This window comes from Pseudoalteromonas sp. NZS127_1 (assembly GCF_015864295.1).
GTDB lineage: Bacteria > Pseudomonadota > Gammaproteobacteria > Enterobacterales > Alteromonadaceae > Pseudoalteromonas > Pseudoalteromonas arctica.
Map to the genome: position 1 here is coordinate 1 of NZ_JADYXO010000027.1, position 45,142 is coordinate 45,142.

Sequence of the window (45,142 nt, forward strand, 5' to 3'; positions counted from 1 at the left end):
AAATGGTGCCTCGACGCGGAATCGAACCACGGACACGAGGATTTTCAATCCTCTGCTCTACCGACTGAGCTATCGAGGCACATAAACTGTGCTAATTAATTGTAATACTTTACAATTAACTTTAAATAAATGGTGCCGACTAACCGAGTCGAACGGTTGACCTACTGATTACAAGTCAGTTGCTCTACCAGCTGAGCTAAGTCGGCACACAAAACTGTGTGCTAAGGCACGTTCAATTTTAAAGATTGAGAACTTAAAGCAAATGGTGCCTCGACGCGGAATCGAACCACGGACACGAGGATTTTCAATCCTCTGCTCTACCGACTGAGCTATCGAGGCACATAAACTGTGCTAACTAAAAGTAAAATAATTATTTAACTTTTAATAAATGGTGCCGACTAACCGAGTCGAACGGTTGACCTACTGATTACAAGTCAGTTGCTCTACCAGCTGAGCTAAGTCGGCACACAAAACTGTGTGCTAAGGCACGCGTAATAATGTTTAAACTGTTGATTAAACACCACTACTTTAATAAATGGTGCCTCGACCCGGAATCGAACCAGGGACACGAGGATTTTCAATCCTCTGCTCTACCAACTGAGCTATCGAGGCACTTAAACAGTGCTAATTAAAAATCTTAAAGGATTTTTAATGCAATTCCCACTCATCTCTAGCGACTGAGCTATCTGGGCGTGCGGCGTATTAAACGAGTTTTGCCCTTACAAGTCAACTTTTTTTTTCTTCTTTATAACTGTTTGAACGGTTTTCAGACAACTCAGTACATTTTTTATTAATAACGTTCATTTTTACCACAAATCGGGCTATAACTATAAATAAATATAACTAAATCAGACTAAAACCGTAGTGAATTATTTTTTGTAAATGTTACGATTAGCTTAGATACGTACGATAGGGACTTATCGTAGTAAAAACACATCAATTGGAAACAATCAATGCAGAGTAAATTCTCATCGCCAGTAAAAGGCTTACTGCCACTTTTTTTAATCATTAATATTGCTGTAACAGCGCTCGCTATTGTTGCCCACTCATTTTATACACAAACTGAAGTTAAGACAGCCCAACCAGTATCATCTATTAATATTGTAACGCTTGCCGATAGATTAGACTTACCTATGGTTGATGCATTAACTATGTATGGTCAAGGTAAAGTAAAACAGTTACTTGATTTAACCTCCTTATTAGACGGTGACTTTGAATATACTCTATATCGCTTCAATGCTACATCAGATACTCAGTTGGTATATAGCAGCAGTAAACCAGCCATCGCTTCTGTTAAAACTGAAAAGCACTTAAAAGAAGAAGGTATTCTGCATCACCTACTATTGTTAAACGATCAACCCATTGGCGAGCTTATTATTAAGCAAAACATACCAGCCACGCCTTTAAGCGCTCAAGATTCTCAAGTTATCGCTTACATCATCGCGATAGCGAGTGTTGCTGCATTATTTATACTTACTTTAATGTTTAATATGTACATTAATACGCGCTTACGTAAAAGTACTGACACTCTTACTCAAGAGTTACAGGCAATCACTGAAGATGCTAATTACAATAGTAATGTTGATGAGCAACTTGATATTGGTTTAGGTGTAGTAGCAAAAAACATCAACTTATTGCTACAAAAAGTACAAACTGCAATGAGCGAGAATGACTCTGCACAAAAAGAGCTTTATAAATTACAAAATGGCCTAGAAGCCGAAGTGCAAAATCGTACCTTAGCGCTTGAGCAAGCCACATTAAAAGCAGAGCGAGCAAGCGAAACTAAAACAACATTCTTAGCAACGATGAGTCACGAAATAAGAACACCGATGAATGGTGTTATAGGTACTATTGATTTACTGCGCCAGACCGAACTTGATGGCGCTCAGCATCGTTTAAGTACGATTATTCGTGAATCAGCATTTTCGTTATTGAGCATTTTGGATGATATTTTAGATTTCTCTAAAATTGAGGCTGGAAAGCTAAATATTGACCCGATCCCATTTTCGGTAACCGATACTATTGAAGAAGTTGCTCGTGTGCTCTCATCTGTTGCTAAAAAACGTGAGCTTGATTTAGAGCTAGCAATAGCACCAGATATTCCTATAAATCTTACCGGTGATAGCGTACGTGTACGTCAGGTTCTTTATAACCTATGTAGTAACGCAATTAAATTTACGAGCACTGATGAAAAAACCCAAGGGCATGTAAAAATATCAGTAGAGGTGGTACATAATACGACTGATCACTTTACCTTACGCTTTTGCGTAACTGATAACGGTAAAGGCATGTCGCAGGCACAACTACGCGAAATATTTAATCCGTTTATTCAAGCCGAAAATTCGATTACCCGAGAATATGGAGGGACAGGTTTAGGTCTTTCTATTTGTAAAAGCTTAACTGAGCTTATGCTAGGTACTATTCATGTAACTAGCCATACAGGAATTGGCAGTGAGTTTACTGTTGAACTGCCGTTTAGCACATCGGGTAGAATTAAGTACGCACACAAAGGTGCATTAAATGGTAAGCAAATTGTTGTAGTTAGTAATCACCTAGAACGTGAAAAAACAATGTACCGTTATTTATCGTTTATGGGCGCTAAAATAGTTTATGCACACACAGAAGAAGAAATTGAAGAGCATCAACATTCGCAAGATATTATTTGGGTGGCTGATGGCATAGACAATATGGATAAAACAAACGCGCTGCTAAGACGCTTATTTTATTCATTAGAGGATTATAACCAACAAGTTGTTGTACTAAGTAAGCTTGATGAAGCGGCTATAAATCATAATAATATTTTTTATATTAATGCCTCTCCTTTATGTAAGTCTAACTTTATGCTGTCTATTTTAGTCGCTGCAGGTTTGCATACACCTAAACAAATTAAAAAAACCAAAACACTTAATAACTATTTAAATGTTGAGCAAGCTCGTAAATCAAACAAATTGGTTTTACTTGTTGAAGATAACCTTCTAAACCAACAAGTGCTGACCGATCAATTACACATACTAGGTTTTGGCGTTGAGATAGCAAACAACGGTGAAGAAGGCTTAGATATGTGGAGAAAAGGTGATTACTCACTTATTTTAACCGACTTACACATGCCTAAAATGTCGGGTTACGATATGGTCGAAAAAATCCGTAACGAAGCAGAGCTATTAGAATCAATTGATGCACAGCCTTACATTATTGCTGTAACAGCAAACGCACTTAAAGGCGAAAAAGAGCGTTGCTTAGCCGTAGGTATAAACGACTTCATTACCAAACCTATAGAGCTAAACGCGTTAGAGGACACTTTAAAACGCTGGAGCGATAAGCAAAGCCAAAACCCAAATGTAGTTATCCATCAAACCATGGCGCTACCTATTGATATGGAAGCAGTTGCTAAATATGTAAATGGTGACGAAGCTAAACAGTTACGCTTTTTCAAAATGTATTTAGAACAAAGCCAAGGGCTAATTAAGGGGATTAATTCAGGCGTTATGGTTAACGATTTAGATGAGATTATTGAAGGGTGTCATCAATTAAAATCGATCTCTAAAACAATTGGTGCCCTAACGGTGGCTGAACTTTCAAGTGCATTTGAAGATAAATGTAAAAAAGGTGAACTCACTACCGATGAATTAATAGACTTAAGAGATAAGTTAGAAATTGAATACTCTAAGGCAGCTCAATTTTTAAAAGAACAAATTAAAATCTCTGAGCAAGAAGATGAGTTAAGTGATTAAATAATCGCACACAAAAAAAGGGCTATTTAGCCCTTTTTTTATGTTCAAAATATTATTTTTCAGGCGGTCGATAACCTTCAATTTCCACATCTTTGTTTTCAAACAAAAAGCCAACCATTTGCTCTTCTAAAAATGTGCGGTGCTCTGGATCCATCATATTTAAATGCTTTTCGTTAATAAGCATTGTTTGCTTATGCTGCCACTGACCCCACGCTTCTTTAGAGATGTTATTAAAAATCTTTTCACCAACTTCACCAGGGTATAACTGAAAGCCAAGCCCTTCGGCTTCTTTTTGTAACTTTTGACAAAATACTGTACGTGCCATGATTGATTCTCTCTAACGCTAAATATGGGGCTATTCTATACTATTGCTGTAATTTGTTTAACCAACTTTTTAGTTGGCGCTGCTAGGCCAACCTCTATTGATTGATCAAGCGGATACCACACTAATTGTTTGTCATTTACTACATCAGGAATGTTCTTAACATTGAGCACATGCGGATTAATCGTCAGCTCAAAATGTGAAAACACATGAATAAACGCTTCAAGCTCTACTAAGTCGGCTTCTAATCCTTGCTGAGCTAAAAATATTTGAAGCTCCTCGTACTCATTAAATTCAAAAAAACCAAATAGTCCTCCCCAAATACCGCTGTTAGGGCGTTTTTCCATAAGCACTTTATCGCCGCACTGAATAATTAACTGATGACAACTCTTCTTCGGCACTGCTTTTTTAGGTTTAGAATGTGGAAACTCTTTTACTTTACCTGCATTAAAAGCACCACAACCTGAATTTAATGGGCAAGCCTCGCAATCAAACCGGCTGCGTGAGCAAACACTCGCACCTAAATCCATCATAGCTTGATTAAATTCGGTGACATTATTTTTAGGTGTTAATTGCTCTGATAAATGCCAAAGCTGGTTTTCGACTTTTTTAACACCGTACCAACCTTCTATCATAAAGTAGCGCGCTAAGACTCGCTTAACATTCCCATCTAAAATTGGATGATGCTGCCCAAGCGACAATGATAAAACAGCCCCGGCAGTAGAGCGTCCTATTCCCGGTAAATCCATTACTTCATCAAGCGTTTGCGGAAATTCGCCTTGGAACTTGTCACGTACTATTTTAGCTGTTTTATGTAAGTTACGCGCACGAGCGTAATACCCTAAGCCGGTCCAGTGATGCAGTACTAAATCTTCATCAGCATCGGCTAAAGCAATAATATCTGGAAAGCTTTGCATAAATTTTTCAAAATATGGGATAACAGTAATAACTTGAGTTTGCTGGAGCATCACCTCAGACACCCACACTTTATAAGGTGTTTTACCCAACTGCCATGGAAGTGTTTTACGCCCATGAAGGTGATACCAATCAACGACTTGATTAGAAAACGAATTAGACTGTTTTTTATTTAAATCCAACATATTGTACTTTTACTGATGCTCAATGGCGGCTCAGTCTATTGTAGTTAATAAAAAGATCAAGCTATAGGGCGTGTAAAACCAGCTAATACTTGTGATTGCGGGCTCGGTCAGGGATAATATGCAACCATTTTTAAACACATTGTTTTTGTCAGGCCAATAATATGAGTGAATCAAGCAACACTAACCTTGAGCAAGCTAAGCAAGAAGGTAAATACATCCGCACCATTCGCAGTTTTGTAAAACGCGAAGGTCGATTAACCAAAGGCCAAGCCGCTGCAATCGAAAAATGCTGGCCAACAATGGGCCTAGAGCATAAAAACGGTATGCTTGATTTAAGCGAAGTTTTTGGCAACAACAACGATGTAGTAGTAGAAATTGGTTTTGGTATGGGTAAATCGCTTGTCGAAATGGCAACAAATGCCCCTCACCTAAACTTTATTGGTATTGAAGTACACCGCCCAGGCGTTGGTGCTTGTTTAATGGATGCCGATGAAGCAGGCATTACTAACTTACGTATTTTTGAACACGATGCAGTTGAAGTACTTGCAGACTGTATACCTAATGAAAGCTTAACAACACTACAGTTGTTTTTCCCTGATCCTTGGCATAAAAAGCGTCATCATAAACGCCGTATTGTACAAACTGAGTTTGTTGAAAAACTAAGAGCCCAACTGAAAATGGGTGGCGTTTTTCATATGGCAACAGATTGGGAAAACTATGCAGAGCATATGCTCGAAGTAATGAATGTAGCTCCTGGTTTTAAAAACCAATCAGAAACAAACGATTATGTTCCACGTCCAGATTTGCGCCCGCTTACTAAGTTTGAGCAGCGCGGACATCGCCTAGGTCATGGCGTGTGGGATTTAATGTTTGAACGTACTGAGTAATTTGTAACTTTAAGCACTCACTTTTATTTTTAATAAAACTAAACATACTGTAAGGCAAAGCCATTTATGAGCGTACTAACCAACCCAAGTTTACTGTTACTTCGTAATAGCGAGGCACTAACGGGCAAATCTATCTTGGTGGTCAACTTTGTTCAAGATGGCTTTTTAACAGAGCTTAAAAAACTTAACCCGCAAAGCAAGGTAACTGCATTTAGCTACAACCATGCTAACGGTGAGTTTGCTAAAAACACCAAAGACGTTGAGATTTGTGTAAATCACACAATACCTGGTAACGGCTACGATTTAGTTATTCTTTACTATCCTAAATCAAAACCTGAGTTATTAATGGCGCTTGATAATATTCGATCTGCTATTACTGACGATGCCGAACTATTGGTGGTAGGTGAAAACAAAAGTGGTGTTAAATCAATTGAAAAGCAATTAGCTGGTAAAGCTGAGTTTAGTAACAAAATTGATTCAGCTAAGCACTGCGTTCTTTACTCATTTGCTGAGATTACCCAGCATCCTGACTTTGATATTACGACCTACCATAAAAAGTTTGTTGTTAATGTTGCCGACACCGAGTTTACAGCTATTAGTGTCCCAGGGGTGTTTAATCACGGTAGTTTAGATATGGGAACGAAAGTTCTACTCGAAAACGCACCGACAATTAAGCAAGGTAGGGTTCTCGACTTTGGTTGTGGTGCAGGTTTAATAGCAACCTTTTTAGGGCTGCATAATCCAGCACTTGAGTTTGTGTGTAGTGATGTAAGTGCACTGGCAACTTACGCAACACAGCAAACTCTAAAGCTTAACAACATCAAAGGCGAAGCGATATTAAGTGACGGCCTTAAAAGCATTACCGGTAAGTTTGATTTAATTATTAGCAATCCACCTTTTCATACAGGTATTGCAACCGACTACACAGTAGCAGAAACATTTTTAGCAAATGCAAAACAGCATTTAACTAAAGTAGGAAAGCTGAATATTGTTGCTAACAGCTTTTTAAAATACCCGCCTATTTTAGAAACGCAATTTGAAAGCTACCAAACGGTATTTAAAAATAACAAGTTTGCCGTATATAGCAGCTAGTATTATTTTAAAAAATGCTTGAGTGCAAACGCGCTCAAGCTAACCTTCGCATAAATATAAGAATTAATTTAGCTTTTTTCCTTCATTTTCTCCCGTCTTTGCTAAACTAAAACTCTAAATAATCAAAATTAATTCAGGCGATAACGAAATAATGCCTAAAAAAGTTCATCAAAGTAGCATTCGCAAAGCACTCATAAATTTAATTATGCTTATTACAGCTATTTGCTTGTCGCTATCTATTTCGATATCTACTTATTTAAGCGTAAAAGAGCAAAAGCAATTAATCATTAATAAACTCGTCATACTTTCTGAAATTGTAGCTTTTGATGCTGGTAAATCAGTAGTTGAAGATGATAGAAAAACAGAAGAAAAACGCCTCAAGTCATTTGAAAATATCCCCCTTGTAAAAAACATACATATTTATTCAATAGAAAAAGCATCTCAAAAACCTGTTTTTTTTATTAGCTTTAATGCAAAAAAAACACCTCCAGTACCACTAAGAATAGACAGTGTTGATGAGCTAAAAACGCCACGAATTACGAGCGATCATATTGAACTAACCCGCCCTATTTACGATAACGAAAAGTTGGTAGGTTATGTATATATGCGAGGGAGCCTCGAAAGTTTAGAGACTTATATTGAGAGAAAAATATTAATAGACGTGCTATTAACTCTATTAATTTTAATCGTTGTTTACTTTATTGCTATAAAAGTTCAACGACGTATAGCCAAGCCAATAGAACAGTTAAGCATGCTATTGCAGGATGTATCTAAAAATCATAACTATGATGCACGCGCGCCAATAACCGATGTAAAAGAAATAACCGCTCTTTCAAATAGTTTAAATATCATGCTTACACGTACCAAAAAGCAACTTGAGCGCCACGAAAAAGATAAACAAGAAATAAAACAACTAAACCAGAGCCTTGAAGAAAAAGTAAACCAGCGAACAATCGCTCTCAGAGAAGCAAATCAAGAGCTTTTATCAACCCTTGAGAGAATGCATCAGTACCAAACGCAAATTGTTGAAAACGAAAAAATGGCATCGCTTGGGCAAATGGTTGCTGGGGTTGCCCATGAAGTGAATACACCAATAGGGCTAGGTATTACAGGCTCTACATTACTTCGAGATAAACTGGCAGATATACAGCAAAGCTTTGACGATAAAAAACTTACCTCAAGCCATCTAAAACGCTTTATAGATGAAGGTATTGAAAACTTAGACTTAATTTATCGTAATCTAAATCGTGCCGCAGACCTGATATCTAACTTTAAAAAAGTGGCCGTTATTCAAGACGACGGTGTTAATACCTATATTAATGTACATAAATTAATAAGTGATGTTTTAACATCGATTCAATCTGAACTACTGCCTAAAAAGCCTGTCGTTATTATTAACTGTCCGACCGACTTGGCTATTCATAGTAAGTCTGAACCTCTGCAACAAGTGTTTCAGCAGTTGCTTATGAACTCTGTGATTCATGGATTTATAGGTAAAGAAAATAATGAAATTCGCTTTGACGTAGAACTGGTAGGGAAAAAATTAACAATAGTTTATTCTGACAATGGTCAAGGTGTTGATAAAAACATTAAAAATAGAATTTTTGATCCGTTTGTAACTTCAAAGCGCGGACAAGGCGCAAGCGGCTTAGGCATGCACTTGGTCTACAACCTAGTAACACAAGCACTTGGCGGAAGAGTTATGTTTGATCTTGAAGAAAAACACGGTGCTCGCTTTATAATTACTATTCCTTAAATAAAGATCACTAAAAAGTGCATATATTTAAAATTTATCCTTGAATTAGCATTTAATGACCTCATTAATGAGGCATGTGATAAGCGCGTAACATTATTTAATTGCATTAAATAAATATTACCAAGCGATTTATGAACTTTTTTATCTTTGCTGTATCACATACATTGATGAAAGGTTAGAAAGTGATATAGTTTTGCTTTGAATTAGTCTGATTATTTTAAGTACCTTGTTTGATTGAATGATGTATCAATTATTAAAGGAAAATGGCTTCGACTTTATGATTCAAATAGCTACATCCACGTATATATCAATTAAACAGTAGTTTTTGCACTGCCCTTTTTAGTAGACTTTGGACACCCTACTGTTTTATTTTTATCCAATTTGTTTTTTCCTTGTTAACAAATGGGTATAATCCTATAATCTCTAGTAATCGGTTATAAATTCGTCACCGGTTTTTTTATAAATAAAATATTCCAAAAGGTTAATTAATAATGCAAACGCCAGTCATTCTAATCGTAGAAGATGAAGACGTAACTCGACTGAACCTAGTTAGTTTATTTGAAGCTGAAGGGTACAAAGTTATTGAAGCCATTGATGGCGATGATATGCATGACAAGCTTACAAATAACGATGACGTTAATCTTGTAGTTATGGATATCAACCTTCCTGGTAAAAACGGTCTTATTTTAGCCCGTGAATTACGCCAAAAGCGTAAAGTAGGTCTTATATTCCTAACCGGTCGTGACAACGATGTTGACCGTATTTTAGGTCTTGAAATTGGCGCAGATGACTATGTTACTAAGCCATTCAACCCGCGTGAATTAACTATTAGAGCTCGCAACCTTATTACTCGTACTGCTTTAGGCGGTGAAGAGTCTGCACTAGAAACAAATGGTGTTATTACGTTTAACGGTTGGGAACTTGATGAGAATAGCCGCTGTCTTACTTCTCCAAATGGCGACGCTAAACGTTTACCAAAAGGTGAGTACAGAGCACTTCGTTTAATGCTTGATTCTCCAGGTCGTATTTTTAGTCGTGAGCAATTAATCAAGCACATGACAGGCCGTGAGCTTCGTGCAAATGACCGTACTGTTGATGTTACTATTCGTCGCATTCGTAAGCATTTTGAGAGTGATAACTCAACGTCAGAGTTAATCAGCACCATCCATGGTGAAGGTTACCGTTTCATTGGTAAAATTGACGCTTAATTAGAGCTAATTAGTTTTACTCTAATTGCTGTAAAAATAAATGAAGGGCTTTTTGTCCTTCATTTATTTTATCTGCTAAAACATCTAACCACTGCTTTAACACTTCATCAGATTCATCAATCGCACCATGCTCCATTATTTTGGCATGAAGCTGCACATCATTTAAACCTACCGAGCCAGCCGCACCTTTAAGTTTATGCGCTACTGATTCATACTCTTCTCTATCGCCGGTATTTAATGAAGTAAGTAATTCTTGCTGATATTGTGGACTTAGCTTTTCAAATAACTGACTACTGCGTCTAAATACAACTAAGCCCATCGAATTTACAAAGTCTTCTATTGTTTCAATATCTAATAAGTGTGCATCAATGCCCTCTAGCGCTTCTTCACTTACTTTTAGCTGTGGCTCTGTGCATTCACTTTGCTTAATGCCAAATAAGTCAGCCAGCATTTTATCAAGCTTAACTGTGTTAATTGGCTTGGCCAACGCACCTTGTATTGATATACCTTCAAGCTCTTTTTCAGCACTGCGTACATTGGCAGTTAAAGCAACAATAGGTAATTTATCGAAGTGGCTATCTGAGCGTATTTGTTTAGCAACCACGTCACCGTTTATATCTGGCAATTGCATATCGAGTAGTACTAAATCTAAGTCATCTTCGGTTTCGACAAACGAGAGCGCATCTTCACCGGTTTCAGCCCATAACACTTCATGCCCGCGTTGCTCTAATAGGTTTGTAGCAATTTCGGCGTTCAGAGGCACATCTTCTACTAGCAGAATATACAAACCACGGCCAACATAACTTTGCTCTGTTGGTGCAACACATAAACTAAGCGGTATTTGCACTGTAAAACAACTTCCTTCGCCTTCAGTACTATTTACCGTAATTATCCCTTTCATTGCACTTACAAGTGCTTTAGTTACAGCTAAACCAATACCGGAGCCTATCGCGTTAGTGCCTTTTAAATCCGGCGCTTTGTAATACATATCAAATATATGGGCAAGTTGCTCTGGTGGAATACCTTGACCGGTATCTAGTACCTTAATAACTAACCATGGGCCTTCTACGCGATTTTCTCTGCTGCATTCGAGTGTTACTTTGCCTTGCTGAGTAAACTTAACGGCGTTGTTAATTAAGTTCCAAACAACTTGGCGTAATCGAGTCGGATCGAGCTGCGCGTAAACATCAAGTATGCCATTGCGCTTAATATCAAACTCAAGCTCTTTTTGCTCTGCTATTAAGCCTGCAAAATTAACTACATCGTTTATAAAGTCTGACACATTAATAGAATTGGTTGCTATATCGAGCTGATCTCTATCTATTTTATCTAAATCTATAATATCGTTAAAAATATTACCGAGTGTTTCAGCACTCGAAAAAATAGTATTGCCCCAACTACGCTGCTGCTTATTAAGCTCTGTGTCTAATAACATACGCGTTAAACCAACAATGCCATTTAAAGGAGTACGTAGTTCATGGCTCAGCGTAGCAATAAACTTACCTTTGTCTTTATAGGCAGTTTCGAGTGCTTGTGCTGCTTCTTTACGGCTAGTGATATCACGACCAAAGCCCAGTAAACCAATGTAGTCACCGTCATCATTTATAAAAGGTAATTTACGCAGCTCAAACCAACGTGTTTCACCATTTACTTCATAGCCTACATCTATAGTTAGTGCTTTATGGCTTTGCTCTACTTCTTTATCGGTTGCCAAAACTTCAGCTAAAAAATGACTCGGGAATATCTGCTCAACCGTTTTTCCTATTAACTCACTACTTGATTTTCCCATTACCTCTTCAAACATTTTATTACAGCCGGCAAATACACCGTTGTTATCGCGGTAATAAAATAGATCGGGAGATGAATCAACGATTGAGCGTTGCAACATACTTTGTTGGGCAAGTTCTTGTTGTGTTTTTTTACGCTCAGCAATTTCTCGGCGCAGCTCTTCAATAGCGCGATGCTTGGCATGAAATGCCATTTTACGCTCATCAATTTCAATATTTAAACGACTAATGTTGTCTTTTAGGGTTTGGTTTAAGAGCTTCTCCTGCTTGGTTGCGCTATCTAAATAAGCATACGAGGCATCTAATTGACGAATTGAATTAAGTAATACACTTATAATTAAAGGAGAAACTACAGCCGTAAAAAATACCACAGCCAAAATATCAACAAGGTGTAATTCGCCTATCGCAACATAATAAAACATGCTCGATAAAATAAGAGATACAGTTAAAAATAAAGTGTAACAAATAGCTGCGGTTTTAAATTCACCAAATCGCGTTATTGAGCTGGAAAGTACCCGAGCCCAAGGGCTCAAAGAATAATCGGTCATACGTAATTTTATCTCTTAGCTGTGTGCTTAAATATAAAGAAGGCAATGCGCATGTATAAACATACCATTTTCCCAGATTTTAGCATTTTTCTCCTACCACTACCCATGTTGTGCGATAAAAACAGAATTTTTCATGTTTGATTTTGCTCATCTCTTAAACTCATCATTTCAGCAATAAATTATTTAGTGTAAAATGCCCCGCTTTATTATCTCCAAAATACGAGTAGCGCACATGCAAACCAATATGCCAGATATAGCAGACACTGCACCCGCTTTACAAACAGGTAAATTAGACTGGGTTGGCATGGGCGAAATCGAACTGCCATTTATTTTTGAGTCACGAGACTTATCTCCAGTTACAGTAAATGCCAAAGCTCGTGCATTTGTAAATTTGCATAAAGAAGATGCCAAAGGCATTCATATGTCACGTCTATTTTTAGCACTTGACCTGCTTTCAACTGAGCAGCAAGTCAATCCGCAAACAATAGCGCAAGCACTCGATACCTTTATAACTAGCCACGAAGGGCTGAGCGATAAAGCACAAATTGAATTTAAATTTGAATTACCGCTACGCCGTAAATCACTATTAAGTGGTAAAGCGGGCTGGAAAAGCTACCCAGTTGTACTTACCAGTACAATTGAAAATAACATTATTAGCTACGAGCTAACCGTAGATGTTACCTATTCTTCAACATGCCCTTGCTCTGCAGCACTTGCACGCCAGCTTATACAAAACGCGTTTAACGAAAAGTTTAACCAAGAAACCTTAAGCCAAAAAGATGTGCACGAATGGCTAGGCACTACACAAGGCATAGTAGCTACACCTCACTCGCAGCGCTCTATTGCCAACGTAAAAGTAAAGCTTGATAGCAATATTCAAGAATTTGACGTAGTGACTCTAATAAATACCCTCGAAGCTGAACTTAAAACGCCTGTACAAGCGGCAGTAAAACGCGAAGACGAGCAAGAATTTGCCCGTTTAAATGGTCAAAATCTTATGTTTTGTGAAGATGCAGCGCGTAAAATTAAAGCTTTATTAGAAACAGATAATTACAGCGATTACTGGCTGCAAATAAACCATTATGAATCACTCCATGCACACGATGCTGTAGCTATTGCGGTTAAAGGTATTGAAGGTGGATACAAAGCTTAATAGCTACATCGTTTTAGCTTTTATAAACAGTTGGTAATTATTTTATAACTCATACTTTTTAGGCACGTAAATTGCTTTATTTGAGCAGTGTCAATTTGTTGTTATGGAGTTACCGTATGGAATTCGCTTTATTATTAATTCTAGTATTAGTTGTCGGGGCTTCTGTTGTTGCGTCAAAATTTAATGACGATGGCGGAAACCCGTATCCTTTTACCCGCAAGCAAACTGTTTTTACGCAGGTTGAAGGCGCTTTTTTAAATCTTCTCGAGCGTGCTGTTGGCGATCAATATAAAATTGTTAGTCGCGTTAAGCTAATTGACGTTATTGACTGTAAGCAAGGTCTTTCTATTAAATCTAAACGTGCTGCTTTAGCTAAAGCTAAAAATAAGCAACTCGACTTTGTATTAATCGATAAAGAAAAACTAACTATTGTTGCGGCCGTTGACCTAGTTAACAATGCCAATAAAGATGGCCACAAAGCTCAACGCGACTGGTTTGTAAACGGTGCACTAGAGTCTGCGGGCATTCCACATATTCGTATGAAAGTTAAATCGGGCTACCGTCCTTCTGAAGTACGCGATGCAATTATGTTTAAACTTGGTAAGCCTGCAGCAACACAAACGCAGCGCCCTGTTCGTAATCGCTCACATAAGCCAGCGGTACTTTCACCTTCTCAAGCCAAAGCACAAACAACTGCTTTAGCTGAAATTTAAAAACCAAATTAAATACTCTCCTAAAAAGTATTTAAAGCGAGCTCATAAACAAGCTCGCTTTTTTGTTTTTTATTGCTAACTTCACGTATAATCAAGTGATTCAAACTCAGGAATTAAACATTATGAATGTTGGTATTATTGGCGCAATGGAGCCAGAAGTTAAAATTTTACGTGAAGCGATGCAAAACGCACAAATTTTAACTAAAGCAGGTTTCACTTTTTATACTGGTGAATTGGCTGGTAACACAGTAACACTTGTTCAATCTGGTATTGGTAAAGTAGCATCAACAATTGCAACTACCTTACTAATTGACAACTTCAAACCTGATTGCGTAATTAACACAGGCTCTGCCGGTGGATTCGATCCTTCTCTAAGTGTTGGCGACGTAGTAATTTCGTCAGAAGTACGTCATCACGATGTAGATGTTACTGCTTTTGGCTACGAAATTGGCCAAGTACCACAAATGCCAGCAGGCTTTGCAGCTCACCCTAAATTAGTTGAAGCAGCACAACAAACAATCGAACAAATCAGTGATGTTAAAACACTTGTTGGCTTAATTTGTACTGGTGACACATTCATGTGTGACCCTGTGCGTATCGATAAAGCACGCAGTGATTTTCCTACAATGCTTGCCGTTGAAATGGAAGGCGCTTCAATTGCACAAACGTGTTTTACGCTTAACACACCATTTGTTGTAATTCGCTCAATGTCTGATATAGCAGGTAAAGAGTCACCACAATCATTTGAAGAATACCTAGAAACAGCATCAATCAACTCATCTAAAATGGTTGTCGCACTTTTAGAAAAGCTAACTGCAGTGTCTCTGTAAATGCTTAGCAATATTGTTCAAAACCACTTGGACTTTATTGCCTTCATACTAGCGCTCCTTGCTGAGCGCTTTATTCCCCTTATTAGCTGGTATCATCCTAATACAGCGTTAAATGCTGTTTTTAGTGCTATTGGCAAGCGCATATACAAAAGCAAAGAACCTAAAAGCTATCAATATTTGGCAGCTATACTCGCAAGCACGCTCATTTTAAGTGTCATTCTCATTATTGTAGTGCTACTACTCGAGTTTGCTTTTTACCCTGAATTACTCGCAGGTCTTATTTTATACTTATGCTTAGAAAGTAAGAGTATTGATAAAAAAGCACTTCGCATTGCAAAGCTAACTAAACAAAATCAAAAATCGACAGCACGCGAATTACTAAAACCACTGCTTGCCCGTGAAGTTAATAGGCTTTCATCTCCTGGTATTATTAAAGCATTAATTGAAAGCTTAATACTGCGCACTGCTCGATACTATTTCGTAGTTATATTTATATTTTTAGCCTTTGGCCCAATTACTGCCCTCGCCTATCGATTGCTTACTTTAATACAACAAGCCTGGCGTAGTGATATATCCCCAAATAGCTACTTTTTAAAACCGCTTAAAACTCTCTTGTTTATTATTGAGTATATTCCAATGCGCTTACTCGCTTTAACTATTGCAGCAAGTAGAGCGAGCAAACAAAGCATGCACTACATAAAGCATTATGGTAGACATTTTTATCAAACAAATACAGGTTGGCTACTAAGCACATGCTCTGCATCACTTGGTGTGCAGCTGGGCGGGCCTGCAGTTTATTTAGGTACTCGCTTTAATAAAATGCGTATAGGTACTGATAGACTACCTACACCCGAGGATGTACCTGTAATAATTAATAGATTAAATCAGGCGCGTGTATTTTGGTTGTTAGTAATTGTAAGTATTGAAATATTAAAAGTGATTTAGTGACTATTTAGTGACTACCTCGTAACTATTTACAGACCCCAAAATACGAGCACAAAAAAACCAGCCTAGGCTGGTTTTTTAGTTTTCAAACGGTATTTAAGCTACAGTGATGTTTGCAAACTTACGTTTACCTACTTGGTAAATAGCTGTTGTGCCTTTTGCTATTTCAAGTTTGGTGTCAGTGATTTTATCTTCACCGTTAAGTTTAACTGCACCTTGCTTAATCATACGCATTGCTTCTGATGTACTTACTACTAAATTTGCTTCTTTAAGCAAGTTAGCAATTAAAATAGTGTCTTCTGCGATAGTGATTGTTAGCTCAGGGATTTCATCTGGTAACGCTTTTTTCTGAAAACGCTGAATAAAATCATCATGTGCACCTTGTGCATCAGCTTCACTATGGAAACGAGCAATTAGCTCTTTAGCTAGTTCAATTTTAATATCGCGCGGGTTAGTACCTTGCTCAACACGTTCTTTTTGAGCTGCAATTTCTTCAATAGAAAGCGCGCTTAATAAATCGTAATAACGCCACATTAGCACATCACTAATTGACATTATTTTACCAAACATATCGTTTGGCGCATCAGTAATACCAATGTAGTTACCAAGCGACTTAGACATTTTTTGAACGCCGTCAGTACCTTCAAGTAATGGCATCATTAATACTGTTTGCGGCTTTTGCCCTTCAACTTTTTGTAGCTCACGACCCATTAGCAAGTTAAAGCGCTGATCAGTACCGCCCAGTTCAACATCTGACTCTAGTGCAACCGAATCCCAACCTTGTACCAGTGGATATAAAAACTCGTGAATTGCAATTGGTTGACCGCTGCCGTAACGCTTTTTAAAGTCATCACGTTCAAGCATGCGCGCTACTGTTTGGTTAGCAGCAAGTTTTATCATACCTGCAGCGCCTAACTTTTCCATCCAAGTAGAGTTAAATGCAACAGTGGTTTTAGCAGGATCTAGAATTTTGAATACTTGTTCTTTATATGTTTCGGCATTGGCTAGTACGTCTTCGCGAGTAAGTGGTTTACGCGTTACGTTTTTACCTGTTGGGTCACCAATCATGCCAGTAAAGTCACCAATTAAGAAAATAACCTCATGACCTAAATCCTGAAAGGTTTTCATTTTATTAATTAGTACAGTGTGCCCTAAATGTAAATCAGGGGCTGTAGGATCAAAGCCAGCTTTTATTTTTAGCTTTTTGCCCGACTTTAGTTTTTCAACTAGTTCGTCTTCAATTAATATTTCTTCTGCACCGCGTTTTATCTCTGCTAGAGCGGTTTGTAAATCCACTTTGTGTTACTCCAAAATTCTGCCTACGAAGGGGCGGACTAGTTACTTGTAATCACGGTTTAATATAGGTTTAAACCGAATATATATATGTAGCTAACATAACAAATTTCTACCTAATTAAAATAACTTTTTAAGTTATTAATGCAACTAAACAAAATGAATTGAGTCTTAGTTAGATAGGACGTTAAAAAAGGCTTCCTAACCCTGATTTTAGCGTAGTTTAAGGTTAGTTTAAATCTACAAAGCACTAGTATTCGTACATTATTAAGTATATCCTGCAATATTATGTATTTATTATCTTGACAGCAGAAAAAGGCACGTTATGGTTCACGTGGTTAACACTCTCCCAAAAAAACACAAATTGCTTATTTTAGGTTTAGTTTCTGCTATTGCCGGCTTGGCATTTCTTCCTTCTGAAAAAGCGACTGCTTCTAAAGACAATAATGCAGATGCATTAGAGATAGGCAAGCGCTATGAGTTACAAGTTAAAGTTGATGACAACGAAAAATTAACTGAGTTAAATTCAGAGCAAGCAGCAGAAAAATTACCAGAATACGACTTTGTCGATCATAAAGTTAAAAATGGCGACAATTTAGCAATTATCTTCAAACGTGCTGGTTTTTCAGCTCAAACGCTCCATAAACTAATTAACACTAACGCAGAAACGCGCAAGCTAACTAAAATTCACCCTGGTGAAATACTTAGCTTTGCGACAGCTGAAGATGGCTCTTTGGCTCAACTGCGCTATGTGATTTCAAAAACCGATACTTTATTTGTTACCTTAAATGAAGAAGGTAACTACGATACAGCTATTGATAGTAAAGAAATTGAAACGCTAACCAAAACCGCTGGCGGCGAAATATCTAACAACTTTTGGACTTCAGCAATAGCGGCAGGTTTAAGCGAACGTCAAATAATGAACTTTGCTGACATATTTGGTTGGGATGTTGATTTTGCAAACGACATTCGTAAAGGCGATGTGTTTGGCTTAATTTACGAGTCTCATTATGTTGATGGCGAGTTTATTGGTACCGGTAAAATTATTGCCGCTGAATTTGTAAACCAAGGTCAGCGCTTTGCAGCGATTCGCCATACCGACGGCAATTTTTATACGCCTGAAGGGCGTAGCATGAAAAAAGCATTTTTACGTGCACCTGTAAGCTTTAAGTATATTAGTTCGAGCTTTAATCCTCGTCGCTTACACCCAGTTACTGGGCAAGTTAGAGCGCACCGTGGTATCGACTTTGCGGCACGCACTGGCACACCGGTGGTTGCATCAGGGAACGGTAAGGTAGTTAAAGCGGGTTACAGCAAGTACAACGGTAACTACGTCTTTATTAGCCATGGCACACAATATGTAACTAAGTACTTACACCTAAATAAGAAACTAGTTAAAACGGGCCAAAAAGTTAAACAGGGCCAACAAATTGGTACTGTAGGTTCTACGGGTCGTGTTACTGGCGCGCATTTACACTATGAATTTTTAGTAAATGGCGTTCACCGTAATCCTAAAACAGTAAAACTTCCTAAGTCAGAGCCATTACCTCGCTCAGAACTTGCTAAGTTTAAACCTATTGCAGATAATTTTATTGCCCAACTTGAGCGCAATCGCGAGCTACAGTTAGCACTTAAATAAAGTTTATTAATAAACATTAAAAAAGCCTTTGCAGGTTAAACCTGCAAAGGCTTTTTTGTGTACGCTAAAAACCATTAGTACATTAATACATAAATGAGCTGAATAACTAAAGACACCATCACTAATGGCCAAATATATTTGCTGTATTTGGTTGCACCGTTGAGCCCTATTTTACTTTGATATTTTTCAAGCAATGGAATAAGTATCGCTAGCGCGACAAACAAACCAATTAAAATAACGAATATATTCATATCAATGCCCTTCTTATGGTAGCTCATGGCCTTTAGCGCTTACATAAAGTGCATACCAATGCTCACGAGTTAGCTGTACGTTTACAGCATCACAAGAGGCTTTAATACGCTTGGCATTAGTTGTTCCAATAATCGGCTGAATAGATGCGGGATGGCGCAGTAACCATGCAATGACTATAGCCTCAGCAGACGTATCATAAAGTGCAGCCAGCTTATTAACTAAAAGACTGGTGTTTATATCAGCCTGCGATGCGTTTGATAAATCACTGCCGCTGTATAATCCTTGGCATAAACTGCCCCAGCTTTGAATTTGAATTTCAAAATGGCGACAGTACTCAATACTACCGGGCGTAAAATTAAGATCCTTACCGTCACTGTTACCGGCATATACACCTTCATCAACAAACTGATGTTTTTGTAAACTAGCCTCAATTTGATTAGCCACAATCGGCATATCAAGTGCATGCTGTAAAAAATTCATTTGATGTTGCTGCATATTCGATACTGCAAAATTGCGCACTTTACCGCTTTCTTTTAAGCAACTAAATATGCGAGCAATTTCGTTAGCTTCCATGAGTGGATCAGGACGATGTAGCATAAGTACGTCTAAATAGTCTGTATTTAATCGCTTCAAGGATGCTTCAACTGATTGCTCAATCCACTTTGATGAAAAATCATAGCGCTTTGGCCCTAAGTCATCTTCAAAACGAATCCCACACTTAGATTGAATATACATGTGCTCTCTAAGCTCTGGTCGCTCGCTTAATGCTTTACCAAAAACCTGCTCCGCTTTACCAAAAGTATAAATATCAGCATGGTCAAAAAAGTTAATGCCACCTTCAATAGCGTTATCTATGCATTCATGAGTTTGCTTAACATGTGCATCAGTGATTGCGTCTTTATTCCAACCGCCTCCCAGACCCATGCATCCGAATACAAGTTTACTAACATGAGGTAAGTGCTTTGCTAAAGGTGTGTGAAGCATGATAACTATCCTTAAAATTTTGAAGAGCTGTTACTGTAAACAAAAAGCGCTGAACAAGAAACCATTTAGCGGTGAACAAATTAAGAACAAAAAAAAGCGCAGTAAACTGCGCTAAATCATTTATTAACTACCACGTTAATTATTAGCCAACAAGTGCTAATAAAATACCCGCAGCAACTGCACTACCAAGTACACCCGCTACGTTGGGTCCCATAGCATGCATAAGTAAAAAGTTATGTGGGTTGCTTTCAAGGCCCACTTTATTAACTACTCGTGCCGCCATTGGCACAGCCGATACACCTGCTGCCCCAATTAATGGGTTTATAGGTGTTTTAGATATGCGGTTAAGTCCTTTTGCCATAAATACGCCAGATGCAGTACCAATTGCAAAAGCCAGTGCGCCAAGCACTAAAATACCAATCGTCTCAACAGTTAAAAACTTATCTGCAGCAAGCTTTGAACCTACAGCTAAACCTAAAAATATAGTTGTAACATTGATGATTTCGTTTTGAGCACTGTTACTTAATCTATCAACAACACCCGACTCTCGCATTAAGTTACCTAAACAAAACATACCTACAAGCGGTATAGCAGCCGGTAAAAACATAGCCGTTAAACTAAGCACCATAAGAGGGAAAATAATCTTTTCCTTTTTAGATACTTTGCGAAGCTCTGGCATCTTAATTTTACGTTCTTCTGGGGTTGTTAACGCACGCATAATTGGCGGTTGAATAATTGGTACTAATGCCATATATGAGTATGCTGCTACCGCTATTGCACCAAGTAAATCAGGAGCCAGTTTTGACGCTAAAAATATTGCTGTTGGCCCATCTGCACCACCAATAATTGCAATAGCCGATGCGTCCTGTAGAGTAAACTCAAAGCCTGGCACATAGTTAAGTAATATTGCGCCAAACAGTGTAGCAAAAATACCAAACTGTGCAGCCGCACCTAATAACAACATACGTGGGTTTGCAATAAGCGCGCTAAAGTCGGTCAGCGCCCCTACTCCCATAAATATTAATAACGGAAAAATCCCCGTATCAATACCCACGTAATAAACGTAATACAAAAGCCCACCTGAGTCTGACAAACCTGCCACTGGTACATTTGTTAAAATTGCACCAAAACCAATTGGTAATAATAATAGTGGTTCAAAGCCTTTAGCTATCGCTAAAAACAGTAATAAACACCCTACCGCAATCATAATTAACGATGGGATTGTAAAGTTAGCAATGCCGGTCGCATTCCAGAGGTTTAAAATACCGTCCATCCTCTATTTGCTCCTAAGCTAATGCAATCATAGCGTCGCCGGTAGTTACGGCATCGCCTTCACCAACCAACACTTCGGCAATAGTTCCGGTATGCATTGCGCGTATTTCGGTTTCCATTTTCATGGCTTCCATAATAATCACTACATCACCTTCGTTAACAACTTGCCCAGCTTTTACCTTAATCTTAAAAATATTACCGGCTAAAGGTGCGTTAAGTGTTTCACCTGATGCAACTGAAGCAGACTGAGGAATGTGCTCAGAGTCTTTTAATGTTACTTCTTTTAGCTCACCACCTTGCGCCACTACTACGTCGTAAACTTTACCATCTACTTTTACGCTGTATTGCTCAGCTTTAACGCTGTTATTATTTGATCCTGATTTTGGTGCTGCCTTATTGCTCTTATCTTCAACGGTAGGAATAGGCTCAAATGCATCAGGGTTATTACGATTTTTAATAAATTTCAAACCAACCTGCGGAAATAATGCATAAGTTAGTACGTCATCAATTTGCTCATCAGCAAGTGTTAAACCTTGCTCTTGTGCTTCTTTTAATAATTCAGCTTCAAGCGTTGCAAGCTCTGGTGCAATGTTATCTGCAGGGCGACAAGTAATAACCTCTGCTCCATCAAGCACACGCTCTTGTAGCTCTTTATTCATTGGTGCTGGTGTTAAGCCATATTCACCTTTTAATACGCCAGCAGTTTCTTTAGTAATTGTTTTATAACGCTCACCGGTTAGCACGTTAAGTACTGCTTGAGTGCCTACAATTTGCGACGTGGGTGTTACTAAAGGTAAAAAACCAAGATCTTCACGTACCCGTGGGATCTCAAGCAAAACTTCATTAAGCTTATCTGCCGCGCCTTGCTCTTTAAGTTGGTTTTCCATGTTTGTAAGCATGCCACCAGGTACTTGAGCTAGTAAAATACGACCATCAACCCCTTTTAAGCTACCTTCAAATGCCGCATATTTTTTACGTACATCTCTAAAGTAAGCAGCAATTTCTTCTAGATGATTTAAATCAAGGTCAGTATCGCGCTCAGTTCCTTCAACTATCGATACAATAGTTTCAGTTGCTGTGTGTCCGTAAGTCATACTCATAGATGAAATAGCGGTATCAAGCATATCAATGCCTGCATCAATCGCTTTTTGATAAGTCGCAGTACTTAAACCAGTTGTAGCGTGGCACTGCATAGCAATAGGAACCGACACGGTTTCCTTAAGTGCTTTAATTAGTTTTTCAGCATCGTACGGCTTTAATAAACCCGCCATATCTTTAATACAAATTGAGTGACAGCCTAAATCTTCTAATTGCTTAGCAAGAGTCAGCCACATATCAAGCGTATGAACAGGACTTACCGTGTACGAAATAGTACCTTGAGCATGTGCGCCTACTTTTATAGCCGCTTTAATCGCTGTTTCTAGGTTACGTACATCGTTCATTGCATCGAAAATACGAAATACGTCAACGCCATTTTTATGTGCGCGTTCTACAAACTTTTCAACTACATCATCAGCGTAATGGCGGTAGCCTAATAGGTTTTGACCGCGTAATAGCATTTGCTGTTTAGTATTAGGCATCGCTTTTTTAAGCGCGCGAATACGCTCCCAAGGATCTTCGCCTAAATAACGAATACACGAATCAAATGTAGCACCGCCCCACGATTCAATAGACCAATAACCTGCATCATCTAGCTTGCTAGCAATAGGTAGCATATCGTCTAGGCGCATACGTGTTGCGAGCAATGATTGGTGCGCATCGCGTAATACCAATTCTGTTAATTTTAATTTAGCCATGTGTGTGCCCCTTATTTATTATTTGATTTGTACTGAGCAATGGCAGCACTAATAGCAGCGATGTGCTCATTAGGCACACCTTGAGATTTAAAAGACGGTGATTTAGCTGGTGATGCCTCTGGTTCGCTATAGCGCGTCACCAAATTAGACATAAGCGTTACTGCACCAATTAATATCGACAGAAATACAAACACCCCAACCATACCAGTTAGCATTAAGCTACCAGCCGTTGTGAGTAGAGCACCTATATCCATTTTTCTCCCCCTTGAAACCCATATCGAAAATAAAAAATCGATTTAATTAAATATTTATTCACTGGATAATAACAAAACTAGTCGCTTTGTCTACATCTTGTAAATTGGTAAAACCAATTAAACTATAAACAACATAACACTCAACAAATTTACATGCCATAACCCAGCAATCATGCGCCCTACAATACATACAGAAAATAACGACTATAGCTAATAGTTATATGGAAGTTGTTAATTAACTATTCAACTTAATAAAAATAACCGCCAAATTTTATAATAAGTACAAAAACACACACCAATTGTTAATTGGTCTTACCAAAAAGATTATTTTTAGTGAATATTTACCGGTAACTTGTAACAGTGTGAATAACTTACATAACAAAGCGTAAAAATTACTAACTAACTAATAACTAAAAACACAGTTAAAAACCATAACCACTTGATATAAAACAAAAATAAACTTTGGCATATAACTGGCATTAGTTATTGTGAGCAAATTTGATAACCAAGGAGAAAACAATGTTACGCTGGACAATTACATTTTTAGTTATTGCTTTAATCGCTGCAGTGTTAGGTTTTGGTGGCATCGCAGGTGCCGCAGCTGGTATAGCAAAAATTATATTTTTTATATTTTTAGTACTTTTAGTGATCTCATTAGTTTCAGGTGCACTACGTGGTAAATCACCCAGGTAGATAAAGCATTCAACTAACAAACACTAAAATTTAATTAACACTTACAAGGAATTACATTATGAATTCAACAACTGTAAAAGCAGCACTAATCGGTCTATTCGCAAGTTTCTTTATCATGGGTTGTGAAGACAATCATGCAGAAGACGCAGGCGAACGTATTGACGAAGCAGTAACTGACGTGCAAAACAAAGTAGAAGATGCATGTGAAAATGTTAAAGAAGGCGTAAACGCTGAAGAAACTAACTGTTAATTCTTCTTGTATCGCTAAAAAACGGCCTTAGGGCCGTTTTTTTGTGTCTGTAATAAAATCACTGACTATAAAGCTGCTCATTTAGCGGCTAGCTTGTTAAAATAAAAAAAACGATATTTAAAGCAAGGCAATATGGCATTTACAACAACCTACACACTAGATAAACCTTACTTTTACGAGTGCTTTGATGAGTCACTCCCGTACAGTAAGCGCGCCAAACCTAAGTACTTTTTACTTGTACTCCTCGTTGCGCTTGGTTTATTTGGCATTTATGTTTTAAACGATCATTACTTAGGATCGTTTATGATCATGCTAGGTGTACTAGAGTGCGTCGCTTTTTACTATCGCAGACCTTGGTGGGTAACCAGACAAATGCTCAGCAGAGCGTCAGGCTCTGAGGTAACACTTACCTTTGATGAAGAAGGCATTAAGTCGGCTAATCATTACAAAAGTTTTGAGCTAACTTGGCAAAACATAAGCGAAGTAATAGATACTCAGCAAGGTATTATTATTAAAAATAAAAGCGGAATGCAGTACATTTCAAAACAAATACTAACCCCTGAAATACTCGCTTTTATAAACAAAAAAGCCACTCAGTGAGTGGCTTTTAGTCTAGTTGAGCTAATTACTCAACTACGTATACGTGTTGATTAAGCATTGCCCGGATTAGGGTTCGACTTTTCAGCTTGTATGCGCATGTAAATCTCTTCACGATGCACTGATACGTCTTTTGGTGCATTAACACCGATTCGAACTTGATTTCCTTTAACACCTAGAACAGTAACTGTTACTTCGTCACCAATCATTAGGGTTTCACCTACTCTACGAGTTAGTATTAGCATTCTCTTGCTCCCATGTTCCAATAAAAATTATAAGATTCCGCTTAAACATACTAATGAAAATTAGACTGAAAAGTAAGTAAAAACTCTCAATCTATCCATTTTCTGTTAAAAATGCTTTGTGTAATGCACGAACTGCCAACTCTAGGTACTTTTCATCTATTAAAACTGAAATTTTAATCTCAGAAGTCGAGACTAAAACTACATTAATATTTTCCTGCGCTAATGCATCAAAAAATAAACTTGCTACACCAGAATGCGATTTCATACCCATTCCAACAGCAGAAACTTTAGCTACTGTTGGTAATCCGCTTATATTTTGAGCACTGAGTTGAGCTTGATCTTCGCTCAATAATTCAAGTGCTTGCAGATAATCATTCGAGTGCACAGTAAAAGCATAGTCTATTTTTTCAAAGATATGATTAACTTGATTAATCATATCTATTTCGATGCCATTATCAGCAAAAAGTTTCAATATTTTTGAAAGATATTGCGTACCGCTTGGCACACCATCTACTTTAATTAAACATTCGTCACAATTAAACGCAATCCCCGATACCACCTTGCTTGGCATATCGTTCTCCTCAAAACTTATTAATGTGCCTTCATCAGGATTAAAACTAGAAAGCACCCTAAGTGGCACATTGTGTCTACCTGCAGCTTCTACCGAGCGAATATGCAAAACTTTTGCGCCTAAACTTGCCAGTTCTAGCATTTCGGCAAAAGTAACTTGGCTCATTCTGCGCGCGTTAGGTTCAACACGAGGATCTGTAGTATATACGCCATCAACGTCTGTATAGATCTGGCATTCGTCGGCTTTTATAGCCGCTGCTATTTCTACAGCCGATGTATCGGTGCCGCCGCGTCCAAGCGTTGTAATATTGCCCTCAACGTCACGCCCCTGAAAGCCAGCAATAATAGCAATGCGGTTATGCTCAAGCTCATGCTTTAAACGTGTAGCGGCAACGTCTTCAATACGGGCTTTACCAAACATATTGTCGGTTAGAATATTGACTTGATCGGCTAATAAGCTTACAGCTGAATGACCACGTTTGATAATAGCCATAGCAAGCAGTGATACAGAAACCTGCTCTCCGGTGCTAATAAGTACATCTAGTTCACGGCTACTCGGGCGAGTATCAATTTGTTTGGCGAGGTTAATTAAGCGGTTGGTTTCTCCCGACATAGCAGAGAGAACCACAACCACTTGATGCCCTTGTTGTCTGGTTTTAACAACAAGGTCGGCGACCGCTTCAATTCGCTCTATTGAGCCAACCGAAGTGCCACCGAATTTTTGAACAATAAGCGCCACTTAGGCTTAAGTACGCTCAGTTAACCAAGCTGTAACGCTATCTAGTGCAGCAGCAAGGTTTTGTGGTTCACTACCACCTGCTTGTGCCATATCTGGACGACCGCCACCTTTACCACCTACTTGACCTGCCATGTGGTTAACTAACTCACCGGCTTTTACTTTGCCTGTTAAGTCTTTAGTTACACCGGCAATTAGGCTTACTTTGTCGCCACTGGCAACACCCAGTGCAATAACACCTGAGCCAATCTTGTTTTTAAGGTCATCAACCATACCGCGAAGCGCTTTAGATTCAGTGCCTTCAACGTTAGCTACAAGTAACTTAACGCCGTTAATTTCAACTATTGAATCAAGAAGTGATGCACCAGCTGCACTTGCTAGCTTATCGCTAAGCTGCGCAATTTGCTTTTCAAGGCTCTTTGACTTTTCAAGCAACGCAGTTACTTTTTCAAGTACCGATGCGCTATCGCCTTTTACAAGTGCTGCAACATCGCTAAGTTGTTGTTCTTGCTCGCTAACGTAAGCAACTGCATCGGCGCCAGTTACGGCCTCAATACGGCGAACACCTGCGGCAATACCACTTTCAGATACTATTTTGAATAAGCCAATATCGCCAGCGCGCTCAACGTGCGTACCACCACAAAGCTCAATAGAATAGTCACCAATAGTTACTACACGTACTTCGTCATCGTACTTTTCGCCAAATAACGCCATAGCACCTTTCGCTTTAGCATCATCAATAGCCATAAGCTCAGTATTAAGTGCAAAGTTACGACGAATTTCGTCATTAACTACACGCTCAATTTCACGTAGCTCATCTTTAGTTACGGCTTCAAAATGCGAAAAGTCAAAACGTAAACGATCAGGCTGAACAAGCGAGCCTTTTTGGCCTACATGGTCACCTAATAATTGGCGTAATGCTTCGTGTAAAATATGCGTAGCTGTGTGGTTTTTCTTAATGCTGTCGCGGCGCGTATCATCAATAGTTGCGTCAACTTTGTCATTAACACCAATACGGCCTTGTACAGTACCGTGGTGAGCAAAAGCATTACCAAGCTTAGTGGTATTAGTAACATTAAATTCGCCACCAGCAACTGTAATAGTACCCGTGTCACCCGTTTGACCGCCTGATTCAGCGTAAAACGGTGTGCGGTCTAGTACTACAATACCTTGTTGACCATCTTCTAATAACTGAACAGCTTCGCCACCGGCAAAAATTTCAATAACGGTCGCGCTATAATGTGTGCTGTCGTAACCTTTAAAGTCAGTGTGTTTATCTGATTTTAATTGGTCATTGTAATCTGCACCAAATTTACCTGCTTGCTGCGCTGTTTTACGTTGTACAGCCATACACTCTTCAAAGCCTCGATGATCAATTGTCATCTGGCGCTCACGCGCAACATCGGCTGTTAAATCAGCAGGGAAACCATACGTATCGTAAAGCTTAAATACTAAGTCACCCGGTATAATATCGCCTTTAAGGTCGCTTAAGCTTTCTTCTAAAATAGCTAAGCCACGCTCAAGTGTTTTACCAAACTGTTCTTCTTCAATGCGTAATACTTTTTCAATAATTTCTTGTTGCTTAGCAAGCTCAGGGTACGCTTGACCCATTTGCTCAATTAGCGCAGCAACTAATTTATAGAAAAACGAACCTTGTGCACCTAACTTATTACCGTGGCGCACAGCACGACGAATAATACGGCGTAGTACATAACCACGGCCTTCGTTAGATGGCATAACACCGTCTGAGATTAAAAACGCACACGAACGAATATGATCCGCTACTACACGTAGTGATTTATCGTCCATGTCTTGTGCATTAGTAACACTTGCAGCAGCGGCAATTAAGCCTTGGAATAAATCGATTTCGTAGTTTGAATGCACGCCCTGCAAAATAGCAGAAATACGCTCAAGGCCCATTCCCGTATCAACAGATTGCTTAGGTAGAGGCAACATTGTGCCGTCGCTTTGACGGTTGTACTGCATAAATACAAGGTTCCAAATTTCGATGAAACGGTCGCCGTCTTCCTCTGGAGAGCCCGGAGGTCCGCCCCAAATGTGTTCGCCATGATCATAAAATATTTCAGAACACGGACCACACGGACCGGTATCGCCCATAGACCAAAAGTTGTCTGAGGTAGCAATACGAATAATACGATCCTCAGATAAGCCAATGTCTTTTGACCAGTATTCAAACGCTTCTTCGTCATCGTGGTAAATAGTTACTAAAAGCTTTTCTTTTGGTAGTTTTACTTCTTCAGTTAAAAACTCCCATGCAAACTTAATAGCTTCTTGCTTAAAGTAATCACCAAAGCTGAAGTTACCTAACATTTCAAAAAATGTATGGTGGCGAGCAGTGTAGCCCACATTTTCTAAATCGTTATGCTTACCGCCAGCACGTACACAGCGCTGCGAGCTAGTCGCACGTGTATAAGGGCGGCTTTCTGCGCCTAAAAATACATCTTTAAATTGCACCATGCCGGCATTGTTAAATAACAACGTGGCATCATTACCCGGAATAAGCGAGCTTGAAGGTACAACTTGGTGTTGTTTGCTGGCAAAAAAGTCTAAAAACTGTTGCCTAATTTGTGCGGTAGTCATGTGCTGCATTTGAAAGTCTCACCTGTATTTACTGTGCTTGCATTGCAAAATTAATTTCATCGTAGCTAAAACCCCGATACATTAAGTAGCGCACGCGCTTAGCTTTGTCTTTGTAATCGAGATCGGCCGGTGTATTCGAATATTTTTTATTGTACGCATCCTGCGCAAGCTCAAACCAATCTACTTCAAGCTCCTCTACTACTAATTCAAGTAGCGAACGATCAATCCCTTTGCCCATAGCTTCGCTTTGTATTCGCTTAAGCCCGTGGCATTTAAATATGTGTTTTCTTACAAAGCCTTCACAGTATCGCTGCTCGTTAATAAAATTATGCTTTTCGCACCAATCAAGCAGCGTTTCAATAAACTCTTCTGTAGCTTCTTTTTGCTGTAGCTTAAGCGTTAACTCACGACGCGAATATTCTTGGCGCCCTAGTAACCAAAGTACATAGTTTTTTAGCTTTTGCTTTAATTTATCATCCATTAAGCGTCAAAACGCCCGCTTGTTTCACTGCTAAGTGGCTTAACATTAATGTCGTCACTTGGTGGTACAACAGGCATAAAAATGGCTTGATAAGATACAAAAAAGCTAATGTAGCAAATCGGCATTAAAATCAACAGTGGTAAGAACGATAAGAACATCGAAAGCGCCATAAATAATGCGCAAATAAGGCCAAAAACGCCAAGTGGCAAAATGTTATGATAAAACACCATTAACGATTTTTTAAGTGCCGTTAAAATGCGTGTTTCTTTACTAAAATAAACAAGCGGTACAGCGTAAGCAAACGCTGTTAAGTAAATTAGCATTGCCATAAAAAACAAAATAACATTCGCGCCCGAAATACTATCAAGCATTTGATCAAGTGCTACGTTTGGATCAAGTCCTGGTTGGCTCATAACAGCCACCGCATCGGCAAATAAGCCATTAGCAAGTAACGCCATTAAAATGCCCGCACCCATTTGGTAAAGCGCTAAACGTAATAACCCTAAACGATTTCCCTTAGCCGTAAATGGCTTGAGGATATCGGCAAGCATAATCTTTCCGCCTTGCTGCTTACTAAGCACCGCTTGGTAAAACCCTGCGGTTAAAAATGGCGTAGCTAACGCTGCCACAACTTGCAGTAAAGGTAAAAATAAAGACAGCAGCCCTACAATGCCAATAAATAAATGCATAAAAATAAAGGTTGCTGGCTGGGTTTTAAAAATAAGCCATCCGGCTTTTAACCACTTTAGCCCTGCATCGGCTTTAAAAATTCGTAATTGTGTAGACATACTTGCTCTTAATTTAAAACGAAACACGCCAAGTATAACTTGGCGTGAGGGGGTATTAATAGACGAAACGTAATTAAATGATTAAGGTTTTTTAATTTTCTTAATATCTAACATATGCGCGCCATGCTTAATTTTTGTTTCTAGGTACGACTTGTTACCCGCAACACCCGCTTTAATGTGCGCATGCGTGCCCACAACCGAGTCAACATTAATACCGGCATCTTTTAATGCGTTAAGCTTTTTAGGATTATTGGTCATTAATTTAACGTGGCTTAAATTAAGCGCATTAAGCATTAATACCGCATCCGAAAAGTCACGTAAATCATCAGCAAAGCCTAAATGATTATTAGCTTCGTAGGTGTTCATACCCTGCGATTGCAATACGTAAGCATCAATTTTGTTGTATAAACCTATGCCACGGCCTTCTTGGCGTAAATATAATAAAATACCGCCTTGCTCGTGCATCATTTCAATACATTCGTTTAGCTGCTCGCCGCAATCACAACGCGATGAGTAAAATACATCACCTGTTAAACACTCAGAATGCATACGAATAAGCGGTACATCTTGCTCTGTATCAGCGTTGTTAAACACCATAGCAATATGTTCTTTGCCATCTTTTAAATCAGTAAATGAGATTATTTCTGCAGGGATATCACTATTTCTGCCAACATTAAGCTGGACTCTTGCTCTTACTTGCGCCACGACAAATCCAAATATTTAAATAACTACGACACGACAATAAAGTGATAATATCACAAAATAGGATAAATACACCGTAGTACAAGACTGTTTATGGCAATTATATGGCGACGACAGGCGTTATTTTCAATGATTGTTAAGCAATTAATAACCCGAATATTACAACTTCGCTTGTTTACTTTAATTTACCTAAAATAATGACAGACCTTGATAGTTTTGGTAATTTTATGGGCTAATAAATAATAGGGATTATTATGAAGCACCAACAGCTCGCCATATCAATAGGATTAAGCTTATTAGCCTTTGCTAACTACACTTTCGCAAACCAAGTAAATAGCATTCAAGTTGTATCTGCAAACGCCGAAGAAACTGACTCAGCATTCGTTGCAGCCAAAGAACAAGCTGAAAAAGAAGCACAACTTGCTTATCAAAAAGGGCTCGCTCTATATGGAGAAAATAGCAATGAAACGGCAAAGCTTGCTATTAACTACGCTAAAGCCATCAACAGTTATGTTGCAAAGAACCTTGTGGCTATAGGGTATGGTAATGAAGAGAAACGGTTTGATTTGTATTCACAGGCCCACCGTATTTTAGTTAAAAACTATGGCGAAAACTCAATAGAGACTATGGATACGCTACTAGCCAAAGCCACTCATACGAATAAATCAGATACCGCAGTCAAAAACTTTAAGCAACTCATTAAAATCGCTGAATTACAAAATGACCCTGGCCTTGTCGCTAATATGCAATTTGAAGCTGCAGAAACATTACTTTATGGGTTTAGCCATAGCGAATATTCTTTAGCGAAAAAATACGCTCAAGATGCAGATAAATATTACCAAGCCCAGCTACCTGATAATGCAGTAGAGCGTATAAAGTCTGACCTTTTAATGGTTTCATTTGAGAGTGGCCGTAAAGATTACGACAAAGCAACTAAAAGGCTAAAGCGTATAGTTGGCTTATTTGATAAATATAAAAATTTAGATCAAAGCTTTGAGCTTAATGCGCATGTTGGCTTAGTTCAGCTATATGAAAAACAAGATGAAAGCGATAAAGCGACTAAACACGCCTTAGCCTTTGCTAAAAATACGCACTGGAAAAATACCTCAGAGCAAAATCCACTCTACATAACCGAGCCTATATACCCTCGCGGTGAAACTAAAAGTCATGTAATAGTTATATTAGAGATTACTGTTGATACCCATGGCTTTGTGAAAAATCCTAAGGTTATTAGTTCTGAAGGTTCTAAAGCGTTTGAAAAATCAGCGATAGCCGCTGTTAAACAATGGCGTTACGCTCCAAAGTTTAAAAATGGAAAACCTGTAAATGCAACAACTCAAGCTGAACTGTATTTTGAACGCCTTTAAGTAGTTTTACCATTCAGTCAAAAATTATATTAATAAGAAACTGTTGTAATTACGTCAACCTAGTTTCAATTTAAAAGTTAATAGGGATTATTATGAAACGTCAGCAACTCGCTTTATTTATAGGCTTAAGTTTATCTGCTCTAAGCGCAACAACTTTAAGTACTACAGCACTCGCCAGCCAAGCAAGCGATCCTCAAACGGTATTTAGCCAAGCATACCAAAGCTATTTAGCAGCAGTTAAAGCAGACAAAAACGTACAACAAACTGCCAAACTTGCTTACACATCAGGTAAAGCCGTTTACGGTAAAAGCGACGACAATACTGCCAACTTAGCTATTAATTACGCTAAAGCAATAAAAGGCTACGGCGATGAGCTAAACGAACAGCGTTTTGCACTCTATAACGAAGCCCATACTATTTTAGCTGCAAACCACGGTAAACTATCAATAGAAACAATTGATGCACTACTCGGCCAAGCTAACTACACAACATCAGCTTACAAAGCAGCTAACTTTTTAGAACAAGTAATTGAAATAGCTAAAACACAAAATAAGCCTAAGTTTGTAGCCGACATGAAACTAGAAGCGGCAACGCTGCTTGCTAAAAAGTTTAGCTCTAAAAAATATCGCGTAGCTAAAAACTACCTAGAAGAAGCCGACGAATACTACCGTGAAAATATTCCGAGTAGCTCGGTAGAACAAATTAAAGCCAATTTTTTAATAGCCTCATTTGCCGAAGGTAGTAAAAAATATAACCGAGCAATTGAGCGCTTAAATAATATAGTTACTGCATTTGACGATAACTTAAGCTTTGATCACAGTGCTGAGCTAACTGCTCATTCAAAACTTGTGGGTCTGTACGAAAAACAAGGTAAAAGCGAGGAAGCAACTAAACATTGCCTAGCTATCGCTCAAATGGTGCCATGGAAAGAATCACAAGAGCAAACACCTCTCTATCGTGTTAATCCTAAATATCCAGCGCATAAAGCCCGATTTAGTACCGATGGTAGCGTTGTTATGGAGTTTGAGGTAGACACCGCAGGCTTTGTAAAAAACCTAAAAGTGCTTAGTTCTGAAGGTGGCAACGCATTTGAAAAGTCAGCCCAAGCAGCTGTTGAGCAATGGCGTTACGCACCAAAGTTCGAAAATGGTAAACCCGTTAGCGCTATTTCTCAGGTACAACTCGACTTTAAAATTAACCGTCACTAAAAGCGACTCATTAAAAAAGGCGCTTTATGCGCCTTTTTTAAAACTAACTAATACAAAACTCACGTAGTTAAAATTCGTAACTTACGCTAATACCGCCATCGGCTCTTTTTTCGTTGCTGTCGCTTGTTTTGCCATAGCCCACATCTAGCTCTAATCTAAAACCAGCGCTGTTCAGTCCATTAAAGTTATAACTGTACGTAAGCCCTATGCCGTTTGTTGTTTCTTCATCAAAAATACCGCCAATTACACAACCTAGCGTATTAGCAAAGTCAGTTGCTACATCATTAGTTGAACTTTCACACTCTTGGTCTGTATCTCTTGCACCAATAGCGCCCACAAGCGCGCCAAAAGCATGTTTTTTATTATCGCTAACCGCTTGTTCAAAACCTGCTGAAAAACCATCATCAAGGCCTATTTTGTAGTTTGCATACCAGCGTTGTGTGTCGTCGTTAGCCGACAAAGACACTTCAGGAATAACTAAATAAGGATAGCCACCCCCAATCGAAAAACTAACATCGTTAGCAAAAGTAGAACAAGAAGCGATAGATAAAGTGAGTAGTAATATTTTTATTTTCATAAAGTTCCCTTTGAGTAAGCATAAAATGTACTTACTTTAGGGACACTGTGCAATACGACAAAAAGCTCGTTAAATTTAGCTTTAGTAATAAAATAGGGATTAAATTTTAGCGAGTATTTTATCGCTAGCCGCTTCAATTAAATCGAGCACATTTTCAAAGCCATCATCGCCGCCGTAATAAGGATCAGGAATAGCGCTTTGGGTTTGCTCGCCATATTCTAAAAATAGCGCCAGCTTGTAGCGTAAATGCTCAGGGCACTGGGCTTTTAAATCAGCTAAGTTTTGCGTATCGGCCGCTAAAATCAAATCAAACTCAGTAAAGTCGCTACTGCGTACTTTACGTGAACAAATACCTTTAAAGCTATAACCACGTTTTTCGCCTGCTGCCATTGAGCGGCTATCAGGCGTTTTACCTTCGTGGTAACCAATAGTCCCTGCCGAATCAACTTTAACGTTAACGCCTAGTTTTTTAGCACGGGCTTTTAATACCGCTTCTGCGGTTGGCGAGCGGCAAATATTACCTAAACACACTATGAGTATTTTTTTCATTAAGGCTCCTCTAACTAATTTAAAAACCTAAACTTTAAAACTGTTTTAAAATACTTGCGTCGTAATCTTCAACGTTAAGCGTTACGTTATGTTGCGCTGCAACAGATTCAAGCTCAGCTTGTTTAATGGCTAAATCGTCCATGGTGATTAGATTATCGTCTAGCTGCCACAATAACCGAGAGCCTGCGTAACTATAATGAATCGCTAATAACGCATCGGCATTACCCTCGCGCCCTGCTGCTTTTAACTTAGCCATTTTGCGGGTTATTTTATTAAGTGCTTTTTTAAGCTCCCACACATAAACAACTTCTGTCATAAAACTATGTGTACGGTATTTATTAAGTAACCACGCAAGCCCAACGCTAGTAATAGCAACACCTATTAAGTTCCAATGAAAATGGCTACCACTTTCATCAGGAAATAAAGCAATTAGCGTTTGCGATATAGCCAAGCTGCCTACAGCTAAACCAATACCACACCCTGCAATAACACGGTTTAAATGTTTACGGTAACGCGCTTTATTTATTTCAATGAGTTGCATAACAGCCTAAAAATGTAAGTTTTAATATTTGCGAATGGCTATTGTAACTAAACCCCACATTTTTTATAAAATTATTTCACCCCTTTTTGATTTGCCACCCGTTATAGCTTTGAAAACACCCTAATTGTTGTGATCAATAAAATTTGGAGCGGCTTATGCACACACTTGAAGTACCTAACAACCCAGTATTTATTAAAACATCAACCGCCGTTATTGGCGGTGCAGTAATGACCTTTGCAGCTTTTGCGTTTATGCAATATTTAATAAGTGGCGAGCAACGCGCACCGGTTAAACCTGGGGACGATATTATAGTAGAGATTTTTCAAGCGCCTGAGGATTCAAAGCTAAGGCATATACAAAAAATACAGCCGCCACCGCCAATGCCTAAAGTGCCGCCAAAAGCTCCACCGCTTGATACATCAGCCGATCCTGTGCTTGCAATTAGCGACTTTACGCCAGTGATGATTGACGATTTTGGTGGCGACATAAATAACACCATTAATCGCCCAACAGGGGATGCAACACCCATAGTGCGCATAAACCCTAAATACCCAACCACAGCCGCGCGCGATGGCATTGAAGGTTGGGTACAACTAAGCTTTAGTATTTCGCCAACAGGGGAAGTAATCGACCCAGTAGTTATTAACGCCGAGCCAAAACGCACCTTTGACCGCGAAGCAATAAGAGCTATTAAACGCTGGAAATATCGCCCCAAAGTAATTGAAGGTGTGGCACAATTACAAACAGGTCAAACCGTACAACTCGACTTCAAATTACAACAATAAAAGCGATGAGCCTATGCTACTAAGTATTAAGTCATGGTTATTTGAAACGCCAAGCAAGGACTGCATGGCAAGTTACGCAAAAAGTGGCGACAATCGTTACTTAGAGCAGCTTATTGCCCTCTACAGTAACGACTTATACCACTACCTTATTACGCAATCTAATACGCATTTAGCATACGACGTAAGCCAACAAACATGGCTAAAAGTAATCGAAAAACGCCACCTTTACCAAGCACAAACCACACCCAAAGCGTGGTTATTTAAACTTGCCCGCAACACACTCATTGACGAATACCGCAAGCAACAGCACTTTGTAGAGCTTGACGAAAGCACGCACTTACCAGCACAAAATCATAAAAGCGAAAGCGACTTAAATAGCAGTGACTTAACTAGTGGTGACTCGCATATAGGCAGCTCAAACATAAGTTATGACGCATTCGACGCCGCCCTAAAACAACTTAGCTTTGTACAGCGCGAAGCCATAACATTACAACAAGAAGGCTTTTCGCTCACCGACATAGAACTTATAACGCATAGCAATGCTGAAACCATTAAAACAAGGCTGCGCTACGCCAAACAAAACCTTAAACGTTTATTAGGAGCAAGCAATGAACAAGCCTGATGAGCCGTTCGATCAAAAGCTCACACAACACTACAAAGAGCGAAAAGCACGCACTACACTCAGCGCTGCCCAGCAAAAAGCGCTACTCAAAAAAGCCACACATATAAAGCCTAAAAAGCCCACAAGGCTTAGTTTTACGCTACAACTAACCAGCCTTGCCTGTGCGCTTGGTGTGTTCTCCTTTATTGTGTTTGATAATAACGACATAATAAATACTGCACCTAAAACCGTACTTAACAGCGTATTTAAAACTATAGACATTCACGACTATTCAATTATTAAAACACACGAAATAAACCAAGCAGGCAGCTACGCAAGCTCTATTAAAGAGCAAAAGCACGCGCTCGACAGTCAATTAGCTAACGATTTACGTCGCCACCAACAACGCATTGTAGAATACGGCACACTCGTGAAGGTCGACAACGACTGGTACATAGCCAGCTGTAATGACGAGGTGCTAGTGCAAATTAAGCATTCGCTGTTAAGTGATTTAAAGGGTAAGCATGCGGTAGAAAGTGGTCTAAATACGGGTGATATGCTCGCTATGGCGCATAACGGTAAGGGGCAAATTATAGCGCTTAAACATGCGGGAGTTGGGGTTAGGCAATGTGGGGCTTAGTTATATCTAACTTAACCTAATATTTAGCTAAGATTAAAATAATTGCACGGAGTAATCAAAATGGAATTAAATTACATCATAGAAATAAGTAAAGTAATCGCTGTACTGTTTACTGGATGCTCATTTCTTTTTGGTATTTATATTTATATAGTTAACTCAAGAAAAGAGAGAATCAAATCAACCTTAGAGTATTGGGGGAAGTTTCATCAAGAAGTTATCCCGTATCTTATTAAGTTTAATAATAAATACCCAGGTAAGCTCCATGCTAATGAGGTTAGGGAAGTCGTAAATTTATCCGATATTAAAGAAACCCTTCACCATATTCTGAATAAATATGAGCAGCTAGCTACAGGAGTGGATTTGAAGGCATATGAGATAAAAGCGTTAAACTCACTATCAGGTCAGGAAATAATTAATAGTTACCATAGGTACGAGGCATATATTTTCTATCGTCGAACTCACAAAGAGAACCCTGAAATATGGTTACAGTATGAGAAATTAGTAAAACTACTAATTAAATTAAGAAGATAGGATGGGGCTTTAGAGCAATAAAAAGGAGTTGGGTTTCGTGTTAATCAACCCAACACATCTGTTTGGTGTTGTGAAGAAAAAAACTAGATATCAGCCTCAAGTAGTTTAAAGAAAGCTTGAGGCTGGTTAGAAGAGATAGTATTTACATAGCTAAAAGCGAGCTGTCACCACTTAATAAATCATTGTAAATAATTACGGTTTTAAAAGTCGCTTTTCTGGATTGTTTAAATACTTTAAGCCAATAGTAACTATGCGTGTATGTACCATGGTTATAACGCGTATTTGCACATTACCAATAACAACAATATCGCCTTTACTGACTTCTCCTGAAAGCTTTTGGTTAATCACTTCTTCCAAGCTTATCTCTTCTGGGGCGTCTATATGCATGTGATAAGAGTAAAATATATCACCTACCAACGTTACTCCTTTCACTTTAAGTTCGTTGTGCGCTAAGTGGCTATCTTGATGGTTTGTTTTATCGGTTGCTGTAAAAACTAAATCAACAAAAGGCCTGTTATCTGGTTTTAAAACAACAAATAAATGATCGTTTGCTTTTAACTTAGTTGAGCCTCTTGGCGGTATGATTGACGGACCCCGAGTGATCATAGCAACAACCACACTTTCAGGAAGTGCAGCATGTGACAAGCTGCGCCCAGAAACCCGCGAAACGTCACTTAAAGTGTATTCTACAATTTCTATATCAATATCGTTTAGTGCTGTGATTTCGAGCGTTGCAGCAGCGAGATCAGGTGGCGGCTCTACTAAATTTAGTTTTTTAGCCATCCAAGGCATTGTTGAACCCTGTAACGTGGCTGAAATTAACACCACGAAAAAAACCACATTAAAAATAAGCTCTGCCCCTGAAAGGCCAAATAGTAATGGGAATATAGCTAAAATAATGGGTACTGAGCCTCTAAGGCCAACCCAAGATACAAACAAAGTTTCGCGATTATTAAAGCCAAACAGTTTTAAAATAGGCGCTACAGCTAATGGGCGAGCAACAAAAATAAGTGCCAGTGCAATAAGCAATCCTTCTAACCATACATCAACCAATGACGATGGGTTAATAAGGAGCCCTAATACAACAAACATGGTTATTTGCCCAAGCCATGCTAAGCCGTCATGAAACAGAAAAATACCGCGTTTATATACAAATTTGCTGTTACCTAAAATAACACCCGTTATAAATACCGCTAAAAATCCACTGCCGCCCAGCGTTGCAGAAAGACCAAAAGAGAGGAGTCCGAATGCGGTTACCATGACTAAATATAAACCCGATGCATTTAACTTAATTCGATTAATAAACCAAACCGATACTTTACCGATTAAAAGACCAAAAATAGCGCCTACACCCATTTGCTGAGCAAATAACTGCAGTAACTCCATCCCTATTGGCATGTCATTAACGAGCATTTCTAACAAACCAACCGTTAGAAAAATAGCCATTGGATCGTTCGAGGCACTTTCTATTTCAAGGGTAGATTTAAGCTTTTTATTTAAGTGAATACCCGCACTTCGTAAAAGCGCAAACACTGCTGCAGCATCTGTAGAGCCAACAATGGCACCCAGTAAAACACCTTGTAATATGGGCAGGTCTAAAATATAAGTGGCCACAAGGCCTGTAATTACAGCGGTAAATAACACACCGACGGTTGCTAAAGCAGACGCGGGTTTCCACACTTGTTTAATTGAACTGGTAGGCGTTTGTAAGCCGCCATCAAATAGAATAATGGCAAGCGCGAGGGTACCCAGAGCATGTGCGGCCTCTGCGTTGTCGAATGATATACCTGCAATACCGTCTTCACCTGCGAGCATACCTACAAGTAAAAATAGTACTAACACAGGCAAGCCAACGCGTGCAGATAACTTGCTCGAGATCACTCCTAGTAAAATTAATATGGCACTAACAAGAATGATATTATCAATTGCAAACATAGTGTGGATTTACAGCCTTATATGAGTTATACCAATCCGCAATAATACTTAATCATTTTACGGGGCTAAACGTGTCGCTACCGGCGTTAAAAAATTCTCATTTAGAACAACTAAATAGCGATTTTTTTGCCTAGCTATCAACACGTTTTTCCAGCCTCAAAATAGATCACTTAATTAAGCGAATTGGTATTAAAAAGTAAGAATTTATAGCTAACAAAAAGCTTAAAGCTCATGCTATACAATAACCTAAAAAATATAAATACGGGTACTTAAGTCTATAATTAAATAGTTTTTCTAATAACTATAGAGCCTTTTAGTTTGGTATTGCTTGGCTCTATATTAATTAGCTTTATTTATTTTGAAAACAAAAAAGCCTGCAATTAAGCAGGCTTTTAACTATTTAAACTATCGTATTTTATAAAACAATAATGCTTGTTATTAAGTACGCTAAAAACGTAAGGCCACCACCGAATAAGGCATACGGTAGCTGCGTTTTAACGTGGGTGAGTAAGTCACACCCCGATGCAATAGCCGATACAGCGCTGGTGTCGGATATAGGCGAGCAATGATCGCCAAATATACCACCACCCAAAATAGCACCAACAACAAGCGATGGCGGTAAACCTAGCGCTTGAATAAGTGGCACACCAATTGGGATTAATATAGCAAACGTGCCCCACGATGTACCTGTAGTAAACGACATTACCGCACCGGTTAAAAACAGCACAGGTACTATTAAGTAAATAGGTAGGTAGTCGCCAACAAGTGACGCTACAAATACGCCAGTACCCAACTCTTTTAAGCTTGCGCCAAGTGTAAGCGAAAGCAGTACAATGGCGACCAGTGGCATTAATTCGCCCATACCTTTAAAACCGGTATCAACTAATTGATGGTGCGTAAATTTACGAGAACCAATCATTAAAAAGTAAGCGACAACAATGGCTAAAACCGTTGCGTACAATACTGACTTAGAGCCACTACCCTCTGCCAACACACCATTACCGGTGTAATACATAAAGCCAACCATGCTGGTAATGAGCGTAATAAGCGGGATTAACATGTAACGCGCTTTAGAGGCTTTTATTTCATCTTTTAAGTCGGTTGTTTGAAGCTCTAGTTTTTCTTCGGCTTCTTTCATAGGGCCGTGCACTTTATCAAACGCGATGGTGTAAAAAACAATGACAAGGGTAATTATGGCGTAAAAGTTATACCCTACGCTGCCCCATAATACCGATACGGCCGACTCACCTAGCTCGTAATTACCTAACAAACCAAGTACAAATGCGCCCCAGCCGTTAAGCAGTATTAAAATACACACTGGCGCACTGGTGCTATCAATAATATACGCTAAACGCGCTCGGCTCATTTTAAATTTGTCGAATAAGCCACGCGATAAAATACCCGAGGTAAGTACGCTCAGGTTAGATTCTATAAATACCGCTATACCGGTAAACATGGTTAAAAAGCCCACTTGGCGCTTACTTTTTGCAATGCCTTTGTTCATTAGCATATTAACAGTTGCTGCAACGCCGCCAGATTCGCGAATGTAGGCAAGCAGTGCACCAATTAAAATACTAAATATTAATATGCGTGTATTACCTGGCGAGCTGGCAACCGAAATAATACGTTCAATGGTATTTAAAAAAGTATCAAACAAGCTATTACCTTCGCCCTGCAAGGCGAGTAAAAACTCAGAAGAAGCAACGGCAACAAGTAGCGCCATAATCACTTCTTTTCGCCAAAACACGATAGCAATCGCAATTAGCGGCGGTAAAATAGAATACCAATGCATAAAAAGTTAACCTTAATTATTAGCGAGTAGCCTCGCTTTGTACGCGTTTTAACGCTTATTTGTTAAGCCTAACAACATAAACCGGCTTAGTTTTATAGACCGCTTAGCTTAATGGATTGGCTTACTCAAGTCACCTGTAAATAAATCACTTAAGGTGGCACAGTTAGTACGTTTTAACCTATACGATAGCTTATTGATTTAGTAGTGCTTCATAAATAAGCGACACTACCGATCCGTACTGTGCGGTTTCAAATTGTTTGCCTGTAAATTCGTAACGCTTTAGCGAGCCTTTAATTGCACTATGGCGAGCATTGGTAAGTAAAACAATAGCTAAGTCGTAAGCGGGGTCAATTACGGTCACTGTCCCCGTCCAACCTGTGTGTCCATAAGCCTGCGCGCTTGCATAAGGGCCAAAATGCCAGCGCCTTGCTTGGTTGTTACCAGCAAGCCTAAAGCCAAGCCCGTAGGTTTCGTCGCTTGATTGCGGCGTTAAAAATTGCGCTAAGGCGCTTGCACTAAATAATTGTTGGTCGCCGTAGCCACCATTATTTAATAATAGCTGGCAAAGCACGGCTAAGTCATGAGCGTTACTAAATAGCCCCGCATGCCCTGCTACGCCATCAAGCGAGTAGTAAGCGCGCTCGTCATGCACTTGGCCTTGTAAAACAGTGGTGCGAATATTATCAAACTTAATACGCCCGTCTCGTGTGTTGCCGCTAAGCTCGGTGGCTGCAAATTGCTGCGGCTTAAAGCCTTTTTTAAGTGGATTAAATAACGTGTTAGTTAATTTTAGTGGCGCATACACGTGCTGCTCTAGGTATTGGTCAAGGGGCTGCCCAGTGATACGCTCAATTAGTACGCCTAAAATCATGTAATCAATATCTGAATAAATAGGCTGCCCAGATGATTCACTGCTAAAAGGCACGCTGGTAAGTAATAGCTGTTTGGTGGTTTTACTATTTAGCGAATAAAACGCGTCGCCATTGCTGCCATCTTTACGGTGAAAGTCAAATACTGGCGGATATCCGGCGCTGTGTGTAAGTAAATCTTTTACTGTGCGTTGTGAGCGCCCTTCGCCTTTATATTCGCTTAGGTAGCTTTGTACGGGTTTATTAATATTTAATAACCCTTCGCTTACTAATTTCATAAGTGCAAAGTTGGTGGCAAATATTTTGGTGTTTGAGGCTAAATCAAACAAGGTATTAGTTTGCATTGGCTCCGGGCGTAACAGCATTAAATCACTTTGCTGATATTGCTTTGCATCGCCATAAGCAGTTAACTTTATTAGCTCGCCATTTTTAACAACAGCCAACACAGCCCCAGGAAAACCCGCTTTTACATCGCGATTTATTAATGCGTCCACTTCGCTAAAATCTATGCTTTTTATTGGATCGTCGCTTAAAGTAGGAAATGCAAAACGCAGCGTTAAACTTGCGCCAATAGGGAGAATATTTTCAACTTTAAAAGTATTAACGCCGTTGTGAGTATTTTTTGCCAAGCTGTAATTGTATAAGGTGTTGGCGCTTAGTTGTTTAACGTCGAGCTTTTGATTATTAATGTAAATATCGGCGCTTTGTGCGTTATGGTTTTGTATCAATAATTGCCCGCGCCCTTTGTAAGCTTTAAACGTCCCTCGGTTATTTACATAAAACCGGCTACTTGGATTTACCTCAGGAAACGTTACAACCACTTGTGCATTAGGCAGCTCTACAAGTTGGCTCTTTGTAAGTGGTAGCACTGAGCTAATAGGCTCAGGTGGTGTACTACAACCCACAACAATAAAGCTTAACGCCGCTATAAATGCTTTTTTTATATAACTACACCTTTGATTTTTTAAAGCAATAAACATGCTTAGCCCTTATTTATATAACAAGTAAGGCGCTCTTTGCGCTTTAAATTGCGCAAGCCCCGCCTGCCAACTTTGTTTTATTTGCGCCTCTGATTGCCCTGCTTCAATAGCTAAGCGCAATTTATTAGTACCCGCTAGTTTATCCATAAAGTCAGCGCGCTCAAAAAACGAGATGTTGCTTTTACTAAGCTCCGTGTACGCATTTATTAAGTAAGTTAAGTTTAGGCCTGTGATATTTGCCTGTCTTAAATCGAGCCCTTGTACGGTTTGGTTTTTAAATTTAGGATTTAAAGCCGCACCTTTAATTGCACGCGGCGTAAAATTAAAATCACCTAATGCAACTGGCGAATAGCCTATTACTTGAAACGCAAAATCGGTGCCTCTACCAATACTTACGGGCGTTGCTTCAAAAAAGCAAAGTGATGGGTAAAGTGCAATGGCCTGATCGTTAGGTAAATTAGGGCTGGGTTTTACCGGCAAGCTGTAAGTACTTTTGCGAGTGTAATGATCAACAGGGATCACAGTTAATTTTAAATCGGGTGCTTTATTGATCCAGCCCTCGCCTTTGATCATTTTGGCAAGTTCGCCAACGGTCATGCCGTGTAAAACAGGAATTGGGTGCATGCCTACAAACGATTTAAATTCTGGCTCTAATATTGGCCCATTAACGTAGGCAATATTTGGATTGGGTCTGTCGAGTACTAAAAATTCTATCCCCTGCTCTGCAGCGGCTTCCATCATGTAGTGCATAGAGCTTATGTAGGTATAAAAACGCACGCCTACATCTTGAATGTCAAAAACAATGACATCAACATCGGCTAAAGCAGCTTGGCTTGGTTTTTTATTTTTACCGTAAATAGAAATAAGCGGAATACCAGTTTTACCATCAACGGCATTTTTTACATGTGCGCCCGCATCATGATCGCCACGAAAGCCATGCTCAGGTGCAAAAATTTTAGTTATATTAATATTTTTAGTCAGCAGCGCATCGACTAAGTGAGTTTGCCCTACCGTTGATGTTTGATTAACTACCAGCCCTACGCTTTTATTTTTTAACTGCGGTAAATATTTAGCATATTGCTGCGCACCTACCATAAGTGAGTTATTAGCTTCGTTGGCTTGTGCGCTGGAAATACAAATAGCGCTAAAAATAAAAAATAACGTAATAAATAGGGTTTTAAACATACTGCAATATCCTTTTAAACAAGGCGTTTAAAATAACATAGGTAATATTAAAGAGCAGCTTTAGAAAAGGGTTAAGTGGGCTTGAGTAGATACAGTGATTAGAAGCTGGCGCTTCTCACGCGAGCAAGCTCAGCGTCTACAACGGATAAATAAACTCGGAGTTTAGATTTAAAGATTAGAGCTAGTTTTACTTGAAAATACCACCTCCCATTTTAAGCTTAAAGACCGTATTTAACCTTCTTAGAGCTAAACGCTTCTAGTTATTTAATTTCTTGGTCAACGGAGTTTTTCAAGTTAGTTGTCGCATCAAATTAAATTTTATGCCGCCCGCATTGCTTCTTTTTTCTCTGGATTTAA

Annotated in this window: 41 protein-coding genes and 5 tRNA genes; 19 read left to right on the forward strand and 27 right to left on the reverse strand. The window is 39.0% G+C overall.

All coding sequences use genetic code 11. The features are described from left to right. Positions 1-3: 3 nt before the first annotated feature. The 5 genes from I6F50_RS17970 to I6F50_RS17990 all read right to left on the reverse strand — a co-directional run bounded on the left by I6F50_RS17970 (position 4) and on the right by I6F50_RS17990 (position 612). A tRNA-Phe gene (locus I6F50_RS17970) sits at positions 4-79 on the reverse strand. Positions 80-130: 51 nt separating this feature from the next. Next, positions 131-206: transfer RNA gene (locus I6F50_RS17975), tRNA-Thr, on the reverse strand. Between the two features lie 57 nt (positions 207-263). Beyond that, positions 264-339 (reverse strand) — tRNA-Phe (locus I6F50_RS17980). A 50-nt stretch (positions 340-389) separates the two neighbouring features. Beyond that, positions 390-465 (reverse strand) — tRNA-Thr (locus I6F50_RS17985). 71 nt (positions 466-536) lie between these two features. After that, positions 537-612, reverse strand: a tRNA-Phe gene (locus tag I6F50_RS17990). Between the two features lie 341 nt (positions 613-953). Between I6F50_RS17990 and I6F50_RS17995 the strand changes: the two genes are divergently transcribed. After that, entirely contained in the window at positions 954-3,731 is a 2,778-nt protein-coding gene (locus I6F50_RS17995) for an ATP-binding protein (protein ID WP_007582951.1), read from the forward strand. Between the two features lie 52 nt (positions 3,732-3,783). Here the strand turns inward: I6F50_RS17995 and I6F50_RS18000 are convergent, their stop codons facing one another. Together I6F50_RS18000 and mutY are read right to left on the reverse strand one after the other, a co-directional pair. After that, positions 3,784-4,056, reverse strand: a complete 273-nt coding sequence (locus I6F50_RS18000; RefSeq protein WP_007582954.1) for an oxidative damage protection protein — start codon at positions 4,054-4,056, stop codon at positions 3,784-3,786. Between the two features lie 35 nt (positions 4,057-4,091). Further along, on the reverse strand, positions 4,092-5,153 hold the full coding sequence (gene mutY, locus I6F50_RS18005; protein ID WP_197176916.1) for an A/G-specific adenine glycosylase: 1,062 nt from the start codon (positions 5,151-5,153) through the stop codon (positions 4,092-4,094). A gap of 161 nt (positions 5,154-5,314) precedes the next feature. Between mutY and trmB the strand changes: the two genes are divergently transcribed. The 4 genes from trmB (at position 5,315) to arcA (ending at position 10,096) form a co-directional block, all read left to right on the forward strand. Continuing rightward, positions 5,315-6,040: a tRNA (guanosine(46)-N7)-methyltransferase TrmB gene (gene trmB / locus I6F50_RS18010; protein ID WP_007582957.1), complete on the forward strand. Its 726-nt coding sequence runs from the start codon at positions 5,315-5,317 to the stop codon at positions 6,038-6,040. Between the two features lie 66 nt (positions 6,041-6,106). Then, positions 6,107-7,132 carry a methyltransferase gene (locus I6F50_RS18015; protein ID WP_165741825.1) on the forward strand — a complete coding sequence of 342 codons (1,026 nt, stop codon included), beginning with the start codon at positions 6,107-6,109 and terminating at the stop codon, positions 7,130-7,132. Positions 7,133-7,283: 151 nt separating this feature from the next. Then, on the forward strand, positions 7,284-8,888 hold the full coding sequence (locus tag I6F50_RS18020) for a sensor histidine kinase (protein ID WP_007582962.1): 1,605 nt from the start codon (positions 7,284-7,286) through the stop codon (positions 8,886-8,888). Between the two features lie 491 nt (positions 8,889-9,379). Continuing rightward, positions 9,380-10,096: a two-component system response regulator ArcA gene (gene arcA, locus I6F50_RS18025; protein WP_002962549.1), complete on the forward strand. Its 717-nt coding sequence runs from the start codon at positions 9,380-9,382 to the stop codon at positions 10,094-10,096. Between the two features lie 16 nt (positions 10,097-10,112). Here the strand turns inward: arcA and arcB are convergent, their stop codons facing one another. Further along, positions 10,113-12,431: an aerobic respiration two-component sensor histidine kinase ArcB gene (gene arcB, locus I6F50_RS18030; protein ID WP_007582964.1), complete on the reverse strand. Its 2,319-nt coding sequence runs from the start codon at positions 12,429-12,431 to the stop codon at positions 10,113-10,115. Positions 12,432-12,663: 232 nt separating this feature from the next. Here arcB and folE2 point away from each other — a divergent pair, with 232 nt between their 5' ends. The 4 genes from folE2 to I6F50_RS18050 all read left to right on the forward strand — a co-directional run bounded on the left by folE2 (position 12,664) and on the right by I6F50_RS18050 (position 16,072). Beyond that, positions 12,664-13,584: a GTP cyclohydrolase FolE2 gene (folE2, locus tag I6F50_RS18035; RefSeq protein WP_024589695.1), complete on the forward strand. Its 921-nt coding sequence runs from the start codon at positions 12,664-12,666 to the stop codon at positions 13,582-13,584. Between the two features lie 116 nt (positions 13,585-13,700). Beyond that, complete coding sequence (locus I6F50_RS18040) at positions 13,701-14,297, forward strand: DUF2726 domain-containing protein (protein ID WP_007582968.1); 597 nt, start codon at positions 13,701-13,703, stop codon at positions 14,295-14,297. A gap of 122 nt (positions 14,298-14,419) precedes the next feature. Continuing rightward, entirely contained in the window at positions 14,420-15,127 is a 708-nt protein-coding gene (gene mtnN, locus I6F50_RS18045; protein ID WP_165727248.1) for a 5'-methylthioadenosine/S-adenosylhomocysteine nucleosidase, read from the forward strand. Then, positions 15,128-16,072, forward strand: a complete 945-nt coding sequence (locus I6F50_RS18050) for a regulatory signaling modulator protein AmpE (protein WP_165727247.1) — start codon at positions 15,128-15,130, stop codon at positions 16,070-16,072. It abuts the gene before it with no gap. A gap of 96 nt (positions 16,073-16,168) precedes the next feature. Here I6F50_RS18050 and tyrS read toward each other — a convergent pair whose 3' ends face one another. Next, entirely contained in the window at positions 16,169-17,368 is a 1,200-nt protein-coding gene (gene tyrS, locus I6F50_RS18055) for a tyrosine--tRNA ligase (RefSeq protein ID WP_007585427.1), read from the reverse strand. A gap of 322 nt (positions 17,369-17,690) precedes the next feature. On the opposite strand from tyrS, the gene I6F50_RS18060 reads away from it, so the two are divergent. After that, complete coding sequence (locus tag I6F50_RS18060; protein ID WP_007585425.1) at positions 17,691-19,004, forward strand: peptidoglycan DD-metalloendopeptidase family protein; 1,314 nt, start codon at positions 17,691-17,693, stop codon at positions 19,002-19,004. A 74-nt stretch (positions 19,005-19,078) separates the two neighbouring features. On the opposite strand, the gene I6F50_RS18065 is transcribed toward I6F50_RS18060, so the two are convergent. From I6F50_RS18065 to I6F50_RS18085, 5 genes are all read right to left on the reverse strand, one after another. After that, positions 19,079-19,255 carry a hypothetical protein gene (locus I6F50_RS18065; protein ID WP_007583822.1) on the reverse strand — a complete coding sequence of 59 codons (177 nt, stop codon included), beginning with the start codon at positions 19,253-19,255 and terminating at the stop codon, positions 19,079-19,081. A gap of 13 nt (positions 19,256-19,268) precedes the next feature. Next, positions 19,269-20,240, reverse strand: a complete 972-nt coding sequence (locus I6F50_RS18070) for an aldo/keto reductase family oxidoreductase (RefSeq protein ID WP_165727246.1) — start codon at positions 20,238-20,240, stop codon at positions 19,269-19,271. Between the two features lie 142 nt (positions 20,241-20,382). After that, positions 20,383-21,513 carry a sodium ion-translocating decarboxylase subunit beta gene (locus tag I6F50_RS18075; RefSeq protein ID WP_197176918.1) on the reverse strand — a complete coding sequence of 377 codons (1,131 nt, stop codon included), beginning with the start codon at positions 21,511-21,513 and terminating at the stop codon, positions 20,383-20,385. 13 nt (positions 21,514-21,526) lie between these two features. Continuing rightward, positions 21,527-23,308: a sodium-extruding oxaloacetate decarboxylase subunit alpha gene (gene oadA / locus I6F50_RS18080; RefSeq protein ID WP_165722092.1), complete on the reverse strand. Its 1,782-nt coding sequence runs from the start codon at positions 23,306-23,308 to the stop codon at positions 21,527-21,529. Positions 23,309-23,319: 11 nt separating this feature from the next. After that, positions 23,320-23,562 carry an OadG family protein gene (locus I6F50_RS18085; RefSeq protein WP_007583814.1) on the reverse strand — a complete coding sequence of 81 codons (243 nt, stop codon included), beginning with the start codon at positions 23,560-23,562 and terminating at the stop codon, positions 23,320-23,322. 519 nt (positions 23,563-24,081) lie between these two features. On the opposite strand from I6F50_RS18085, the gene I6F50_RS18090 reads away from it, so the two are divergent. The 3 genes from I6F50_RS18090 to I6F50_RS18100 all read left to right on the forward strand — a co-directional run bounded on the left by I6F50_RS18090 (position 24,082) and on the right by I6F50_RS18100 (position 25,105). Then, on the forward strand, positions 24,082-24,255 hold the full coding sequence (locus I6F50_RS18090; protein WP_002961939.1) for a DUF1328 domain-containing protein: 174 nt from the start codon (positions 24,082-24,084) through the stop codon (positions 24,253-24,255). A gap of 58 nt (positions 24,256-24,313) precedes the next feature. After that, positions 24,314-24,505 carry a hypothetical protein gene (locus I6F50_RS18095; RefSeq protein ID WP_007378921.1) on the forward strand — a complete coding sequence of 64 codons (192 nt, stop codon included), beginning with the start codon at positions 24,314-24,316 and terminating at the stop codon, positions 24,503-24,505. Between the two features lie 132 nt (positions 24,506-24,637). Continuing rightward, positions 24,638-25,105 (forward strand): YcxB family protein, encoded by a 468-nt coding sequence (locus tag I6F50_RS18100; RefSeq protein ID WP_165727244.1) that lies wholly within the window; start codon positions 24,638-24,640, stop codon positions 25,103-25,105. Between the two features lie 50 nt (positions 25,106-25,155). On the opposite strand, the gene csrA is transcribed toward I6F50_RS18100, so the two are convergent. The 6 genes from csrA to ribA form a co-directional block, all read right to left on the reverse strand. Beyond that, positions 25,156-25,347 (reverse strand): carbon storage regulator CsrA, encoded by a 192-nt coding sequence (gene csrA / locus I6F50_RS18105; protein WP_004587515.1) that lies wholly within the window; start codon positions 25,345-25,347, stop codon positions 25,156-25,158. Positions 25,348-25,438: 91 nt separating this feature from the next. Continuing rightward, complete coding sequence (locus I6F50_RS18110; protein WP_197176920.1) at positions 25,439-26,656, reverse strand: aspartate kinase; 1,218 nt, start codon at positions 26,654-26,656, stop codon at positions 25,439-25,441. A gap of 6 nt (positions 26,657-26,662) precedes the next feature. Further along, entirely contained in the window at positions 26,663-29,263 is a 2,601-nt protein-coding gene (gene alaS, locus I6F50_RS18115; protein ID WP_197176922.1) for an alanine--tRNA ligase, read from the reverse strand. Positions 29,264-29,282: 19 nt separating this feature from the next. Then, positions 29,283-29,735, reverse strand: a complete 453-nt coding sequence (locus tag I6F50_RS18120; protein ID WP_007583805.1) for a regulatory protein RecX — start codon at positions 29,733-29,735, stop codon at positions 29,283-29,285. Continuing rightward, positions 29,735-30,523, reverse strand: a complete 789-nt coding sequence (locus tag I6F50_RS18125; protein ID WP_197176924.1) for a BPSS1780 family membrane protein — start codon at positions 30,521-30,523, stop codon at positions 29,735-29,737. The genes I6F50_RS18120 and I6F50_RS18125 overlap by 1 nt, the downstream gene beginning before the upstream one ends. A gap of 81 nt (positions 30,524-30,604) precedes the next feature. After that, positions 30,605-31,228: a GTP cyclohydrolase II gene (gene ribA, locus I6F50_RS18130; protein WP_007583803.1), complete on the reverse strand. Its 624-nt coding sequence runs from the start codon at positions 31,226-31,228 to the stop codon at positions 30,605-30,607. 251 nt (positions 31,229-31,479) lie between these two features. Between ribA and I6F50_RS18135 the strand changes: the two genes are divergently transcribed. Next, a complete protein-coding gene (locus I6F50_RS18135; protein WP_197142705.1) occupies positions 31,480-32,592 on the forward strand; it encodes an energy transducer TonB in 1,113 nt (370 codons plus the stop codon). A gap of 92 nt (positions 32,593-32,684) precedes the next feature. After that, complete coding sequence (locus tag I6F50_RS18140) at positions 32,685-33,800, forward strand: energy transducer TonB (RefSeq protein WP_197142704.1); 1,116 nt, start codon at positions 32,685-32,687, stop codon at positions 33,798-33,800. A 67-nt stretch (positions 33,801-33,867) separates the two neighbouring features. Here I6F50_RS18140 and I6F50_RS18145 read toward each other — a convergent pair whose 3' ends face one another. The 3 genes from I6F50_RS18145 to I6F50_RS18155 all read right to left on the reverse strand — a co-directional run bounded on the left by I6F50_RS18145 (position 33,868) and on the right by I6F50_RS18155 (position 35,467). Continuing rightward, the gene (locus I6F50_RS18145; protein ID WP_197176926.1) at positions 33,868-34,377 is read right to left on the reverse strand and encodes a hypothetical protein; all 510 of its coding nucleotides are present in this window, start codon (positions 34,375-34,377) and stop codon (positions 33,868-33,870) included. Between the two features lie 99 nt (positions 34,378-34,476). Beyond that, positions 34,477-34,926, reverse strand: coding sequence for a low molecular weight protein-tyrosine-phosphatase (locus tag I6F50_RS18150; RefSeq protein WP_165727237.1), 450 nt, complete (start codon positions 34,924-34,926; stop codon positions 34,477-34,479). Positions 34,927-34,960: 34 nt separating this feature from the next. Continuing rightward, entirely contained in the window at positions 34,961-35,467 is a 507-nt protein-coding gene (locus tag I6F50_RS18155) for a DUF3087 domain-containing protein (RefSeq protein ID WP_165727236.1), read from the reverse strand. Between the two features lie 155 nt (positions 35,468-35,622). On the opposite strand from I6F50_RS18155, the gene I6F50_RS18160 reads away from it, so the two are divergent. From I6F50_RS18160 to I6F50_RS18175, 4 genes are read left to right on the forward strand one after another with little or no spacing between them, the layout of a single operon-like run. Then, positions 35,623-36,252, forward strand: coding sequence for an energy transducer TonB (locus tag I6F50_RS18160; RefSeq protein WP_165727235.1), 630 nt, complete (start codon positions 35,623-35,625; stop codon positions 36,250-36,252). Between the two features lie 13 nt (positions 36,253-36,265). Next, on the forward strand, positions 36,266-36,874 hold the full coding sequence (locus tag I6F50_RS18165) for a sigma-70 family RNA polymerase sigma factor (protein ID WP_165727234.1): 609 nt from the start codon (positions 36,266-36,268) through the stop codon (positions 36,872-36,874). Further along, a complete protein-coding gene (locus tag I6F50_RS18170) occupies positions 36,861-37,493 on the forward strand; it encodes a hypothetical protein (protein ID WP_197176928.1) in 633 nt (210 codons plus the stop codon). The genes I6F50_RS18165 and I6F50_RS18170 overlap by 14 nt, the downstream gene beginning before the upstream one ends. 60 nt (positions 37,494-37,553) lie before the next feature. Continuing rightward, positions 37,554-38,024 (forward strand): DUF4760 domain-containing protein, encoded by a 471-nt coding sequence (locus tag I6F50_RS18175; protein ID WP_197176930.1) that lies wholly within the window; start codon positions 37,554-37,556, stop codon positions 38,022-38,024. A gap of 192 nt (positions 38,025-38,216) precedes the next feature. On the opposite strand, the gene I6F50_RS18180 is transcribed toward I6F50_RS18175, so the two are convergent. The 4 genes from I6F50_RS18180 to I6F50_RS18195 form a co-directional block, all read right to left on the reverse strand. Continuing rightward, positions 38,217-39,959, reverse strand: a complete 1,743-nt coding sequence (locus tag I6F50_RS18180) for a potassium/proton antiporter (RefSeq protein WP_197159788.1) — start codon at positions 39,957-39,959, stop codon at positions 38,217-38,219. Between the two features lie 415 nt (positions 39,960-40,374). Next, positions 40,375-41,751, reverse strand: coding sequence for a Na+/H+ antiporter NhaC family protein (locus I6F50_RS18185; protein ID WP_165740614.1), 1,377 nt, complete (start codon positions 41,749-41,751; stop codon positions 40,375-40,377). Between the two features lie 190 nt (positions 41,752-41,941). Beyond that, positions 41,942-43,600 (reverse strand): penicillin binding protein PBP4B, encoded by a 1,659-nt coding sequence (gene pbp4b / locus I6F50_RS18190; RefSeq protein ID WP_197176932.1) that lies wholly within the window; start codon positions 43,598-43,600, stop codon positions 41,942-41,944. Between the two features lie 9 nt (positions 43,601-43,609). Further along, positions 43,610-44,785, reverse strand: a complete 1,176-nt coding sequence (locus I6F50_RS18195; RefSeq protein WP_197176934.1) for an exo-beta-N-acetylmuramidase NamZ domain-containing protein — start codon at positions 44,783-44,785, stop codon at positions 43,610-43,612. Positions 44,786-45,142: the final 357 nt, after the last annotated feature.

Excerpts from the sequence above, each read along its gene's own strand:
- I6F50_RS18020 (WP_007582962.1), top strand. The coding sequence starts at position 7,284 with ATGCCTAAAAAAGTTCATCAAAGTAGCATTCGCAAAGCACTCATAAAT.
- I6F50_RS18095 (WP_007378921.1), top strand. The coding sequence starts at position 24,314 with ATGAATTCAACAACTGTAAAAGCAGCACTAATCGGTCTATTCGCAAGT.
- I6F50_RS18180 (WP_197159788.1), bottom strand. The coding sequence starts at position 39,959 with ATGTTTGCAATTGATAATATCATTCTTGTTAGTGCCATATTAATTTTA.
- mutY (WP_197176916.1), bottom strand. The coding sequence starts at position 5,153 with ATGTTGGATTTAAATAAAAAACAGTCTAATTCGTTTTCTAATCAAGTC.
- I6F50_RS18135 (WP_197142705.1), top strand. The coding sequence starts at position 31,480 with ATGAAGCACCAACAGCTCGCCATATCAATAGGATTAAGCTTATTAGCC.
- I6F50_RS18165 (WP_165727234.1), top strand. The coding sequence starts at position 36,266 with ATGCTACTAAGTATTAAGTCATGGTTATTTGAAACGCCAAGCAAGGAC.
- I6F50_RS18155 (WP_165727236.1), bottom strand. The coding sequence starts at position 35,467 with ATGCAACTCATTGAAATAAATAAAGCGCGTTACCGTAAACATTTAAAC.
- folE2 (WP_024589695.1), top strand. The coding sequence starts at position 12,664 with ATGCAAACCAATATGCCAGATATAGCAGACACTGCACCCGCTTTACAA.
- I6F50_RS17995 (WP_007582951.1), top strand. The coding sequence starts at position 954 with ATGCAGAGTAAATTCTCATCGCCAGTAAAAGGCTTACTGCCACTTTTT.
- I6F50_RS18160 (WP_165727235.1), top strand. The coding sequence starts at position 35,623 with ATGCACACACTTGAAGTACCTAACAACCCAGTATTTATTAAAACATCA.
- I6F50_RS18040 (WP_007582968.1), top strand. The coding sequence starts at position 13,701 with ATGGAATTCGCTTTATTATTAATTCTAGTATTAGTTGTCGGGGCTTCT.
- arcA (WP_002962549.1), top strand. The coding sequence starts at position 9,380 with ATGCAAACGCCAGTCATTCTAATCGTAGAAGATGAAGACGTAACTCGA.
- I6F50_RS18090 (WP_002961939.1), top strand. The coding sequence starts at position 24,082 with ATGTTACGCTGGACAATTACATTTTTAGTTATTGCTTTAATCGCTGCA.
- I6F50_RS18175 (WP_197176930.1), top strand. The coding sequence starts at position 37,554 with ATGGAATTAAATTACATCATAGAAATAAGTAAAGTAATCGCTGTACTG.
- trmB (WP_007582957.1), top strand. The coding sequence starts at position 5,315 with ATGAGTGAATCAAGCAACACTAACCTTGAGCAAGCTAAGCAAGAAGGT.
- mtnN (WP_165727248.1), top strand. The coding sequence starts at position 14,420 with ATGAATGTTGGTATTATTGGCGCAATGGAGCCAGAAGTTAAAATTTTA.
- alaS (WP_197176922.1), bottom strand. The coding sequence starts at position 29,263 with ATGCAGCACATGACTACCGCACAAATTAGGCAACAGTTTTTAGACTTT.
- I6F50_RS18070 (WP_165727246.1), bottom strand. The coding sequence starts at position 20,240 with ATGCTTCACACACCTTTAGCAAAGCACTTACCTCATGTTAGTAAACTT.
- I6F50_RS18150 (WP_165727237.1), bottom strand. The coding sequence starts at position 34,926 with ATGAAAAAAATACTCATAGTGTGTTTAGGTAATATTTGCCGCTCGCCA.
- oadA (WP_165722092.1), bottom strand. The coding sequence starts at position 23,308 with ATGGCTAAATTAAAATTAACAGAATTGGTATTACGCGATGCGCACCAA.
- I6F50_RS18060 (WP_007585425.1), top strand. The coding sequence starts at position 17,691 with ATGGTTCACGTGGTTAACACTCTCCCAAAAAAACACAAATTGCTTATT.
- csrA (WP_004587515.1), bottom strand. The coding sequence starts at position 25,347 with ATGCTAATACTAACTCGTAGAGTAGGTGAAACCCTAATGATTGGTGAC.
- I6F50_RS18085 (WP_007583814.1), bottom strand. The coding sequence starts at position 23,562 with ATGGATATAGGTGCTCTACTCACAACGGCTGGTAGCTTAATGCTAACT.
- I6F50_RS18065 (WP_007583822.1), bottom strand. The coding sequence starts at position 19,255 with ATGAATATATTCGTTATTTTAATTGGTTTGTTTGTCGCGCTAGCGATA.
- I6F50_RS18185 (WP_165740614.1), bottom strand. The coding sequence starts at position 41,751 with ATGCATTGGTATTCTATTTTACCGCCGCTAATTGCGATTGCTATCGTG.
- I6F50_RS18100 (WP_165727244.1), top strand. The coding sequence starts at position 24,638 with ATGGCATTTACAACAACCTACACACTAGATAAACCTTACTTTTACGAG.
- I6F50_RS18145 (WP_197176926.1), bottom strand. The coding sequence starts at position 34,377 with ATGAAAATAAAAATATTACTACTCACTTTATCTATCGCTTCTTGTTCT.
- I6F50_RS18170 (WP_197176928.1), top strand. The coding sequence starts at position 36,861 with ATGAACAAGCCTGATGAGCCGTTCGATCAAAAGCTCACACAACACTAC.
- I6F50_RS18140 (WP_197142704.1), top strand. The coding sequence starts at position 32,685 with ATGAAACGTCAGCAACTCGCTTTATTTATAGGCTTAAGTTTATCTGCT.
- I6F50_RS18120 (WP_007583805.1), bottom strand. The coding sequence starts at position 29,735 with ATGGATGATAAATTAAAGCAAAAGCTAAAAAACTATGTACTTTGGTTA.
- I6F50_RS18000 (WP_007582954.1), bottom strand. The coding sequence starts at position 4,056 with ATGGCACGTACAGTATTTTGTCAAAAGTTACAAAAAGAAGCCGAAGGG.
- I6F50_RS18050 (WP_165727247.1), top strand. The coding sequence starts at position 15,128 with ATGCTTAGCAATATTGTTCAAAACCACTTGGACTTTATTGCCTTCATA.
- I6F50_RS18195 (WP_197176934.1), bottom strand. The coding sequence starts at position 44,785 with ATGTTTAAAACCCTATTTATTACGTTATTTTTTATTTTTAGCGCTATT.
- I6F50_RS18015 (WP_165741825.1), top strand. The coding sequence starts at position 6,107 with ATGAGCGTACTAACCAACCCAAGTTTACTGTTACTTCGTAATAGCGAG.
- I6F50_RS18075 (WP_197176918.1), bottom strand. The coding sequence starts at position 21,513 with ATGGACGGTATTTTAAACCTCTGGAATGCGACCGGCATTGCTAACTTT.
- I6F50_RS18125 (WP_197176924.1), bottom strand. The coding sequence starts at position 30,523 with ATGTCTACACAATTACGAATTTTTAAAGCCGATGCAGGGCTAAAGTGG.
- arcB (WP_007582964.1), bottom strand. The coding sequence starts at position 12,431 with ATGACCGATTATTCTTTGAGCCCTTGGGCTCGGGTACTTTCCAGCTCA.
- pbp4b (WP_197176932.1), bottom strand. The coding sequence starts at position 43,600 with ATGTTTATTGCTTTAAAAAATCAAAGGTGTAGTTATATAAAAAAAGCA.